The following is a 57,046-nucleotide window of genomic DNA, read 5'->3' on the forward strand; positions in this document are numbered from 1 at the left end:
GGAGCAGTAAAGCCAGTTATATGACCAACGATGTAGTTCCAATAACATTTGCCGGCTGCAACCAGGAATATACGTTGGAGTATTTTGTGGATAAATAAGCGAGGATTTTCTCGGCAAGTTCAAATATCCGGAACCGTTTGCAGTCCGGGGAGAAAGGTGAATACATGCTATTTTCTCTTGAAGACATCAAATATCTGTGCGGTGAAAGTTTCTATAAACGCGGACGGACCTATTACACCGCAGGCGACGTAACGGGTCTGGAGGAGACCGACGGCGGAGACTGGAAGGCTCGCGTGGAGGGAGGTCGAACTTACAAAGTACGGATCGGTTTCCGCAAAGACGGAACGATCGAGAGCCGCTGTTCCTGCCCCGCTTACGACATGTACGGCCCGTGCAAACATATCGCGGCGGTGTTGATTGCCGTTCACGAAAAGCAGTCGTCCTCGGTCGAAGTCCGGCACTTGTCCGATTCGGCTCGCGCGGCTGTTTCTTCAAATTCTTCAAAGCCGGAGCCTGAGACGGAAGAAGGAGCGGCGGCCAGGAAGCGCAGGAACGACGAGTCCCGGATGGACAAGATGCTCGCGCTGTTCGCCGAAAGCAAAGCTTCGAAAAAACGTTCCGATCCGGCGAAAGCAAACGGGAACGGCGAAGACGATGCGCCGGGGACGCGTTTGCAGCTTCAGTTTGTGTTCAAAACGAAGCGTATCCGCAAAGGCTACATATTCAGCGTCGAGCTTAAAACCGGAATCAAAAGACTGTACGTCGTGCAGAAAATCCGGCAGTTTCTGGATTGCGCCGAGCATGGCGAAAGTCTGTATTTTACCAGCCACTTTACGTTTAACCCCCTCGAACAGGAAATGAACGAGGCCGAAGCGGAACTGCTGCGCATTCTATACGAGCTCAAAGAAAGCGAGATCCTCTATAAAGAAGCGGAAGGCGGTTATTACTACGAAAGCGCGGACGGCCGCGATCTGCTTGTGACGCCGCCGCTCTGGCAGCGGATTCTTCCGCTGCTGGGCAGAGTCGACGCGGTCATGGAGCGTTTCGGAAAAGCGCCGGACACTCTCGAAACGGCTGCAGAACGTCTTCCGTTTCGAGCCTGCATCGGCGCGAGTTCGGGCGGGGCGTACCGGTTGGAGATATCCGGTCTGGCGGACCTGGAGTTCTTGCCCCGTTACGGTTGCGCGCTGGAAGGAGGACGCGTGTATTCCGTTGAACCGGCGGAAATTCGGCTGTTTGAAGGTCTGCGCGAGCAGTTGAACGCCGACGGGAAGCCGGGCGATCGTATCGATATTCCGCACGAGCATATGCAGCGATTCGCCCGGGATATCCTGCCGAAACTGGACGGGCTGGGCGAAGTGGAGATCGAAGACGAAGTCTGGGGAAGGATCGTGAAGCCGAGTTTGCGCGCGGAACTTTATCTGGATTATACGGACGACTGCTTAAACATGAAATTCCGGTTCAATTATGGAGAAATCCGTTTCAATCCGCTGGAAGATCATCCGGCGGTCCCGAAAGATACCATCCTGATTCGCGAAACGGAATCGGAGCGCCGCCTGCTGGATCTGATCGATCCCGCTTATCTGCACCGGGAGAAGGAAGGCTGGACGACCCGGACGGAAAATGGGCTCTATCTGGCTTTGCACCGGACCGCCGCCGAGGCCGAGCGTCAAGGCGTCGATCTGTACTGGTCGCCTTCCGCGCGGCTGCTTGTCCGTGAACGCCGCGAAACTCCGGCAATCGCCGCCGAATTGAGTTCGGGACTCGACTGGCTCGAAGTTTCTTTCGAAGCGGATGAGATGGACGAAGCGGACAAAGCGCTGATCCTGCAAGCTATCGTATTGAAAAAGAAATTTACGCGGTTGCGCGGAGGCGCGTTCGTTTCGCTCGAAGAAGAACGTTTCGGCGAACTGCGGAATCTGGTCGGCGAGCTTGGAGCCGGAAGCGGAGAGATCGAGAACGGTTCGCTGCGCATGCCGGCTGTTCGTTCCCTGCTGCTTCCGCCCGGATCGCGATCGTCCAAGACCGCCAAATGGGGCAGGGAACTGCGGCGCTTTCTGGGACGGCTCAGAGATCCGGAGAGCGCGGAAGCCGTTCTTCCGGCGCGTCTTGGTCCAGTGCTGCGCGAGTATCAGACGACGGGATTCCAGTGGATGAAGACTCTGTCCGATTTCCGCTTTGGAGGTATTCTCGCGGACGATATGGGACTCGGCAAGACCCTGCAGAGCATCGCTTACATCTGCTCCGAGCTGGAAGAAAGGCAGCGGACGGACGAGGCGCGCTCTTCCGCGCGATTGCCCGTTCTTATCGTGTGCCCGGCTTCGCTTTCGCTGAACTGGGCGGCCGAATTCGCCAAATTCGCGCCCTGGGTCGAGGTGCTGGTCGCCGCCGGACCGAAAGGGGAGCGCGAAGCGCTGCTCGATAGAGCGAATGAAGCCGACGTCGTGGTGACTTCGTACCCGCTGCTGCGGCGCGACGCCGCGAAATACGCGGAGACGACGTTCCACGCGCTGATTCTGGACGAAGCGCAGATGATCAAGAACGCGGCTTCGCAGACGGCGAAAGCCGTAAACTCTATTAAGGCGGATCGCCGCTTCGCGCTGACCGGCACGCCGGTCGAGAATTCGCTGGAAGATCTGTGGTCGATCTTCAACGCGGTGTCCGCGCAGCTGTTCGGCAGCCGCCGGTCGTTTCTCGATCTGCCGCATGAGCGGATCGCCGCGTTAAGCGCTCCTTTTATTATGCGAAGACTGAAAAAGGAAGTACTCCGCGAACTGCCGGACCGGATCGACGCGGTTCGAAGATCCGAGCTGGAACCGGCGCAGAAGAAGTTGTACCTCGCCCATTTGTCCGCGCTTCGGGAAGAAACGGAGCAGGATCTCGAAACGGAAGGATTTCAGAAAAGCCGCATGAAGATTCTGGCTGGTATCACCCGTCTGCGTCAGCTGTGCTGCCATCCGGGCTTATTCGTCGAGAATTACCGGGGAAGCTCGGGCAAGCTGGAACAACTGCTTGAAGTGCTGGAAGAGTGCCGTGAATCGGGGCGTCGGGTACTCGTCTTCTCGCAGTTTGCCTCCATGCTGGAGATGATCCGCGAGGAACTGAGGCGCTCCGGTCGCGTTCCGTTCTATCTGGACGGTTCCACGCCTTCGGGCGAACGCGTGGAACTATGCGAACGCTTCAACGCCGGGGAAGCGGATATCTTTCTGATTTCGCTGAAAGCCGGTGGAACCGGCCTCAATCTTACCGGCGCCGATACCGTCGTTCTGTACGATCTTTGGTGGAATCCCGCCGTCGAAGAACAAGCGATAGGCCGGGCGCACCGCATGGGCCAGCGCAGCGTGGTTCAGGTGATTCGGCTGGTCGCCGAGGGCACGATCGAGGAGAAGATGCTCGAACTTCAGCAGCATAAGCGGGAGCTGATCGCGGATGTGATCGACTCCGGTTCCGGGAAGCAAGGCGGATTATCCGAAGGAGACATCCGGGAACTGCTCAGGTTGTAAGTTTTCTATAGAACGGCCGCGTTTCGTGCGCAGCACGCTTTTCAGGCAGCTTTGTTTTCGAAGCTGTCTTTTTTCGTGTGAATTGGATGTTGAGGAAACGTTTTCGGGATCGCAAACCGGTACCTCGTCAGAGCCCAGTTGATAGGAATCTCCATGATTTCGCCTAAATAATTCGTATGCAATATATTGCATGACGAAGTATCGGGCGATATAATGGACAAATCCTGTCATGAAGATGTTAGCTATAAACGGCCGTAAACCGGTTATAAACCCGCTCTGCACAGGCTGTGAAACCAATAAATAAAGGAGGGCGTCATGCCGATTCCCGCAGGTTTTTCCACACCGCACCGCTTGTCCGCCAAGCAGCGCGCCTTCCAGCAGCTCCAGGAATGGATTATCGACGGCACGCTCCGACCGGGAGAGAAATTGAACGACGGAGAGCTGGCCGGCGCGCTCGGCGTCAGCCGCACTCCGGTGCGCGAAGCGCTCCAACTGCTGAACGTCGAAGGCTTCGTCGAGATGAATCCCGGCGTCTCCACGCAGGTGACGGAGATCGACGGCGCGGACATCGTCAAGATTCTGCCGCCGCTGGCGGCTTTGCAGGCGCTCGCCGCGGAGATTGCGGCCGCGCGCATATCGTCCGGGCAGATCGAAGCGCTGCGCCGGCTCAACCTCGAATTCGGCGAAGCGCTGGACAAAGGCGATTATCCGTACGCGCTCAAGCTGGACGAAGAATTTCACGGAGCGGTTATCGAGCTGACGGACAACTCGTATATCGCCAGCACCGTTTCCATGTTCCAGGCGCATGTGCGCCGGCTGTTTTTCTACAACTCGATCGTGCTGACCCGCGATTCCGCGGACGACCACGAACGCATCCTGAACGCGTTCGAACGCCGCGACGGCGCAGAAGCCGCGCGGATCGTCCGAAGCAACTGGCTGCGCTCGATCGATCTTTATTACGCAAACGCCCGTCATACACAAGCCCCTTAGGGCTTTACGGTTGGAGGACCTGTCATTATGCAGAAAAAAGTTTCGGCTTCTTTTATTATCATCCTCGGCTCCATGCTGTTCGCGCTTTTCTTCGGGGCGGGCAACCTGATCTTTCCGCCGATGCTCGGCCAACTGGCCGGCGAGAACGTCTGGTCCGCCAATGCGGGCTTCCTGATTACCGGGGTCGGCCTGCCTCTGGTCGCCGTCGCCGCGTTCGTCTACTCGGGCAAAAGCGATCTGCAATCGCTGGCTAGCCGCGTGCATCCGCTGTTCGGCCTTGTGTTTACGGTCGTGCTGTATCTGGCGATCGGTCCGTTCTTCGCCATGCCGCGCACAGGCAGCGTTTCGTTCGAGATCGGCGTCAAGCCGCTGCTGCCGGAAAGCGGTTCGCACCACCTGGCGCTGGCGATCTTTACGATTCTGTTCTTCGGCCTGGCCTGTGTGCTGTCGCTGAATCCGTCGCGGATTATCGACGTGATCGGCCGGGTGCTGACCCCGATCAAGCTGACGTTTATCGGCGTGCTGGTCGTGACGGCGCTGGTTTATCCGATCGCGAAGTTCCAGGCGCCCGACGCAAGCTATGCTTCGCACGCTTTTTTCAAAGGATTCCAGGAAGGTTATCTGACGCTGGACGCGCTGGCGGCGACGATCTTCGGCATCATTATCGTCAATGCGCTCAAAGACCGGGGCGTGACCGCGCGCGGCGAGCTGATGAGCATCTGCGCCAGAGCGATCGCGGTCGCGGCCGTGCTGCTTGCCGTTATCTACTCGTCGCTGTCCTATATGGGCGCCGCGAGCGTGGGCAAGCTGGGCGTGCTGGGCAACGGGGCCGACGTGCTGGCGAAAGTCTCGGCGTATTACTTCGGGCCTTACGGTTCGGTTCTGCTGGGGCTGATGATTACGGTGGCCTGCATGACGACGAGCGTAGGGTTGATTACGTCGTGCGCGGCGTATTTTCACGGATTGTTCCCCAAGCTGTCGTATAAAAAGATCGCCGTGATCCTGGCCGCGTTCAGCGCGCTCGTCGCCAACGTGGGCCTGAACGGACTGATCCGATTCTCCGCGCCGGTGCTGATGATGCTGTATCCGCTGGCGATCGCGCTGGTGATTCTGACGTTCCTGCACCCGCTGTTCAAAGGAAATCCGGGCGTGTACCGCGGCGCTCTGCTGCTTACCTTTATCGTCAGCTTGTTCGACGGGCTTAAAGCGGGCGGGATCGAGATCGCGGCGGCGGAAAACGTGTTTTCGAGCATTCTGCCGCTGTACGGCGTCGGTCTGGGCTGGCTGGTTCCGGCCGTGATCGGCGGATTGGCGGGGCTGCTGCTCGGTAAACCGGCCGTGGATGAAACGCCTTCGCTCGAAGAAGTTTCCGCGCCGCAGACGCTGCACGCGGATCGCGCCCTGCCGCTCGCTCGCGTCAAAGAAACGCAAACCGTCCGCGCCGCGGCTCCCGCCGCCAAACGCGACAAAGGCGTATAAAAGAAAATCTTTTAATGAGTCGGGATCGGCTGCATGGCGGCCGCCCGGCTTTTTTGCGTTTTCTGCGGTTGTTTATCCGACGATAAAAATTCCCTTTGAGCAAAGTTGCACATTGGGCAATGAAAGTGATATATTGAATTCGATCTATTTGTACGCGCGAAAGAAACGGGGTGATCGCAGGGATGGCGAAACAAAGCCTGCGCGATATGAAGAAAGAAGAAACCTGGCACGTGCTGGCCGAAACGTCGTTCGAGCTGGCGGCCGGGAAAGGGCTGGACGGTTTCACGATCGAAGATGTGGTGCAGCGCGCGCATTATTCCAGACGCACCTTCGCCAACCATTTTTCCTGCAAAGAAGAAGCGGTGGCGATGGCGGTGCTGTCGATCGGCGGCGAGCAGGAAGATGTGCTGAGCAAAGTGGAAGTGGACGGGGATACGAAGCCGGTCGAAGCGCTCCGGAATTGGATGCGGCTTCAGTTCACGACCGATCTGCTGCGCAAACTTCGGAAGCTGGTCGGGATGTCCAAAGAACATCCGACGCTGGAGCCGTACGTGCTGATCGTGCTCCAACGGCTTCAACAGGCGGCGCAGCAGGAACTCGACCGCTCCTACGGCGGGCAGTATCCGACCGGCTATACGCATCTGCTGGCGGGCGCGGTGTTCGGAGCGGTGCTGCCCGTGATCGAAGGCGTGCTGAACGTGCAGATTCCGGGCGATCCGGCCGGAGAAGACGCGGACGGCATGACTTTCGACGAGTATCTGGAATTTACGTTCGACTATCTCAAAAACGGATTCTGATCGCAAAGATCGGACGAACCCCATCAGGGAAAGGGCGAGAAAAGAAATGTCTAAATTTTTGTATCGGCTGGGGAAAACGGCTTACGCCAAACCCTGGTATTTTATCTGCGGCTGGATCGTGATCCTGGGCGTGGTGATCGCCATGCTGGGCGTCAACGGCGTCAATGTCAGTTCGGAAATGAAGCTTGAAGGCACCGAGTCGCAGCGGGTGCTGGACAAGCTGGCGGAAGTCCAGCCGGAAGCTTCGGGCGGACAGGGCAGCGTCGTGTTCAAAGCGCCGGACGGCGAGAGCTTGAACACGCCGGAGCGTCTGGCCGCAATTAAGGAAGCGGTCGACGACGTATACGGACTGGACCAGGTGCTGAACGCGGGCGAACTGGCCGAGCAGGCCGCCAAAGCGCAGGCCGAAGCGATGGCCCAGGCGCAGGCCGCTCAGGGCGCTGCCGGCACGGGCGACGGTTCGGCGGCGGCGGGATCGGCCGCTGGCGCCGACGCCGCGCAGCAGGGTCAAGCGCAGCCGGGAGCGGCCGGAGCCGGCGACGCTTCGGGCGCCGCCGCCGGGCAGACGGCCGTAGACCCGGCCGATCTGCCGCCGTACACGCAGCTGATGGTCGACGGAGCGCCGGTCATCGGCGTGACCATCGCGAGCGACGGCAGCGCGGCGCTGTTCCAGTTCCAGTTCACGGTGCAGCAGTCGGCCGTGACCGACGAAGTCAAGGAAGCGGTGATCGACACCGTCGATTCCGTGGCGAACGAGACGGGCATCCAGGCGCTGCCGAGCGAATCGCTGCTGCCGCTGGATATTCCGATCGGAACCAATGAAGTGTACGGCCTGGTTGTTGCGGCGATCGTGCTCGTCATGACGCTCGGCTCGGTCGTGGCCGCGGGCCTGCCGCTGATCGTTGCGCTGTTCGGCGTGGGCATCGGGGTCGGAGGCGCTTACGCGCTGTCGTCTTATCTGAGCATGAGCTCCATCACGCCGGTCCTGGCGCTGATGGTCGGCCTTGCGGTCGGCATCGACTACGCGCTGTTTATTATCAACCGCCAGCGCCGCCTGATCTTCGATCAGGGGCTCGGCGCGAAGGAAGCCGCCAGCCGTTCGATCGGCACGGCGGGCAGCGCGGTCTTTTTTGCCGGCCTGACGGTTATTATCGCGCTGTGCGGTCTGCTGGTTATCGGCATCACGTTCCTCAGCACGATGGCGCTGGTCGCTTCGGCGACGGTGCTGCTTAACGTGCTGATCGCGCTGACGCTGCTGCCGGCGCTGCTCGGCCTGATCGGCGAACGTATCTGCTCGCGCAAAGCGAGAGAGAAGAACGCCGCCAATATCGCCAAGCGCGCGCAGAAGCAGGCCAAAGCCCGCTGGATTCACGGTGTCATCAAGTTCCGTTGGCCGGTTATCGTGCTGATCGTCGCGGTGCTCGGCGTCGCCGCGATTCCGGCGCTCAAGATGGACCTGGCGATTCCGTCCGCGGCTTCGGCCGATCTGGACACCGCCAAGCGCCAGAGCTACGACGCAATCTCCGACAGCTTCGGCGAAGGCTTCAACGGCACGCTGCTGATCGTGGCCGAATCCGCGAACGGCGAAGACGTGACGCCGCAGACGCTCGGCGCGCTCACCCAGGGCATCCAGCAGGTCGACAACGTCTCCGTCGTATCGCCGCTCGGCATCAGCGAGAACGGCAAGATGGCGCTGTTCAGCGTCATTCCGAAGACCGGTCCGAACGCCGAAGAAACCCGCGATCTGGTGACGACGCTGCGCGATAACGACGCCGCGCTTGCGGCCGATAACGGCGTGACGCTCGGCGTCACCGGCATGACCGCGGTCAATATCGATATGTCGGCCAAGCTGGCCGAAGTATTCCCGCTGTATATCGCGATCATCGTCGTATTGTCGCTGATTATTCTGCTGCTGGTGTTCCGTTCCATCGTCGTGCCGATCAAAGCGACGGTCGGCTTCCTGCTCAGCATCCTGGCAACCTTCGGCATCACGACGGCCGTGTTCCAGTGGGGCTGGCTGCACGACCTGTTCGCGTTCGACACCGCCGGGCCGGTCCTGAGCTTTATGCCGATCATGGTCACGGGCATCCTGTACGGCCTGGCGATGGACTACCAGGTGTTCCTCGTCTCGTCGATGCGCGAGTCTTACGTCCACGGACACCGCGGCACGGAGAGCGTGATCCACGGTTACGGACAGGCCAGCCGCGTCGTGCTCGCCGCCGCCGTGATCATGGTCGGCGTGTTCGCCGGCTTCATCTTCGCGCACGATATCATGATCAAGCAGATCGGCTTCGCGCTGGCGATCGGTATCCTGATCGACGCGTTCGTGATCCGCATGACGCTCGTTCCGGCCGTGATGTCACTGTTCGGCGACAAAGCCTGGGCGCTGCCGAAGTGGCTCGACCGCATCCTGCCGAACCTCGACGTCGAAGGCGACAAGCTGCTGGAAGAGCTGAAAGCGCAGGAAGCGGCGGAAGCTGCGCAGGGGCGTTAATAGACTTTTCGGACAAAGATTGGATAGGCAAAAGTACCCGGCACAAATACCTGTGCCGGGTACTCAAGCTGTCGAGAAAGCCGGGTATTGTTCCAAACGGAAAATAGCGGCACAGGTACACTTATTTGGGGCGAAATCCTTCGATTTCTCCAAATAGCGACGCAGGTGCAGCTATTCGGGTTCCAAAGGCCGAATCGAAGCGCAAAAGCTTGAAATAGATGTATGAGTGCAGTTATTTGCTCGAAAACGTAAGAGAAAGCCGGAATAAGGGCCTATACGCAGCTATTTGGATTCTTCTTGCCGCTGGCTTTATTTCTCCAGCCCTTTCCCGACCTTTCCTTCCAATCGAACCCGCCTAAATTAGGTTTACATCCAATCGTTTCTCGACAATCCGAGTACCCGGCACAATCACCTGTGCCGGGTACTTTTTTTGTGGAGACAAGAGGGGTGGAGCCAGCCATGCGCGCCGACTCCTGTATTTCCATTCACTGCGCCGTCAAGATCTGCGGACCGTCCGCTGTAATGGCGATCGTATGCTCGTACTGGGCGGCGAGTCTGCCGTCCAGCGTCCGGGCGGTCCAGCCGTCGGGATCGATGATCATCTCGTAAGTGCCTTCCGTAATCATCGGCTCCACGGTAAGCACCATGCCTTCTTTGAGGCGGACGCCTTTGCCCGGCTTGCCCACGTGCATATAAGTCGGCGGCTCGTGCAGGTTCCGCCCGATGCCGTGGGCGAGCAGGTCGCGCACCACGCCGAAGCCGTTCGATTCCGCGTGCTGCTGAACCGCGTTCGTCACGTCGCCCAGCCGATTGTCGGGGCGGGCCTGCCGGATGCCGAGATCGAGGCATTCCTTCGTGACGCGCATCAGCTTCTCGGCCGTCGGCGAGATCTGCCCGACCGCGTAACTCCAGGCCGAATCGCCGAGCCAGCCGTCCAGTTCCGCGACCGTGTCGATCGTCACGATATCGCCTGCTTCAAGCGGCTTGTCGCTGGGAAACCCGTGCGCGATCACGTCGTTAACGGATGCGCAGGTCGCGTAGCGATAACCCCGGTATCCTTTTTGAAAAGGCTTCGCGCCGTGCTTTTGCATCACTTCTTCGAAGATGCGTTCGAGATCGTTCGTCGTAATTCCCGGCTCGATCAGCGGAGCGATGGTGCGATGGCATTCGGCGACCACCTGGCAGGCTTTGCGAATCGCTTCGATTTCGTGTTTGCTTTTTAGAATGATCATATGCGGTTCAGGACTCCTTTGGGATAGCTTGCATGGTTCGGATCCGCCGTCCGGCGCGTCTTCGCCCGGTAGAATACCGGTTGGCATAACGGCCGGCAGAAAAATAATAACGCAAGCTTCGAACAGATGCAAAAGCGTCGTTCTGCCGCGAACCGCTTCTACGTCCCTGCTTCCATCCTACTTCTCCAGCAGCGCCTTCAACCGCCCGTCGATAAACCGGTTGTCCGCCTCGTTAATTCCCCTCCCCGCAAAATGCCCCCAATCCGATACGATTGGAGCGACGACGGCGTTCGGCATCCGCGCCGCTTCGTACTCGTTGTCTTCCGCGCGGCAGAACAGGTCGGTGCTTCCCGGCATGAGGCAGGCGCGGGCCCGGATGCTGCCGAGCGCCCGATCGAAGTCTCCGTTGTATTCCGGGTTGTCGCCGATATCGGCATGCCGCCCCGTCCACAGCATCGCCAGCACATTATGCGGGTCCATATTCATGAAGCTGCTTTCCCATACGCCCGCGACGAACGATTCCAGCGACTCGAAGCCCATTGTCCGATACATCTCTTCCCGATAAAAAGCATGCGAAAAACCCCATCCCGCATACACCCGGCCGACGGCTCGCATATCCGCCGAAGCCAGTTCGTCCAGCCTGCCCGCGTCGAATCCGACGGCGGCGAGCAGCGCGGCCCGCAGGCTGTCCAGCACGACGGAAGTATGGGGCCAGGGTTTGGCGATTCCGCCGAAAGGCGCGATCCGCTCCACCCTGTCCGGGCAGCCGGCTCCCCAATGAAAAGCCTGAATGCCGCCCAGCGACCACCCGACAACGAGCGCAACTTTCTCGATGCCGAATTGTTCTTCTAACAGCCGACGCTGAAAGTTAACGTTGTCGTAGACGGTGATGTGCAGAAAACGGGACCGGTCGTACGGAGGAGGCGTGTTGCTCGGAGAGGAAGACAGGCCGTTGCCCAGCAGATTGGGGACGATAATGAAATACTTGTCCGGATCGAGCGCTTTTCCGGCACCGATCAGCCATTCGTTCTGCGTATGCCGGTCGCCGAAAGCCGTCGGGTAAACGATAACGTTGTTTTTTTGCGCGTTCAATGTGCCGTAAGTCTTGTAGGCGAGAAAAGCGCCCGGCAGCGTTTCTCCCGATTGCAGCCTGACCTCGCCCAGTTCGAAAGTTTCGTAATCCATGGCGTAATCGCTCCTTTCAACTCGAAACCGTCTGCAAGCCCGCGGCTTTGTGTGTTAGTATAGAGCCGTTAAAGATTCGTTAAAAGTGAATGGAATTCAATACTGTATTCAATAATATTGAAAGTCGAAAGGAGGATGCGGCATGGAGCTGCGCCAGTTGAATACCTTTCGCACGGTGGCTTACACCCTGAATTTCACGCGGGCCGCGGAAGCGCTGAACTACGTTCCTTCGAACGTCACCATGCAGATCAAAGCGCTGGAAGAAGAACTGGGCGTGCGCCTGTTCGACCGTCTGGGCAAACAGCTGCTGCTGACGGATGCCGGCCAACGCCTGCTGGTCCATGTCCGCGAGGTGTTCGACAAGCTGGACGAAGCCCGCAGCGACGTGCACAGCGGCGAAACGCTTGGCGGCACGCTAACCGTGAGCGCCAACGAAGTCGTTTGCGCCTACCGGCTGCCGGCCGTATTCCGGCGGTTTCGCTCGCGCCATCCCGGCGTTCGCCTGATCTTCCGTTCCGTGGCGAATCAGGAACTCAAGCAGGCGCTGTTCGACGGGGCGGCGGATATTGTCTATGTGCTGGACGAGCCTGTGCGTTCGGGGGTGCTCGGCGCGGAGCCGCTGGCGGAAGAACGCTTCCGTTTGTTCGCCGCCCCGGATCATCCGCTTGCCGGTCGTCCGAAGCTGCATGCGGAAGATTTCCGCGGGGAAGTCCTGCTGACGAATGAAAAAGGCTGTCCGTACCGGACGATGTTCGACCGTTCCTTCGAGCGGCAGGGCATCGACGATATGACGTATTTGGAGTTTCAGAGCGCGGAGGCGATCAAGCAGTGCGCCGTTTCGGGAATCGGCATCGCTTTCCTGCCGGAGATCGTGGCGCGGACGGAAGTCGAGCGCGGAGAACTGGAAGTCCTTGCGTACGCGCTGCCGGACCTGAACGTCCGCACGCAGATGCTGTGGCACAAAGGCAGATGGATTTCGCCCGTTATGCTATCGTTTATGGAAGCGGCGAGGGAGGTATTTGCCTGGCCGAACGAGGATGAGAACGTCGGGAACGGCATAAATTCGATCGAGAACGCGGGGAGGGCAAGCCTGTGAACCTGACCAAAGGGCAGAAAGCCGATCTGACGAAAAATCGCAATCTGACGGAGTTGAAGCTGGACATCGAATGGACGGCGGGCAATGCGGAAATGGAGATCGACGGCGCGGCGTTTCTGCTGTCGGAGCGCGGAGTATGCGAACAAGACGAAGACTTCGTATTCTACGGCCATCCGGCGCATGAAAGCGGAGCGGTCCGGCACGAAGGCAAGGAGGATGGACGGAGGGAACGGCTGACGCTGGTTCCCGCGAGCATTCCGCCGGAGGTTTCCAAGATCGCGCTGACGCTGACGATCTACGAAGGCGAGGAGAACGGACACTTTTTCCGCGACGTGTCGGAAATTTCGATCCGCTGCACGCATGGCGAGGGCGGCGAAGAGCTGCTGCGCTACGCATTCGGCGCGGATCTGGACCGGGAAACGGCGATCGTCGTCGCGGAAATCTACCGGCACAACGGCGAATGGAAATTCGCCGCGATCGGCAGCGGATACAACGGCGGCCTGGCTGCGCTGTGCGAAAGCTACGGGCTTGAAGTCGGGGACGGCGAAGAAGAGGCGGAGCCGTCCGGACATTCCGCTCCCGAACCGGAGGCGCCCGTTCAACCGCCGCAGCCGTCCGTTGTTCCCGATGCTTCGGCCGTGCGCGAACCGAAACCGGGTTCCGTCGATATCGCCAAGCCGGTCGCTTCGAAAGTCATGCTTGAGAAGATCGAGCTGAAGAAGCCGGGCAGCGTCTCGATCCGCAAATCCTCTTCGGCGCTGGCTTCGCTGGTGTGGGAGAATCCGCGCAAGGACCTCGATCTGTACTGCTTCTACGTTACCAAGGAAGGGCAGTGCGGCAAAGTCTATTACAAAGACCGGGGCTCAAGCCAAAAAGCGCCGTATATCGAACTCGACAAAGACGCGCGCGGAGCCGGCGAAGAGACCATCCGCATCTACCGCACCGACGAGCTGAAGTACGTCCTGTTCTGCGCCTACAGCGCGGTCTCCAACGGCTTCGGCAGCTTCAAAGGCATGAAAGCCCGCGCGGTCGTCGACAACGGCGAAGGCCAGAGCGTCGAGTCCTGGCTGCAAAAGAAAAACATTTTCTCGTACTGGGTCGCAATCGCGAAGATCGACTTTACCGGCGAAGACCGGATGGAGGTCAGCCAGGTCGAGAACTATTCGAAAGGCGGCGTCGAGAACTCCCCTCTGCTGTATGCGGACGGCAGCTTCAAAATGGATGTGGGGCCGATCGAGTTCAAAGGCCGATGAACGCGCCGCCAAAAACAAAGAAAGCTCCGGGGGAAGAGTCTCCGCCGGAGCTTTCTGCGGTTTCGAACGGCTACCGGCTCCGCGCGCCCAGCGCATACGCTTCCGGCGTTACCCCGATCACCGACTTGAAGTCTTTGATAAAATGCGTCTGGTCGTGATAGCCCAGATCGTGCGACAGCGCCAGCAGCTTCGGCCGCGCGCCGTCCGATCCGCGGCTTTCCAGCGCTTCGGCCGCTTCCTGAAGCCGGTGCAGCCGGATCACCCATTTGGGCGAAAGGCCGATCCGGCTGCCGAACAGCCGCTGGAGCGTGCGCTTCTCGATCGAAAAAGCTTCGCACAGCGCGTCCACCTTGGTCAGCTCCCGGTCTTCGGCGATCCGGTCGGCAATCTCGCGCGCCAGCTCCGATTCGCGGTCGCGCTCCGGCGCCGCGCCGAGCAGCAGGGCGTCGAGCAGGTCCACGAGTTCTTCGCTTGTGCGCGAATGCAGCGCTTCTTCCAACTCTTTCGCTTCCGCCGCGATAATCCGGTCGACCGGGATCGGGATTCCGGCGAAGTCCGACAGCGGCCGGCGCAGCAGCGGATAGAAACCGCCGGGACGGAATTTGACGCCGAATACTTTGCCCCGGCCGGACAGCGGGTACGAGAAGCGCTCCGGCGTCGGCGCAAAGCAAAAAGTCCGGCCGGGCTCGATCACCAGATTGACACACGGATTGGGCACGACTTCCTGCCGGTACGCGGCGCTATCCCCCAGATCCCAATCGACCGTCCAGTAATGCCGGACAAGATCGGCAAGCTCCGGCGCGGGAGAATAGCGGAGCAGCCGGAACTTCTCGCGTCCGGCATTCGGGTTCAGCACGCCCAGCCCCGGCTCGGCGGAGTCGAAGAAAGGCCGGCGAGGGGCGGTCGATCCGGCTGCTCCGGGCGCCGGCCGTTTGCCGTCGATGTTTCGCGATTCGTTTTGGTCAAACGAAGGATGCTGCGGCATTTTTTTGCCTCCTGTCGCGTTTTTACTAGGCGAATACACGTTCTTAATTTATGCTGATTGTATCACGGACGAAGCGGACCCCGCTACTGCGGATTCGTATATCCCGCAGCGGCGGCGTTTCGTACAAAATACGCACACGGGAGGAATAAAAATGGATCTCGAATACGAAATTTACGTGGATGCGCCGGCGGAGAAAGTCTGGGAAGCGCTGGTGACGCCGGAAGGAACGAAAGCGTGCTTTTTCGGAACGGAGCTGAGGTCTTCGCTGGAACCCGGCGCGCCGTTCGAGTATGTGGGACCGGGCAACGACGGCGACGAGACGGTGCACGTACACGGGGAAATTATCGCCGCCGAACCGAACCGCAAGCTGAGCTACACCGAACAGGCCGGGCCGTCTTACATCAAGGACGAAGCCCCCAAGCCTACCCGCGTCACGTTTACGCTGGAGCCGGCCGGTTCTTGTACCAAGCTGACGCTGGTCAACGACCGGTTGGGCGAGAACCATCCTTCGCAAGAGCAGACGAAGAGCGCCTGGCCGATGATGCTCAGCTCGCTCAAGACGTGGTGCGAGACAGGGAAGACGCTGGATTTGGGTTGGTGACAGGCAGATAAAAAACGGCTTTAAGCAGCCCGGGCGGAAGCTCGGGCTGTTTGGGCTGCTGCGGACATTTGCGGTTATGCGCCGAAGCGAAGCTGCACGCTCGATTCGACCAAGGGATAAGACTTATAGATTGCGGTCCAACAATAACCCTGTTTGTTCCGCAATCGTGCGGGCGGGAATCGGCATGTCGTGCTTGAACCACCATTCCACCGCCCCTACAACCGCCGCTCCAAAAAATTGCAGAATGATGTCCTCGCTCAATCCCCGGTTTTTCCCTTCGTTTACATCGACTTCGACGCGGTACTCCTGCACCACCAGGTCCAGAAAGCGGCTGCGGAAATAAGCGGCGCTTTTCGTATTCAGCATCGTGGAGAAGAACAGATGATTGGCGGCAAAATAATCGAACCAAACATAGTTTCCTTCCTGAAAAGTCATATCGGATGCGGAATGGCAGAGTTCGCGCAGATTGCCGATATGTTCTTCGATAATTTTGTCGAGCAGGTCGTATTTATCGGCGTAATGCAAATAGATTGTGCCGCGATTGACATTGGCCCGGTCGGAAATATCCCGAATCGTGATATCGTCGAACTTTTTTTCCGACATGAGTTCAATTACGGCGTTTTTAATGGATTCCCGGGATCTCAGGATTCTGCGGTCTATCTTGGTCATTTTCAATCTCCTTTTTCGAAATAATCGGCAAATTCCGCATTCCTGTCGAATAACGCACACATCCCGAATATCTGCCTATTGAAAGCTTTCCACTTTTATTTAGGATTATAGACATGAGTCGTTTAAACAATCAATGTTCTTTTTTTGAAAAATAAATCGATTCCTCAATCCGGGGAAGTTACAAGGAGGCTGACAAGATGAGCAGTTGGTCGGAGACCGAACTTCAAAGCTTTGCCGACGCGGACGATCTGCATGTCTCGCCATTTCGCGCGGACGGCGTCACGTACGGTACGCCGACGTGGATATGGTCCGTGGTGGTAGACGGTTCTCTTTACGCCCGGGCCTATTCGGGTCGGGAATCAAGCTGGTACCAAGCCGCGCTGAGCCGGAAAGCGGGACGAATCTCTATTGCCGGACAAACGAAGGAAGCTGCGTTCGAGCCGGCCGGCGGAGATCTTAACGATCCGATCGACGACGCCTATCGCGTCAAATACCGGGGCAGTCCTTATCTGAACTCCATGATCGGCGAAAGAGCCCGCTCGGCTACGGTGCAGATTAAGCCGCGAGAGGAGGACGAACGATGAGCCGAATCGAACGGGGCCGGGAAAAGCACAAGCAGTTGTTTGGCGAGAGGGCGCAGGCGGGAACCTCCGGAAAGCCAGGTCAAGTCGCATGTACAGGGAAATGTAAAGGTCGGAAACGACAAAGAGACTTTGATCGCGGCGCTTACGCACTGTCTGCCGTATATGGGCTTTCCGCGCACGCTGAACGCGTTGGCTTGCTTGAATGAAGTGATTCCCGAAGATTAGAACGGATGCGGCGGCGCGTCCCGCGCACAGGGTAACGAGATCGAGATATAAGGAGAGATTGATATGTTCAATGAAATGTTCAAACTGGTTAACGGGTTAGAGATTCCCAAGCTGGGACTCGGTACCTGGCTGCTCGACAACGAACAAACCGCGCAGGCGGTCCGCGACGCAATCGGGATCGGCTACCGCCATATCGATACCGCGCAGGCTTACGGCAACGAAGCCGGCGTAGGGGAAGGCATCCGTTTAAGCGGCGCGGCGAGAGAAGACCTTTTTATCACGACCAAGATTGCCGCGGAACTCAAGGATTACGATTCGGCCGCGCGTTCCGTCGACGAGTCTCTGACGAAGCTGGGGCTGGATTACATCGATCTGCTGATTATCCATAGCCCGCAGCCCTGGAAAGAATTCCGCGGGGAGAACCGCTATTTCGAGGAAAATAAGCAGGTGTGGAAAGCGCTGGAGGCGGCGTACCGGGCGGGCAAAGTAAAAACGATCGGCCTTTCCAACTTTCTGGAGGAAGATGTGCGAAATATTCTCTCGGACTGCGAGATCAAACCGGCGGTCAATCAGATTCTGGCCCATGTAAGCAGTACGCCGTTTGAACTGATCGAATTCTGCCGTCAAAACGATATCCGCGTCGAAGCCTATTCGCCCGTTGCGCACGGCGCGATTCTGGAACATGCGGATATCCGGGCTATAGCCGATCAATACAACGTATCGGCGGCCCAGCTTTGCCTGCGCTACGATATTCAGCTGGGGCTTGTCGTCATTCCGAAAACGGCGAACCCGAACCATATGAGAATCAACGCGGCGCTCGACTTTACGATCAGTGAAGATGATATGGAAACGTTGAAAAATATCGAGCCTATTCAGGATTACGGCGAGCATAGTTCTTTCCCTGTATTCGCTGTGAAGCAGAAATAAACGGATAAAGGATGGAGGAATCTACATGATCAAACATGAAGAAGTGAAAAACGGCGTTATTTTTCCGGCAGGCGAGAAAAACGAAGCCTATGCCCAATACTTTGTCGGTCAAAGTTACCTGCGCACCTTGATCGCCGATCCCGAAGTGAATGTCGGCGTCGGGAACGTCACTTTCGAACCCGGCTGCCGCAACAACTGGCATATCCACCGCGGCGGATTCCAGCTTCTGCTGGTGACCGGCGGCGAAGGCTGGTACCAGGAAGAAGGGAAGCCCGCGCAATTCCTGCAAGCCGGCGATACCGTCGTGACCCGCGACGGCGTCAAGCATTGGCACGGCGCGGCCAAAGACAGCTGGTTCGAGCATATCGCGATCACCGCCGGCACGCCCGAGTGGCTGGAGCCGGTATCGGACGAGGAGTACGGAAAGCTTTAAGAAATAAAAACAAATAGAAGCCGGCGGCTGCTGCTGTCGGTTCTTTTATTAAGGAGAACAAAGATGGAATATACGAGACTTGGACATACCGGCCTTGAAATTTCCCGGATTTGCCTGGGCTGCATGGGCTTCGGCGATACGCGTTGGATCCACAAATGGGTGCTCGACGAAGAACAAAGCCGACCTGTTATCCAAAAAGCGCTGGAGCTGGGCATCAACTTTTTCGATACGGCAAATGTGTATTCGATAGGCGCGAGCGAGGAGATTCTCGGCAAAGCGCTGAAAGACTTCGCCAACCGGGACGAGGTGGTGATTGCGACCAAAGTTCACGGGCGGATGCACGAAGGACCCAACGGAGCGGGCCTTTCCCGCAAAGCGATCATGAGCGAAATCGATCAAAGTCTGAAGCGGCTGGGCACCGATTACGTGGACTTGTACCAGATTCACCGCTGGGATTACGATACGCCGATCGAAGAAACGATGGAAGCCCTGCACGATGTCGTCAAAGCGGGCAAAGCCAGATATATCGGGGCTTCGGCCATGTATGCCCGGCAGTTCCAGAAAGCGCTGCACACAGCCGATAAGCACGGATGGACCCGGTTCGTTTCGATGCAGAATCACTTGAATCTGATCTACCGGGAAGAAGAACGGGAAATGCTGCCGCTGTGCACGGAGGAGAAAATCGGGGTGATTCCGTACAGCCCGCTTGCCGGCGGACGGTTGACCCGGGATCCGCAGGAGCACACGCATCGTTCGGAAACCGATCAGGTCATCAAACAGAAATACGACGCGACGGCGGAGACGGACCAGGCGATTATCGACCGAGTGGCGGCGCTTGCGCAGCAGCACGGCGTCCCCCGCTCGCAAATTGCGTTGGCCTGGCTGCTGCGCAAGGAGCCGGTAACGGCCCCGATCGTCGGCGCGACGAAGATTTCCCATCTGGAAAACGCCGCGGCCGCCCTTTCGGTCTGTTTGTCTCCGGAAGAAATCGCTTCTCTCGAAGAACCTTATGTGCCTCACCGGATTGTCGGGCATGAGTAAGAGTTTCCGCCCTTTCCAAACGCCGAAGCTTATCTGCGATATAATACAAAGATAAGCTGAGCCTTATCGGCGCTCGGAAAGAAAAGAGGTCTTGCAATGAAACCAAGCAAAACGCCGAGAAAAGGCTTGTGGCAGGGGATACTTGCCGCCCTGCTGATCTCGCTCGCGGGAGCGCTGATCTTCCTGGCGCTGGGCCTGCCCGTGCCCTGGCTGCTCGGGCCGATGCTGGCGTCGCTGATCGGCTCGAATCTGCTGAGAGGGCGCTATGCTTGGCCGGCGAAGATCCGCAACGGGGCGATGATCGTGATCGGCTACACGATCGGCCTTGCGCTGACCGGCGAAGCGCTGCGCCGCATGGGCGCGCAGATTCCGTATATCGTCCTGATGACCTTTCTGCTCCTGCTGCTGTGCGCGGGCATCGCGTTTGTAATCGGCAGACTGTCCGGCACCGACTTCAAGACGTCGCTGCTCGGCAGCGTGCCGGGCGGACTGTCGCAGATGGTCATCATCGCCGAGGAAACGAAAGGAGCGGATCTGACGATCGTCACCGTCAACCAGGTGCTGCGCCTGCTGCTGATTATCGTCGCGATTCCGCTGCTGATCTACAGTCCGCTGTTCGGGCAGCACAGCGCCGAAGCGGCGCAGGCGGCCGTGCAGACAAAGGTGCCCTGGAGCGGATTGTTCCCGAATATTCTCGTCTATGCGCCGCTGTGCGTGCTGCTGGCGCTGCTCGGCAAAAAGGTCCGCTTCCCGACCGCGTTCCTGCTCGGTCCGGCATTCGGCACCGCGCTGCTTCAAGCGACCGGCTTCCACGCGCCGGCGCTGCCCGCCGGGCTGATCGCCGCCGCGCAGCTTGCGATGGGCACGTATGTCGGCATGCTGCTCAAGCCGGCGCAAATTCAGAACAAAGTGCGCACGCTGTCGCTGGCGCTGCTCAGCAGTATCCTGCTGCTGATCGGCTCGATCCTGCTGACCGTGCTGCTGACCCGTGTGCAGCCGGTTACGTCCGCGACCGCGCTGCTCAGCCTGGCGCCCGGCGGCATGGACCAGATGGGCGTGATCGCCCACTCGATCGGCGCGGAACTGTCCACCGTGACCGGCTACCAGCTGTTCCGTACGTTCTTTATCTTCTTCGCGATCCCGCCGCTGCTGCGGCTGCTGTTCCGGTATACGGACAAGCGGGCAGGCGCGGACACCGCAGCCCGCCGGACAGACACCGCCGCTGCGCGACCGGTCGGCCGAGCGGGAAGTGGAAGACTGACCGGCTCGGAGCCGAAGCAAGCCGGGAAGCGGGAATAGGTAGAGCCGCATAAGCTGCAAATATCCACTTTATTTGCTATTCCGGCCCCCAAAAACGGCGATCGGATGCACAAATCCACTTTATTTTCGTTTCCGGCGCTTTTTTGGCCTGCGAACCGAGAAGGAAGTGGATTTTCGCATTTCATCTTCGTTTTATCGTCCCTGTCTGATAAATGAAGTGGATTTTTGCATTTGACTTGGGTTTGGATGGTCAAGTCCATATTTGGGTGTAAAAACGAGACGGCTCGTCGATCCGGCGGCGAGGTCGGAAGACGCCGCCGCTCAAGACAGAAGGGGAGCACCGGAGATGCGCCTCAAATGTTGACGCCAGGGCAGCATTTTTCCATACGTGTTCTTTTTCAGTTCGAAATGCGGACTAAAAGTGCACATTTTCTGCGGGGCTTCAAAAAGACCTGCACGGTGGGGGCGTAAAAAGAATACCCGGTTGTGTCTCCTTTTTGGGCAAGTGTTTTTATACATCATGACGGACTTGACCGGTAAACGTATCTTCCGGCCGCGAAGACTTCGGCGTACCGCCGGGATTTTTGCCGCCTTTCTTATTGCCTTTATAGATGAAATACAGCGCCAACGCCATAAAAGCGAGCGCCAGCATCCGTTTGCCGTCCAGCGGAATTTTCAAACTGTAGAACCAGCCGAAATGGTCGATGACCATGCCGATTACGAGCTGCCCGACGATGCCGGCGATATTGGCCGCGATCACGCCGATCTTCGGCACGGCCAGCACGGTCAGCAGCAGGTAGATCGTGCCCAGAAACGCGGCGCTCAGCTGCCATTTCGGCGCGTCAAGCAGACCGGGGATATGTCCGCGTCCGAAGAACAAGACGAAAAGCGCCAGAAACAGCGTCCCGGTCAGAAAAGTCAAAAACGTCGTTTCGATCGTCCCGGCTTTGCGGCTGAGCGATCCGTTGATCGAAGACTGCGCGCTCAGCGTAAGGCCGCCGATCAGCGTAAAAATAATCATAAACATTCCCATGCCAGGTTCCTCCCGTTAGCTTGTCTGAATCAGTTGATGAGTACCAGCGCGACGGCCATCGAAAGCGCCGCCAGTATCTTTTCTTTGTTGACGGCCGATTTCTCGCTGCCCAGCCAGCCGTAATGCTCGATCGTCATGCTCATGACCATCTGCCCGACGATCACCGCGACCATCGTAATGCCCACGCCGACATACGGAACGCTGATGACGATCGAAGTCAGGTAAGCGACGCCGAGCAGACCGCCCAGCAGCGACCATTTCGGCGCCCGGAGAACATGCGGCAGATGGCCTTTTCCGAAAAAGAGCCACAGCAGCCCGAGAATGATCGAGCCAGCCAGGAAGTTGTAAAAACTCGTTTCGAGCTGTCCGATCGATTTGCCCAGCTCGGCATAGATCGCGCCTTCGAAGCTGAGCGCCGCGCCGGCAAGCAGAGCCAGTCCGTAATACAAATAACGCATCGAACCATCGCCTTCTTTCGTATAATTGAATATCTAGAAATATCGATATATACAGCGAAGAAAAAAGAACGGAAGCCGGGGCGCTCAGATCTCCGTTCTTATATACTCGGCAAACTGCCGAATAAATTCTTCGTTTCGTCTGTAATACGTCCACTGTCCGTAGCGATAGGATTCCAGCAGGCCCGCCTTCAGCATCATGTTCAGGTAGCTGGAGACGGTGGACTGGGAAGCGCCCGCTTTCTCCTGGATATCGCCGACGCAGACCCCTCCCGCAAAGTCGACTCCCTTGGGGATATGCGCGCCCTGCGCGGGGAAATGCTTCTCCGGTTCTTTCAGCCAGCCCAGAATATGCAGCCGAGTGTCGTTGGACAACGCCTTGAATACATCGATGGGTTTCATGGCAAGATTATATATCGAGATTTCGCGATAAGTCAAGTTGATCGAAAAAATACCGTTTCCGCCGGGCGTCGGCCGTTGGGTGCTAGGCGTTATGCGCCTGCGCATCCTTTGTGCCGGATTCGCCGGCCGGCGAAGCGGTTCGCAGAGCCGCTTTCCAGGCCGAGTAGATCTTCCATGCCGAACCGTCGTCCAGCAGAGGCTTGCAGGTGTACAAGCCTTCTTCGACCGAGCCGACCGCGCCCGTCAAATGCAGCCGCACGGCGGCGTTCAGCAGCGTCTGGTTGTAATAGGCCATAGCGCCGCCGCCCCGCAGCACTTCTTCGAGCATATGCAGCTGCCGCGGCGCCGTCCAGCTGGCTTCTTCTTCCGGCAGCTGCGTATCCAGCCCGTACATTTCCGGATCGAGCAGATCCAGTTCGCAGCGTCCGTTCTCCACTATATGAATGCGCGTCGGGCGATGGACGAACACGTCTTCCGAACCTTCGACGCCCTGGACGATCAGCGTCCGGCGGTAGCCCAGGCGGCTCGTCAGCCGGGCCAGCCGGTCGATGACCGTATTGTGGAACACGCTCAGCACAAGATACGGGGAGCAGGCGTAATCGACAAGCTTCTCCGCCGTGTTCAGCAGCGTGCGCATCCCGAGTTCCTCGCGGATGCCGTGCAGCCGGCCGAGCGGCGGGCACCACTTGGCGGAGTCGGCGAACAGCACGCCGCCCGCGCCCGCCGCGGCAAGCGCGTCCGCGTGGCTCAGCCGCAGCGGATCGATGCCGGCCTGCCGCAGCACGTCGTGCAGCGTAACGCCGTATTTGGGCGGCAGCGGAGCGGACCCGTGCAGCGTGACCGGCACGCCGGCGGCCGCCACGACAAAAGCGGTCGGCAGCGAAGCCCAGAACGTGGTTTTGCGGCCGTCGTACGGTCCGGCGAAATCGATGCCCGGCGCGCGGCATTCGCGGTAAGCTTGTGCGCGCAGCGCGGACACGAACGCTTCGAGTTCTTCGGGGCTTTCCAGCTTCAGCCGTTCGGCGATCAGGAAAGCGCCGATCTGCGCGTCGGTCGCCCGGCCGCCCAGAATATGCTCCGCGGCTTCCAGAGATTCCCCATAGTTCAAATCCCGCGCTCCGCGTTTGCCGCGGGCGACTTCTTTCAGCAGATCGATCATCGGCGCCGCCTCCTCAGGTTGGGTCGTGAAGCAGTTGATACACTTTGACGATGGACGTCGCGACGTCCACCATCCGTTTGCGTTCGTTCATCGCCTGCTTGCGCAGCAGGTCGTAGGCTTCGGACTCGGAAATGTTTTTGGTTTTGGACAGGATGCCTTTGGCCGTGTCGATCCATTTGCGTTCCTCGATGCGGGCGAGCAGCCGCTCGCGCTCTTTGGCCCACTGCGCCCGCTCGTAGCATCGCCTGGCGCTGAAATGCAGGATCCAGTGGATCTCGTCGGCGTGCATATAGGGAGAAAGAATACCGTCGATCCGCACATCGTCCTCGCAGGCGGATACGGACAGCGTAGCGGTCTCGGATGTACACCACCAGAGGACGGGCACCGTCTTACGGGACATCAGCAGATCGGCCCAGACGTTCATTTCGGTAATAGGCAGGGCGAGCACCGCGGCGTCCGTTTCCCCGACGCGCTCGAACGCTTCTTCGCGCGAGATTGCCGTTTCGACGATATAGCCGCATTCGCCAAGCCGGTTAACGGGATCGCGTTCGCCGGAACCCGGTTCGGCCGGGGCGGCGGAGGGGTTGTGCACGATGAGTAAGCTGTGCATGTGCGACTCTCCTTCTGTTCAGGATCGGTTTCGTCGATTTCGCCGGGATAAACCGCAGCGTCTTTTATATATGTTAATTTATATAACACGAAAACCGGATTTTTGTCGATTTTTTTAAAAATACAAAAATTAAATGTTAAAATTGTTGACGTGTTAAAAGGAATCCGGTATAGTCGGTCTCAAGATTTGACGCGGATACAATGGAGTGTCCGACCGAAGCGGCAATGGCGCCTGCTCTCACCTTAAACAGCAACGGGAAACGTGTGTTTCCGCTGCGGGTGAAGCGGGCTGTTTGTGTTTTTTCGACAACGAAATCCTGCATCGATTTGGAAGGAGCGACCCCATATGACGACAATCGAGCGTAAGAAACTGGTGCTGGTCGGCAACGGAATGGCCGGCGTCCGCACGATCGAGCATCTGCTCAAACTGGCGCCGGACCGGTACGATATCACGATCTTCGGCGCGGAGCCGCATCCCAACTACAACCGGATCATGCTTTCGTCGGTGCTGGCCGGAGGCGTCGGCATGGACGAGATCGTCATCAACGATCTGGACTGGTACCGCGGCGGCGGCATTACGCTTCATATGGGCCAGGCGGTTACGATGATCGATCCGCGGCGGCGCCGGGTGTACGCCGAAGGCGGCATCGAAGAAGAATACGACGAGCTGATTCTCGCGACCGGCTCCAACGCTTTTATCCTGCCGGTTCCCGGCGCGGACAAAGAAGGCGTAATCGGCTTTCGCGATATCAAGGACTGCCGGACGATGCAGGAAGCGTCGGCAAAATATAAAAAAGCGGTGGTGATCGGAGGCGGCCTGCTCGGGCTCGAAGCGGCGCGCGGCCTGCTGAATCTGGGCATGGACGTGACGGTCGTGCATATCAACGAGTACCTGATGGAGCGCCAGCTCGACCGGCCCGCTTCGATCATGCTGCAGCAGGAGCTGGAGAAGCAGGGCATGAAGTTCCTGCTCAAGAAGCAGACGGAAGCGGTGCTCGGCAGGCAGCGGGCCAAAGGGCTGCTGTTCAAGGACGGAAGCATGCTCGAAGCCGATCTGGTCGTGATGGCGGTCGGCATTAGGCCCAATGTCGAGCTGGCCCGGCGCAGCGGCCTCGACGTTAATCGCGGCATCGTGGTCGACGATCATATGCGGACGAGCGTGCCGAATATCCACGCCGTCGGCGAATGCGCGGAGCACCGCGGCATCGCTTACGGACTGGTCGCGCCGCTGTACGAGCAGGGCGCGGTGCTGGCGAAGAATCTGGCCGGTGCGAGCGCGGACGGCTATGCCGGTTCGGTCACCTCGACCAAGCTGAAAGTCTCCGGTGTGGACGTGTTCTCCGCCGGCATATTTACCGAACCGGAAGGCGCGCGGTCTCTGCGTTACCAGGACGAGATCGAAGGCGTGTACAAGAAGCTCGTGATTCGGGACGACCGGCTGATCGGCGCGGTGCTGTTCGGCGAAACCGGCGAAGGGCCGTCGCTGTTCTCGCTCATCAGGAGCGGGGAAAGGATCGCCGGCCGGGAAAAAGAGCTGCTGCTCGGCCTGCCGGCGGGCGCCGCTGCGGCGTGCGGAAGCGGCGGCGGAGCGGCGAGGCTCGAAGCCATGCCCGGCGACGAGATCGTCTGCGGCTGCAACGGCGTGTCCAAAAGCGAGATCGTCGCGGCGATCGGCGACGGCTGCACCAGCCTAGGCGCGGTTAAAGCCTGCACCAAAGCGTCCGCTTCCTGCGGCGGCTGCAAGCCGCTGGTCGAAGGGTTGGTGCAGCTGTATGCGGGCGACGCGGCCGTGGCCGTCAAGGAAGGCATCTGCGGCTGCACCGGTTTGAGCCGCGACGAGATCGTGGCGGAGATCAAGCGAATGGGACTGAAAACGGTCAAGGAAGTCATGAACGTGCTGGACTGGAACAACGAAGAAGGCTGCTCCAAATGCCGGCCTTCCCTCAATTATTATCTGGGCATGCTGTGGCCGGCGGAGTACAAAGACGAGAAAGAATCCCGATTTGCGAACGAACGCTATCACGCGAATATCCAGAAAGACGGCACATATTCGGTAATCCCGCGCATCTACGGAGGCGTAACGTCGCCGACCGAGCTGAAGCGCATCGCGGAAGTGGCGGAGAAATTCGACGTGCCGCTGGTCAAGTTCACCGGCGGACAGCGCCTCGATCTGCTCGGCGTGAAGAAAGAAGATCTGCCCGGCGTCTGGGAAGCGCTGGACATGCCTTCCGGCCACGGTTACGGCAAAGCGCTGCGCACCGTCAAGACCTGCGTCGGCTCGACCTTCTGCCGCTTCGGCACGCAGGACGCGATGGGCATGGGCGTACGTTTGGAGAAAGCGTTCGAGCGCATGAATGCGCCGGCCAAGGTCAAGCTCGCCGTCTCCGGCTGCCCGCGCAACTGCGCCGAAGCGACCGTCAAAGACTTCGGCGTGGTCGCGATCGACGGCGGCTGGGAGCTGCATGTGGGCGGCAACGCCGGCGTGCACGTCCGGGCGACCGAACTGCTGGGCGTGGTCAAAACGGACGACGAAGTGGAAGAATGGGCCAGCGCGTTCCTGCAATACTATCGGGAAAACGCAACCTGGAACGAGCGCACCGCGCCGTGGGTGGAACGCGTCGGGCTGGAGCATATCAAACAGGTGCTGGCGAGCGAAGACGAACGCAAAGCGCTGCACGCGCGTCTGCGAGATACGCTGGACCGCACCGTCGACCCGTGGAAGCAGATCGTAAACGAACCGGAGCTGCGCAAAAATTTCGAACGTCTCCCGGCGGCGGAAGTCGTATCGGGTTCCGCGGCGGACGACGGCGAACGCAAAAAGGAGGAATCGGCATGAGCCATTCGACGGAAAAAGTGAGAGTAGGCAGGCTGAGCGATATCGACCCGCTCGGTTCGCGCCGCCTGAACGTAAACGGCCTGGAAATTGCGTTGTTCCGCTTGTCCGGCGGCGAAATCCTGGCCGTGGAGAACCGCTGCCCGCACAAAGGCGGCGTCCTCTCCGAAGGCATGGTCTGCGGCCCCGTCGTCCACTGCCCGCTGCACGACTGGCGCATCGATCTGCGCAGCGGCGAAGCGCTGGACCCGGACAAAGGCTGCATCGAGACGTTCGCGACCGAAGTGGCGGACGACGGCACCATTTTCCTGACCCTGAACGCATCCCCCGGCGCAGCGGAGTCCGAGCCGGATAGTCATATTGCTTAGAACTTATTTCCGAAAGCGAGGGATTCCCATGGATTACGTCAAACCGGCCGAAGTGCTGCAAAGTATGATCGACACGGGCAAAAGCAAAGCGGAACTGTCAACGGCGCAGTTATTGATCCGGGGCGGCCTGGCGGGCGCGATCCTGGCCTGCGCGACCACGCTCGCCATGACGGCGTCCGGCCAGACCGGCATCCCGATGGCGGGAGCGGTGCTGTTTCCCGTCGGCTTCGTTATCATCGTGCTGCTGGGGCTGGAACTGGTCACAGGCAGCTTTGCGCTGATTCCGCTGGCCGTGCTGGAGAAGAAAGCGACCGTATCCGGCATGCTCAAAAATTATTTCTGGGTAATCGTCGGCCATCTGATCGGCTGCGGGCTGTACGCGCTGGGTTACATATTCGTCGCGACCAAAGCCGGCACCGACCTGTCCAACCCGCTGATCGCGACGCTGGTAAGCACGAGCGAAGCGAAAACGACCGCCTACAAAGCGCTGGGCGCGGACGGCATGCTGCTCGTCTTCGTCAAAGCGATCCTGTGCAATTGGATGGTGACGCTGGGCGCGGTGATGGCGATGACGTCCAAATCCACGGGCGGCAAAATTCTGGCGATGTGGCTGCCGATCCTGATCTTTTTCGGGCAGGGGTTCGAGCATACCGTGGTCAATATGTTCGTGATTCCGGCCGGCATGCTGCTGGGGGCGAACGTCAGCGGCGCGGACTGGCTGCTGTGGAGCGGCATCCCGGTGCTGCTGGGCAACTTTGTCGGCGGCACGCTGCTGACCGGACTGCTGCTGTACTGGGGACAGAAGTACGGTGGGAAAAGACATTCGGACGCCGGTATCCCGCAGAGTTCCGCCGCCGGCTCCGCAAACGCCAACGCGGCGCTGCCGGGCGCGGCGGCGAATCCGGCCGCTTCGGCCGTGTCGATAAACGAGCCCGTCCGCGCGGCCGCGCTGGAGAAAAGCGTATGACGAACCGCGGAAAAATGCCGGCCGGCAAAATCTCGATCGTCGGCGCGGGTCCGGGCGATCCCGAATTGATTACCGTCAAAGCGCTGCGGAGGCTGGAGCAGGCCGATGTCGTGCTGTACGACCGGCTGGTGAGCGAGGAACTGCTGGAGTACTGCCCGCCGGGCGCGCTCAAGATCTACTGCGGCAAAGCGCCCGGCCGTCATGCGCTGAGCCAATCGGAGATCGACCGCCTGATCGTCGATTACGCGTCGGTCGGCCATCGTGTGGTCCGGCTCAAAGGCGGCGATCCGTTCGTGTTCGGCCGCGGCGGCGAAGAAGCGCTGGCGGCGTCGCGGGCGGGCATCGAATTCGAAGTGGTGCCGGGCGTCACCTCCGCCGCGGGCGCGTCCGCTTCGGCCGGCATCCCGCTGACGCACCGTGGCACGGCCGCTTCGTTCGCCGTCGTCACGGCAGCCGGTGCGGCGAGGAAGCCGCGCCCGTGCGCTGGGACCTGCTCGCGCAGGGCGCGGATACGCTGGCGGTCTATATGGGCGTTTCGAAGCTGGAGGAAATCGCCGGCGAGCTGATCCGTCACGGCCGCGACGCCCGCACGCCGGCCGCGCTGATCGAGAACGCGACGACGCCGGCGGAGCGGGTCGTTACCGGCACGCTGGGCGATATCGCCCGCCTGGCGGCGGCGATAAAGATCGGCAATCCGGCGATCCTGATCGTCGGCGATACGGTCGGGGTGCGCGAGGCGCTTTTTCCGGCCGTGGCGCAGGGAAAGCGGATCGTGTAGCGAACAAAGCTGTGCGCGTAAAGAGAAATAAAAAAAGCGGAATACTGCAAGCGGCCCGTTAAACTTCGCCTTCAAGGCGGAGTTTTTCTTTTTGGGAAAAAAGGGTTGCATTTTGCCGGTCAGCGGTTATAATCATTTGTAATTGATCGATCACTAATCTAAAAAGGAAGGAGGACGAGCCATGGCCAGAAAAGCCGCTTCGCCGAATCGAAAAGAAGAAATCGTATCCGCCGCGGTCGAGGTGTTTGCCGAGACCGGCTATTACCGGGCGACGACGGCGCAGGTGGCCGGGCGGGCCGGGATTTCGCAGCCGTACGTGTTTCGCTTTTTTGCGACCAAAGAAGACCTGCTGGCGGAAGCGCTGAACGTCTCGTGGACGCGCACTTTCGACGCGTTCCGCGGCGTGATCGAGAGCGCCGAAACGCCGAAGCTGGAAGAAGAGCTGATCGGCGCCTATACGGAGCTGATGGAGCGCCATCGCAGCGAGATTCTGCTTCAAATGCAGGCGCAGACGATCGCGGAGCCCCGAATCGCGGGGATTATGCGGGAAGGATTTCGCGAAACGCGGAAGCTGGTGCAGGATGCGTTCGTCCGGGCGGGCATCGACAATCCGAAGCACCGGACGCTGATCTTCCTGGCGCGCGGGATGCTCTGCAATACGTCGATGGCGCTGGATCTGCCGGAGTTGATGGAAGAAGAGGACGTCTGAACGGCGGGCTCTTTTTTTAAACGGAATTTATGATTGATTAATCAATAATTAAACGGGGAGATGACGAAATGAAAAAAACTCTGGTGCTTGGAGCGACGGGCGGAACGGGCATGGCGATTGCGGGAGAACTGGTCAAACGCGGGATTCCGGCGGTGCTGTTCGGGCGTTCGATGGACAAACTGGAGCGTACGAAAACGGAACTCGGCGGATCGCCGCTGCTGGAACTGCATGCGGGCGATGTGTTTCGCGCCGAAGACGTGGCCGCCGCGGCGGCGGGAACGGAGATCGTTTTCCATGCCGTTTCGGTTTCTTACGACAAAATGGCGGATCAGCTGATCATGGGACGCGCGGTGCTGGAAGGGGTGGAGCGATCGGGAGCGAAGCTGGCGGTGGTCGACGGCATCTATCCGTACGGAAGAAGAAGATCGCCCGAGCCGATCGGCGAAGACTTTCCCAAGAATCCGCATACGCGCAAAGGCCGCGTCAAACTGGAATTCGAGCGGCTGCTGTTCGATCCCCGGTACGCGGGGATTCCGAAACTGATCGCGCGGCTGCCGGATTATTACGGCCCCTCGATGAATGCAGGCTCTTACCTCGGCCCGACCCTGGAAGGGATCGCGGCGGGAAAAACGACGATTTTTGCGGGCAGCATGCGCGTTCCGCGCGAGTTCGTGTATCTGCCCGACGCGGCGGCGATGATTGTCGAGCTGGCGCTGCGCGGCGAAGCGTACGGGCAGAACTGGCATATCCCGTCCGCCGGCCCGATCTCCGGGCATGAACTGGTGAAGATCGCGCAGTCGGCCGCCGGCGTCAAACGTCCCGTTCTTCCGCTGGGCCGCGCTTCGCTGTCGGCGATCGGACTTTTCGCGCCGGTGATGAAAGAAATCGTGGAGATGCTGTATCTTACGGAGGAACCTCTGCTGCTCAGCGGCGCGAAATACGAAGCGCTGATCGGCCCGATCCCGGCGACCCCGTATGCGCAGGGCGTGCGGGAAACGATCGAAGCCATGCGCGCTCGCGCGGCGGCGAAGGCGTGAAACGGGCGAGCGGGCGCGGAGGAGGGAAGAAGGTTGAGGACGGCTTCCGCGCCCTAACGGAACGTACAGACGCTAATCGCGGGTTCGACGCGGGATTTGAAAACTAACGGAACCCAGGGGCGCTAACAGCCGATCGGCGGAGAATTATGGGCGCAGTTGGCCTGTTTGAGAGCGCGGGGTTGCGTTAGAAAAAAATCGGGGCGAAAACGGGCTCCATAGCGTCTTCTCGTTCCGTTGGTGGGGCGGCGGCATGACGAAGGCGCGGCACGAACTGGCAGAGAAGCGGTGTCGAGCGCAAAGAGCGGACGGAAAACGACAAATGAGACGAGCTGCAGCGAGAGAAGCGGATAGGGGTGCGGAGCGGCAGATCAGCACACGATAGGCCGTTGGCGGAGCGGCCGAGGGCCGAGGCGGCTGCCCCGCCAACGGCTTATGGACGAAAAAGGACCGTTCTCCCCGCCGGCCGGCGGGGGAAACGGTCCTTCTGTATGAGCGGCTTCGATCGAGCCGATGCGTAAAGCTCCGCCGCAGTCCGCGGCTGAACGGAACGCGGCGAAGCCGAAGCATGAAAAGCGGAAGCCGTCCCGCCGCTTGAACGGCGGGACTTTACTTTGCCGGCTTAGGCCTTGTCCCCGGACAGGCCGTAGCTGGCGCGGTAATGCGTGTCGGCGGCCCATTGCCCGCTGACCCACTTGTCGGCGCCGCTGCGCGCCGACGCCGCCGTGCCCGGCTGCGGCCGGCCGCCGGTGCGGCCGCGGCCACCGGCGTCGTTCGCGCGCTTATCGCCGCGCGAACCGCCCTGCGCGGCCGACTGCTGTGCCGCGCGGTCTTTACCCGGTCTGCCGCTCTGGCCGGCAGACCCCGACTGCCCGCCGCCCGGACGGGAGGCGGCGGCTTTGCCGTTCGCGCGGCCGGCCTGCCGCGCGCCTGCGGCGCCCTGCGCCTCGCTCGCGGCGCCGTCTTTCGCGCTATTCGCGCGCGCGGCGTTTCCGCCGTTGTTCTTCGCGCCGTTTCCGCGCGCCGCGCCTGCGGCGCTGTCTTTCGCATCTTTGGCGCCAGCTGCGCGCGCTTCGCTTCTGCCGCTGTCTTTCGCGCCGTTTCCGCGCGCCGCGCTTACGGCCCCGCCGCTATTCTTTGCGCCGTTCGCGCGCGCTTCGCCTTTGGACGCGTTCTTCGCGCCGGACGGCTGTGCGCCGCCCTGTCCGCTGCGGCGTCCGCGGCCGCCGCGTTCCTGCTGCTGAGGGTCCGCCGCCGGCGTTTCGCCGGTCATCGGGTACGGATGATCTTTGACTTCCGGGATGGACTTGCCGATCAGCTTCTGGATATCTTTCAGGTACGGCAGTTCTTCCGTTTCGCAGAACGAAATGGACACGCCGGCTTTGCCCGCGCGGCCGGTACGGCCGATCCGGTGTACGTAAGTCTCCGGAATATTCGGCAGGTTGAAGTTGATGACGTGCGACAGCTCGTCGATGTCGATGCCGCGCGCCGCGATGTCGGTTGCGACCAGCACGCGGGTCGTGCCGTTCTTGAAGTTGTTGAGCGCCGTCTGGCGGGCGTTCTGCGACTTGTCGCCGTGGATCGCCAGCGCCGGGATGCCCGAACGGTCGAGCAGGCGCGCGACGCGGTTCGCGCCGTGCTTGGTGCGCGTAAACACGAGCGCCGAAGCGATCGATTGGTCCTGCAGGATATCGGTCAGCAGCTTCTGCTTATTCGGCTTGTCCACGAGGTAGACGGACTGCCGGATCACTTCGACCGTCGACGAGACCGGCGTGATTTCGACCTTGGCCGGGTCGACGAGCAGCGAGTCGACCAGTTGGGCGATCTCCGGCGGCATGGTGGCCGAGAAGAACAGGGTTTGCTTTTTGGCCGGCATTCTGGAAATGATCTTCTGCACATCGCGAATAAAGCCCATATCGAGCATGCGGTCGGCTTCGTCGAGGACCAGAATCTGCACGGAATTCAGATCGACGTGCTTCTGGTTCATCAGGTCGAGCAGGCGTCCCGGCGTCGCGATCAGGATATCGGTGCCTCGCTGAAGCTCGCGCTCCTGCGGAGCCTGCGAAACGCCGCCGACGATAACCTGGCTGCGCAGGTCGGTGTAGCGGCTGTAAGCGCGGATATTGTCGTAGATCTGGATCGCCAGCTCGCGCGTCGGCGTCAGGATCAGCGAGCGGATCGGGCGCTTGGCGCCCGCCGCGAGCGGCTGCGCCGACAGGCGCTGGATGATCGGCAGCGAGAACGCCGCCGTTTTGCCGGTGCCGGTCTGGGCGCAGCCCAGCACGTCGCGTCCTTCGAGCGCAACGGGAATCGCCTGGCGCTGGATTGGCGTCGGGGATGTATAGTTTTCTTTTTGCAGGGCTTTGAGGATCGAAGGGATCAGGTTCAATTCATTAAATGTCATGGTGTCTCCTTTGGAAATAAATCTATTGAAATAAATCGATGGAATATCGAAAGTCGGATAGCTGAAATTACCGGTCGAATATAAAGACGATGCAACGTATAACTCTAACATAAATTCGGAAAATTAAACAGGGTCTTCGAGCCTCGGCCGTAAAATTGCAGGCAGCCGTCCACGCGGCGAACCGCGAATCCGGCCTCGTGCCGGAGATTTGCCCTCTTTTCAAGAAAACCGCCGATCGCGCGGAGATCCCGCATTCGATCCGACTCGGGCGGATCGGAGAACTTGCGGGAGCGTCGAACCGAAAAATAAATAGGTCGGTTCCCTGATTTTTGCTTCATAACCTCCCGATTTTTTTCGATATAGATGTGTTGGTGCTTATTTGCTTTCTTGAAATCGGTCAGATCTCATTAATAACTATCGCGGTCTATAATCGCTGCAACAGGACTGCCGAACCGACCGGCCCGGAACCGACGATCCGCGGCCGGCCGCAGAAGAAAGCTCCGGTAAATCGAAGGAGGAACTTAGAATGTTGTTTAAAACGGCTGCAAGCAGCCCGAATGCCGCGCTGCTCGCGGCGAGCCGGGAACTCAGGAAAGCGGTGGAAGAAGGAGGCGAGGCGGCGGAGCTGCAATCCGCGGGGACTTCCGCGGAAGAGCGGGAGATTGCGGACAATCTGAACGCGGTGCTGAAGCTGTACGCCGCCAAAGCGGCCGACTCGGAGCTTCGGCTCGATCTGGTATCGCAGGCGATTTCCGTCGGCTTATGGGATATGACGGTCGTAGCCGGAGATCCGGTCAATCCGAACAACGAGTTTATCTGGAGCAACGAGTTTCGCCAAATGCTCGGATACCGCGACACGGGCGATTTTCCGAACGTGCTGGACAGCTGGGCGTCGCGCCTTCATCCCGAAGACTCGGGTTGGGTGCTTGATGCGTTCGCCGCTCATTTGACCGATCGCACGGGCCGCACGCCTTACGATATCCAGTACCGGCTTCAGCTCAAGACCGGCGAATACCGCTGGTACCAGGCGACAGGTACGACCACGCGCGACGAAAACGGCGTGCCGCTGCGCGTCGTGGGCGCCCTGTTCGATATCCACGACAAGAAGCTGCGCGAGAACGAGCTCCGCAGCATGGTGACGCGCTACGACCTGATTAACAAAGCGCTGACCGAATCGCCATGGGACATGACGGTGGTAGCGGGCGATCCGGTCAATCCGAGCAACGATATCTGGTTCTCCGACCAGTTTCGCCGCATGCTCGGCTGCCATAACGAGCAGGATTTCCCGAATGTGCTCGACAGCTGGGCGACCCGCCTGCATCCGGACGACGCGGAGCAGGCCCAGCAGGGACTGGCCGATTACTTGAACGATTACAGCGGACGCACGCAGCTCGACCAGGAATACCGGCTGCGGCACGAGGACGGGCGGTACCGCTGGTATCATGCGAGCGGAGCGACGATTCGGGACGAGCGCGGCGTGCCGCTGCGCCTGGCCGGAACGCTGCGCGATATTACGTTCGAGAAGAGCCGCGAATCGTTCGCGGAGCAGATCAACCGGAAGATCGGCGGGCTGTCGGAAGCGATCGGCGACATGGTGGCGGGGATCGATTCGGTATCCAGCGGCGCCCAGGCGATCGTCAACATGCAGGACAAGTCGACCCGAGCGGCCAACCGGGCCAAGAGCAGCGCGGAAGAAACGCAGAATATCTCCAGCTTTATCAAGGAAGTAGCGGAGCAGACCAACCTGCTCGGCTTGAACGCGGCGATCGAAGCGGCGAGAGCCGGCGAGTTCGGACGCGGCTTCTCCGTCGTGGCCGAGGAAGTGCGCAAGCTGGCGGTCAACAGCGCGCAGGCGACCGGCAATATCGAAAGCAGCCTGAACGAGATGAAAGAACAGATCGACCGCATTCTGAACAATATCGGCGCGATGGCGGAGCTGACGCAGGCGCAGGCCGCGATGACCCAGCAGGTCAACGCTTCGGTGATCGAGATTCGCGCGCAGGCTTCGGAACTGGCCGAATTGGCGGACTCCGTCGAATAACAAACCGATAAGCCGCAGGCGGAAGACCGATTCGATCCGCAGCGGAAACGTCGGGAAAATGCAGGATGGACGCGCTTGGACAGGCGTTCATTTTTTTGTGTATTATCAGGCGCGCAAGCAAAAAAATACAAAAACAAACAGAAACGAATAAATTTTTCGGAAAACGGTTATAGAGCATTCTTTTCAGGGTCTTTTTCGGTTATAGTGAGGGTAAAGAAATACGTTACTTGCAATTCGCATTCAGGCGATAGATTAGGACATGAACGATATTCGAACCATTCGCGCCCGGCGTTTATTGTGGAGCAAGAAAAGCTACTCGGATGTCGCAATTTTGATCAGCGGAGGATACGGTATGCAGCGGAAAAACCGGATATTTTTTGAAAGCTTTGCCGAAGCGGCCGGCCATGTGGTGGATCTGCTCAGCGAACAGATGACGGCGGATGCGATCCTTGTCGTAACGAGCGAAGGAAATGTAAGCACGGTAATCAAAGCGTTCAACCGCGGCAGGACGCTGGTGCGCGAAGGACAGGTTATTCGTTTCGATGCCGAGTTTTTTGAAAAATGGACCGATTCGCACTGGGACCGTCCGCTGGTGATTCCGCAGACCTCCCGGCATCCGCTTACCCACAACCAGTACGCGACCCGCACGTACGGCGACCATGCGCTGATCGGATTCCCCATTTCGTATCCGGACGGGCGCAAATACGGCGCGCTCGCGGCGCTCAGCGCTTCCGAGCCGTTTCGCGACAAAGATATGCAGCTGCTGACCTCGATGTCGCTGTTTCTGTCTTATATCGTCGAACTGGAGCGCCGGGTCGAGCTCGACCGGGATTGGATCGGCCGGCTTGCGGAAGACAAGCGCAGCATGGAGAATCTGGCCGAGGCCTATCTCGACGAAGCGAAAGCGGCGCAGCGGTCGACGCGGGAAAAAGCGGATTTTCTGGCGATCATGACGCACGAGATCCGCAATTCGTTGAACGGCAGTGTCGCGATGTCGGATCTTCTGCTGACGACCGAGCTTGCGCCGGACCAGCGGAATTATCTCGACATGATCCGTTCCAGCAACGATACGCTGCTGACGCTGGCGAACAATATCCTCGATTTCAGCAAGCTCGAAGCCGGCAAGCACAACGTGGAAGAAGCCCCGTTCGATCTGATCTCCACGATCGAGGACGTCGCCTGCCTGCTGGCGCCGCGCACGATCGAGCAGCAGGTGGAGCTGATTCTGGATCTTTCCGGCGACCTCCCGGCATTCGTGCTGGGAGACGCGGGCAAGATGCGCCAGATTCTGCTCAATTTGCTCGGCAACGCCGTGAAGTTTACGCATCAGGGAGAGATCGTTGTCACGGCGCGCGAGCTGCCGGGAACGGACGGCCGCGAGGCGAACATCGAGCTTACCATTTCGGACACGGGGATCGGCATCGCCGAGGATAAGCTCAAAGGGCTGTTCGACCGGTATTATCAGGCCCACGAAGCGGGCGGAACGTTCAACTACGGAGGAACGGGCCTCGGCCTGTCCATTACCCAGAGTCTGGTCGAGCTGATGGGCGGGAAGATCTCCGTGCAAAGCGAAGCCGGCCGGGGCACGGCGTTCCGGATTCAGATCCCGTTTATCCGGTACGGGGAATTCGAACTGGAGACGGCCGCGCGGCCGCTGGACGGCATACGGGTGCTGATCGTGGACGACAACGAAACGACGCTGGGCGTGCTGGAATGCCTGCTTCGAAGCTGGGGAGCGCAGCCGTTCGGCGTGCGGACGGGAGAAGAAGGGCTGGAGCGTTTGAAGAACGGCTCCTTCGATCTGGTGCTGCTCGATATGCACTTCGAGAATTTGGCCGCGCAGATTCGCGAGTTCGGCCTTACGACGCCGCTCGGCCTGCTGGCGCCGCTGGGAACCGTGTTCGATCTTCAGGACAAGAATTCTTTCCGCTTTATCGCGTTCAAGCCTCTGCGCAAGCTTCAGCTGTACAGCGCGATTGCGTCGGTACGCTCGTAAAGCCTGCGCTTCCGCATAAGAAACCCCCTGTTTCCGCATAACGGAAACAGGGGGTTTGATCTAGCGGTTTTTGGCTTGCTCCCATGCCGGGTTCTTTCTTAGTTCGAGAAGTACAATTGCAGCCCGTCGGCGACCGCTTTGGCCGCTTTGCGCTGATAATCGGCGCTGCCGACGACGCTTTCGTCGGACGGATTGGACAGGAAGCCCATTTCGAGCAGCACAGCCGGAACGCTGTTCTCGCGAATCACCTTGAAATTGCCGAACGCCAGGCCGTTGTTGCGCAGTCCGATGCCGCCTTTGAGCGGCGCTTCGAGTGCGCGCGCCAGCTTGATGTCTTTCGATTCCGAATAGAAGCAGACCAGCGTTCCGCTTGCCGAAGACGTCAGCGCCGAATTGTAATGGATGCTGACAAATGCGTCCGCTCCGAGCGCCGGCGCGAGCTGCGCCCGCTCCGCCAGGGAAGGACGCTGCGAATTCTGCGTCCGCGTCATCTCCACGCGCGCTCCGCGCGAAACCAGATAATCGCGCACATACAGCGCGGTTTGCAGGTTCAGTTCGCCTTCGACCAGTCCGTGCGAAGTGCCCACCGTGCCCGGATCGTCTCCGCCGTGCCCGGGATCGAGCACGATCAGCTTGCCTTTGAGGCTGCCGGATTGAATATCCGACGTGTCGGCCGGCTCGCTTTTGGCCGCGGCGCTGCTGACGGTGGCGGCTTTCCGGTGCTGCGTGGCGGACACGGCTTTCGCCGCTCCTCCGCCCTGCAGATACTGCGAGGAGACCCAGCCGTAAGCGCCGTAAGACGTCATGATGCGCGTCCAGCCGTTCTGGTTCTCCAGCACGGTAACGGCGTCTTTGCGGTTGGCCGAACCGAGCATTTCCCACTTTTTGCCGGGACCGCTGCGGATAATGACCGAGTTCGCCGTAACCAGCGCTTTGCTTCCGGTCGCCACTTTGGCCGAACCGGACGAGACGGCCGCTCCTTTGCTTCCGGCGGCGCTTCCCGAAGCCGATTTTCCGGTCGAAACGGCGGCTGCGCCTTCTTTTTTGAGATAGTAACCGGCTACCCAGCCCGAAGTCGAAGCGTTCTCGACTTTCAGCCAGCCCAGCAGTTCGTCGGTCACGTTGACGACTTCGCCGCTCTTGAGCGAGCCGATTACCGGCGTATCCGGGCCCGCTTTGCTGCGCACGTTCAGCGAGTCGGTATAGACTTTGGCCGTATAGGAAGAACCTTCCGCATAAACCGGGCCGGAGGAGTAAGGGAACAAACCGCCGACGCCGGCGGCCAGAGTCAGCATGGCAAGGCCGGCGCGCCGCGCAAAACGGCGCTTCGTATTCGATGGCGTTCCTTTTTCTCCGGGGCCCGCATGGTTCTGTCTGCTCAATCGATTCATTTATGTACCTCCGCATGTCGTGTTCGTGATTGTAAAATGCCGGACCGTCGGTAAATAGTATCACAAGCGAACACAATTTCAAATTTTATTACCCACATCTACACCGAAAATATACACGGATCGACCGGGTATGAGCCGATTTTTTTTGTAATTCCTACGAAATACTTACGAAAAGGTTACAAAAATGACACCCGATTAGGGCTCAGGGCCCCCGAACAATCGGCGAACACAGAAACCGGTCAATTGAAGAACAAACGGCTTAAAGAACAAGAAAGTCAATGATGAGAAGGCAAAATGAGCGTTTTTCGACTTTTTTGGACACGGCCGAAAAAGAAATAATCGGTTCATTGCGTATAGGGGTGTTTCTAAACCGGCCGAAAAGGGGATAGGTTAAGAGAAGCTTTTTACCCTTTTGGCAAAAATCATTGGTGAAACCGGTGATCGCTTACCTGCGTCGAAGGAATGATCGATTCAATCCGTTTCCGTCGATTCTGTCAAACGGATGAGTTTTGCCAAATGGAAAAAACGAATGGAAAAGCGCAAGAAGACAAGAGGAGATGAAGTGCGATGGAACATTTAAACGAACAAGTGCTGCATGCCAGTTTCGGAACGGGGAAAATAATCGGCGCCGAAGAAGATAAGATCACGGTGCGCTTCGACGATAAAACGGGCGATAAAGAATTTATGTATCCGGAAGCGTTCGAGCAGTATCTGAAAATGCAGGACCCTTCGAAACAGGAACAAATGGACGAAGAAGTGCGGCAGAAGAAGGAACGGACAGCCGAAGGCAAACGCGCGGAAGAACAGGAGCGGGTGGACGAGCAGGACCGTCTTGCCGCGGAGAAAGCGGCCGCGCGCAAAAAGCCGTCCCGAAAAAAAGCGGCGGCCGCTCCGAAGAACTGAAACCTGCCGGCCCGCTGAGGGCCGCCTCGACAATCGGCTTCGATACAAATGCAGAAGACCGCTTCCGTTGTTTACGGAAGCGGTCTTCTTTTTTGACAATAAAGATTCCGGAAAAGATTAAACCTGCTGCACTTTCATCAGGTTCGTGCTGCCGCTGCGGCCGACCGGCACGCCCGCGGAGATGATGATCGTATCGCCGGACTTGATATGGCCCGCTTCGATCGCGTTGCTTGTCGCCACTTCGAACATTTCGTCGGTGGACTTCACTTCTTCGCCTTTGACCGGCACGACGCCGTAAAGCAGGCTCATCTTCGGCAGCGTCTTCTCGTGCTGCGACACGGCGATGATCGGCGCTTTCGGGCGGTATTTGGAGATCATGCGCGCCGTGAAGCCGGATTCGGTCGAGACGATGATTGCCGCGGCGTCCAGTACGAGCGAAGCGCTGACCGTGCTCTGGCTGACCACTTCGGTGATGTTATTGAGGTGCAGCTCGCGTTTGCTGTTAAACTGCACGTCGTAATCGATCATCGTTTCCGCTTTGGCGGCTACGGCGGCCATGGTGCGGACGGATTCCAGCGGGTATTTGCCCGCGGCGGATTCGCCGGACAGCATGATGCAGTCGGTGCCTTGAAGCACGGCATTCGCCACGTCGCTGACTTCGGAACGGGTCGGACGAGGGTTAACCTGCATCGATTCGAGCATGTGCGTCGCCACGATCACCGGTTTGCCGGCCAGGTTGCACTTGTCGATCATCAGCTTCTGCGCCGCGGGCACGTCCTGTACCGGCACTTCCACGCCCAGGTCGCCGCGGGCGACCATGATGCCGTCGGAAGCTTCGATGATGGCGTCGAGATTGTCCATGCCTTCCTGGTTTTCGATCTTGGAGATGATTTGCACGTGATCCGCGCCTTGTTCGGCCAGGATACGGCGGATTTCCTGAATGTCTTCGCCTTTGCGGACGAAGGAAGCGGCGATAATTTCGATATTTTCGCTCAAACCGTAGTTGATATGCATCACGTCGCGTTCGGTTACGCCCGGCAGGCTTGTTTTCACGCCCGGCAGGTTAACGCCTTTGCGCGGTTTGAGGCGTCCGCCGTTCAGGATCTTGCAGTAGATTTCGCCGCCTTCGACGCTCAGTACGTCGAGCGCGATCAGGCCGTCGTCGATCAGGATGCGGTCGCCCGCTTTGACGTCTTCGTTCAGCTTCGGATAGTTGACGCCGATGCGTTCCGCCGTGCCGAGCACGTCGGGTTCGGTCGTCAGGATCAGTTCGCTGCCGGCTTCGAGCTGGACGAATTCGTCCTGCAATTTGCCGATGCGCACTTCCGGTCCTTTGATGTCGAGCATGATCGGAACGAAAGTATTCAGTTCGGATGCCGCCTGGCGGACTTTGCGGATGCGCTCGCTGTGGTCGGCCGGTTCGCCGTGCGCCATGTTCAGGCGGGCGACGGTCATGCCGGATTGGATCATTTCTTTCAGCATCTCTACGGATTCGCAGGCGGGTCCCATCGTACATACAATCTTCGTTTTCATATTCGGTAAAATCCTCCTCGTATTCTTCAGCTTCGAGGTTGTTGTCCGTCCCGAAGCTTGGAAATCGTACACCGGTTCGGCGTCGGGGAATTACGGTCCGTCTCTTATTTATACCCGCTTGTCGCGGTTTGAATGAGCGCTTTCAACAACCTTCCGTCTTTATTGTAACGCCCGGGCAGACAGGAAGAAATGACATATAGTACAATGTAGGAAATATAGTACGGTAAGAAAGGAAGCGCTTATGCCTACAGTGGAGGACGTGCATCAGGATAACGGGGCGGAATGGTACGAGCAGGCCGAAAACGGTCTCGATTGCTGCCTGCTGACGCTGGCGACTTACGGAAAATGTATCTATTGGGTGAACGGCGAACGCCATATCATGGAACGCGGCGACGTGCTGCTGATTCCGGCGCATACGCCGTACTATGGCAAAAGCGTGCCGACGCTCGTGCACACGAAAACGGTGGTGGGCTTTACCGTATCGGCGGAGGACGCGGGCGCGCTGCCGCTGCTGCGCTGCGGTCATCCGTACAAGCGGCGGCTCGGGCGCTACGAATCGGTGCACGACCGCATCCGCGTGCTGCGCGAGCAGTGGATCGACCGGCCGTCTTACTACGAGCTGATGGCACAGTCCATCCTGATGGAACTGCTGATCGATATCAGCCGCGAATACGACCGGGGACAGATCCGCACGGAAAAGTACCGGCACGTCGATCATATGAAGCGTTACATCGAACGGAACTACCGCGAGAAGATCACGAAGGAAGAACTGGGCGAAGTGATCGGCCGCACGCCGAATTACGCCGCTTCGCTGTTCAAGGAAGTGACCGGCCGGACGATCAGCGAATGCGTGCACCGCCAGCGGATGAAGCGCGCCGTCTACATGCTGGAAGAATCGACGCTGAACGCCGCGGAAATCGCCGAGTTTCTCGGCTACAAGGACGTCTCTTATTTCTACCGCATTTTCAAAAAGATCACCGGAGGCTCCCCGTCGGCGCTGCTGAAAGACAGGCGGACAGGGGCCAATGCTTGATCGGTTTTCGCCGGTTTTCCTGCCGCTTTTGCATTCGCCGCGGCAGGATTCAAGCCGGAGCGGCGTTTTTTTGACGTTTTGTTCCTCTGGCTCTCTGGGACCTCTACCCCTTTGTTCCTCCGACCTGCTGGGTCCTCTGCCTTTTTGACCCTTCGGTCGGCGCCGGCTGCCCATGAAGTGCAAAAATCCACTCTATTTGTTCGACGCAGGCCCGTTCGGAGCCATAAGCTGCGAAAATCCATTTTATTTGAAGAAAAAGCCGGCTTTGGCCGGTTTTTCGGATGATAGAGTGGATTTTTGCATTTGCTTGGGCGGAAACGGGGAGGACGGGGAGAAGCAGGCGGATTTTTGCGCTTTATTGAAAGTTTGATCGAAATGTATTAAAGTTCGCTAAAATTCGCTGAAAGTAACGGGCAGGTACGTTGGCCGCGTTCGATATGAGGGTTACGTTCGAATCGAACCCTTTACGCTTTAGGAAGGGTTCGCCGGGACGCGTTCACCGTCCCGGCGCCTCGCGGTAGCCGCTCGGCGAGACGCCGCAGACGCGCTTGAACATCTTGGAGAACAGGAACGGGTCGGGATAGCCGACCGACCGGGCCACGTCGCTGACCGAGAGCGACGGGTTGCGCAGGAGCTCGCGCGCTCTGCGCATGCGGTACTGCAGCAGGTACGTCTGCAGCGGGACGCCGTAGGCGTCCTTGAACAGGCTCGACAGGTACGTCCGGTCGAGCCCCACGGCGCGCGCGATATCCTCCGCGGCGAGCTTGCGGCTGTAGCCGTTCTCGATCACGGCTGCGGCCTTGGACAGATGCGCCTCCCGGGCCCGGGGAGGCGCGCTCTGGCGCGCCGAAGCCTGCGGCGCGCCCGCGACCAGCGCGGCCAGCAGGCGGTACACCGCCGCCTGCGCGAGCAGGTCGCCGCCGGGCATCCCGCGGGCCTCGAGCAGCCCGGCGTACATGCGCTCGAACGGCGGCCGGTCCGCCGCCGTGTAAACCGGCTGCGCGGGCGTCAGCCCCGCCCGCGCCAGCAGCGCGCGGACACCGTGTCCGCGCAGCCCGATCCAGGCGTACGTCCACGGATCGGACGCGTCCGCTTCGTAGTGGACGAGCGTGTCGGGCGAGATCAGGAAGCCCTGGCCGGCTTCCAAGGCATGCTCGCCGCCCTGCGAGCGGAACACGCCGCGTCCGCTGCGGATATAATGCAGAATATAAGCGTCGCGCAGTGCCGGGCCCCAGGAATGGCCCGGCCTGCACTCTTCCTGTCCGTAGAACAGCAGCGTAACGTCGCTCTGTCCGTAAGAATCGGAAGAAGATTGATGGAATTGTTCGTCCGGCATAGAAGGTACGGCTCCTTCGTATAGAGTTTGACCGATGGCGCGGTCTTTGCGGCGCAATATCTAAAGCGCAGCGCGAAAAAAATAAAACGAACCGCTGCTCTCATGCGTCCAAATCGTATAAGGCGGCGTCGCTCGCCTTTCATTCGTTCAATTTGCCTAAACTCCAACCAACAGCAAACAACAGACGGGAGGAACGCCCTCATGACGCAAACCGACCGGACTCGTCCGGAAACGCCGGAACGGCGGCATTTTATCGGCTGGCATTCATTTTCGCTGTGGATGCTTCCGCTTCCGCTGATGCTGGTCTATACCTTTTTTCGCTACGGTACGCTGAACGTAGACCGGAATGAGCTTTTTCATCCACTGGAAGGTTCGTATATCGTATATATCGGCTGGTTTATCATCGGCCTGGCGATCAATATCGGCAGTTACGCACGGCAGCGCGGCAGGTAATTTTAAGGGTTGACCGATTCATCGCATTGGCTTTTTGCTTGCGATATTTCGTATTCGATCCGCTCGCCCCTCCTTATAATCTTGTATTATAACAAAAATTCCCCGCATTACTCCATGTTTTCCGGTAAGCGCTTCCTTTATAGTGAAGGGGCAACCGAAGCAGACAAAGGAGGAGTAACAGATGAATAAAATCACGTTTATCGGGGCGGGGAGTACGGTTTTTGTGCGGAATGTACTGGGCGACGTTATGCTGACGCCGGCGCTTCAAGGCTTCGAACTGGCGCTGTTCGATATCGATCCGCAGCGGCTGAGCGAGTCGGAGACCGTGCTTCGTGCCATGCACAAGGCGGCGGGAAGCACCTGCGGGATCAAAGCGTATGCAGACCGCAAAGAAGCGCTGCGCGGAGCGAAATACGTCATCAACGCAATCCAGGTCGGCGGCTACGATCCGTGCACGATTACGGACTTCGAAGTCCCGAAAAAGTACGGCCTGCGCCAGACGATCGCGGACACGCTCGGCATCGGCGGCATTTTCCGCAACCTGCGCACGATTCCGGTTCTGCTCGATATCGCTGCGGATATGCGCGAAGTGTGCCCGGACGCCTGGTTCCTCAACTACACCAACCCGATGGCGGTGCTGACGAACGTGATAAACACGGCGGGCGGTATCAAAACGGTCGGCCTGTGCCACAGCGTGCAGCACTGCGTGTCGGACTTGTTCGGCAGCCTGGACATGGACACGACCAACGTGCGCTCGAAGATCGCGGGCATCAACCACATGGCGTGGCTGCTCGAAGTGACCCGGGACGGCGAAGACCTGTATCCGGAGATCAAACGCCGCGCGGCGGAGAAGCAGAAAGAAAAGCATCACGATAGGGTGCGTTTCGAGCTGATGAACCGGTTCGGCTATTATGTCACGGAATCGTCCGAGCACAATGCCGAATACCATCCTTACTTTATCAAAAAAAGCTATCCCGAGCTGGTCGAACGGTTCAATATTCCGCTGGACGAGTATCCTCGCCGCTGCGTGAACCAGATCCGCGAGTGGGGCGAAGTGCGCGACGGCCTGATGGCGAGCGAAGGGCTGGAGCACAAGCGCAGCGCGGAATACGCTTCGTATATCATGGAGGCGATGGAGACCGACAAGCCGTTCAAGATCGGCGGCAATGTGATGAACAACGGGCTGATTCCCAATCTGCCGCGGGACGCTTGCGTTGAAGTGCCCTGCCTGGTCGACGCTTCCGGCGTGAATCCGACGTACGTGGGCAATCTGCCTCCGCAGCTCGCGGCGCTCAACCAGACCAATATCAACACGCAGCGCCTGACGATCGAAGCGGCGCTGACCGGCAAACGCGAACACGTCTACCACGCCGCGCTGCTCGATCCGCATACGGCGGCCGAGCTGTCGATCGACGATATCGTCTCGCTGTGCGACGAATTGATCGAAGCACACGGAGAATGGCTCCCGCAGTTCGGCGGCGGACGGACGGCAGCAGACTCGATACTGGCGAACAAGTAGCATTTCACAATAATTTGATGTAAGGAAAATAGGCTGTAGGTAGGGGATCGTCATTCCTCGTATCTACAGCTTTTTTGATGAATATAAAATAGCATAACGGTTCAATATCATGACGATATAGAATTTGATATAGTATGTGTGTGCTCATACGACACGAAATTAAAGTGAAGTCTCAATCATACAGAACTTTAAATTGCCGATGATAGGAGGTATACAGGAAATTGGAACACATTAATGAGCTATATATCGCGGGTTACCGGGGCATTCAAGAGCTAAAACTTAAGAATCTGAGCCGAATAAATCTGCTTGTAGGAAAAAACAATGCCGGCAAAACCTCGATTTTGGAAGCGGTAGAATTGATCTCAAACCCAGGCGACCTGAATCAGCTTATTCAGACTGCCCGAGGACGCGATCGTGCTACTCTTACGCCAAGAAGAGCTTCCTTACTGGATTCTGTTATTTGGACTTTTCCAATGGAACTTGGAGGACTGCCGGACGAACAGATCCATACAGATATTAATCTAAAAGCTTATCTCAATAAAAAAGAAGTCAAATATAATCTCTCCTGTTTGGATACTACAGAATTAGTAGATATGTTTAAGAAAGCAGATGAAGGCACAGAAACTATCAACGATTCTGAATCGGAGTTTGCGGTAGTTAGAGCACTGGATTTAACTTTTGATATAACGATAGGTGGCAAAGTTTATAAACAAAAAAAGACTTTTCTTGGCTCCTATGCGCCATTTCGAAAAAATCCAGAATTAAGCCTGCTGACAACCAAAATGGTTACGCCTGTCGATCATCGTCTGGTACCGGTATCTCCGAAAGCTTTGACGAACAGCATTGTTCAAGGCAATAAAGAAAGTCTGATTAAACTGCTCCAGGACTTCGATTCCAGTATAGAAGATATTGAACTTCTTTCGCCGGATGACCAAACTGCCGTTCCGTATTTTAAGCACCATACCAAAGGGTATTTGCCAATATCTATTTATGGAGACGGAATTCGACGGGTCCTTACTGTGGCTACAGCTGTCCTACAAGCGCAAAACGGTGTACTGCTGATTGATGAAATCGAAACCGCCATACATGCCAAAATGCTGAAAAAGTTTTTTGAATGGCTGGTCGACAGCTGCAAAACATTTAATGTACAGTTGATTGCAACGACGCACAGTCTAGAAGCGATCGATGGTATTTTATCAGCGGACAAGGAAAACCTGAGCGATCTTACTGTGTACCGATTGGAAAAAGACGAAAATAATAATTCGACTTCTTCAAAGCGTTTTATCGGCGAAGATATTTATGAGCTTAGATTTTCGATGGGCCAGGATGTGAGGTAGACAATGGAATTATCATATCTTGTCGTTGAAGGTCCTCATGACGTAGAAGTTGCTGGGAAAGTGCTGAAACTACACGGTTTTTCTCGCATCAAGCAGATTGATGATTTATACGAATACTGGATAGATCTGATCCCCAAAAATTTTCCGCCGGAAGGTGATCTTTTAAAGCGCGTACCGGTTCCCGTTTTTTTTCAAAAAGAAGGGTATTCAGTGGCGATTCATTCGGCTGGCGGATTTAGTAAAATATCAAAAATGCTTCGAGGAACACTGCTGAATTTGCTTACAAAAAACGGTGAAGGCCTTAGTTCAGTAGGAGTCATCGGAGATGCGGACAGTAAACCGGCAGAAGCGAATTTCAGCATATTAATTGAAGAGATTGGAGACGATTCTGTTTCTTTCTCCTCTTGTTTTTCTCCGGGGACAGTCATAGACGGAACTCCAAGATTGGGTATTCATTTGTTTCCTGACAATTCAAATAAAGGAACTCTGGAAGACTTATTAATTGAAAGTGCATCTGTAAGATACCCCGAGCTTTTTTCAGGAGCAAAAGAGTTCGTAAGCAGTGTAGCTCCGCAACACCGTAAGGCCTGGGGACTAACGGATGAACCAAAAGTTATCGTAGGTTGTATTGCGAATGTATTAAAACCGGGGAAAGCTAATCAAGTTTCTATTCAGGACAATGATTGGGTATCGAAGTATACACGCGAACTTCCGCCTATCAAAGAATTGGAACGTTTTCTCAAAGAACTAATTGGATTTTAATTTTTGGTCTAAGGCGCGTACGTAAACTCCGAAAGAAACGAGGGCTTTACACTTATGAACATCGGCAATACCCGCAAAAAAACGCTCCTGTTCCTGCTTTCCCTGCTCCTGATCCTGCCTGTCTTGACGTTTTCCCCGGCCCAAACCGCCGCCGCGCCTGCCGCCAAGACCAAACAGGTCGTCGGCGTCACCGTCGCGACGCTGTGGACATCGCCCGGTCTCGCGCGGGCGATCGACGCGCCTTCGCTGACGTCTCCGGCCGATATCAAAGCCTGGACGGCCGCGATGAATACCGCGGACAAGCGCAGATGGCTGACCGGCAAGACGGAGACGCAGGCGCTGTACGGCCGGGAAGTCAAAGTCCTCCAGACCAAAGGAACCTGGGTCAAAGTCGCCGTGCTCGACCAGGCGACGTCCAAGAGCAGCGACGGCTATCCCGGCTGGCTGCCGGCCGTGCAGCTCAAGACCGTGCCGGCCGCAGACTGGGAGCCTTCGGCCGGAAAGACCGCGACCGTCGGCGCGAAGACGGCGCAGCTGTACAGAGCGAACGGCCAGACCAAGCTGCTGGAGCTGAGCTTCGGCACGCGGCTTCCGGTCGTCTCGGAAAGCGGGAAATGGATCGAAGTGCGTACGCCGCAGTACGGCACGGCGAAGCTGCTTGCCGCAGACGTCGAGCTGACGGAGCCGGGCGCGAAGACGCAGCAGCCGACCGGCGAGCAGTTGGTCGAGACCGGCAAAGCGTTCCTCGGCCTGCCGTACCTGTGGGCTGGCGTATCCGCCTACGGCTTCGACTGCTCCGGGTTCACCGGCGCGCTGTACGGCTATTACGGCATTTCGCTGCCGCGCGACGCGTCCGAACAGTTCCGCGCGGGCACCGCGGTATCCAAAGCGAATATGCAGCCCGGCGACCTGATGTTCTTCGCGCACAATAACGGCAAAGGCGGCATCCACCATGTGGCGATGTATATCGGCGGCGGCAAGATGATGCATTCGCCGAAAGCGGGCAGGACGGTGGAGATCATCCCGATCTCGACAGCGGGCTACGCCAACGAGTTCGCCGGCGCGCGCCGCTACCTGAACGACTAAAGGATCGGCGGCAGGCAGGCTTCATTATTTTTTGCGCGGATAAGAAACCTTCTGCTCCGCACCCCGTAATAGAAGGCATACCGCAATCGTAAATCCTTCCATTCCAATATAGACGGGAGAGAAAAATCAATGAAAATTTCGAAAATTCTGCTGTTGGTGTCCGGTGTGCTGGAACTGCTGCTTGCGATTCCCGTACTCGGCGGCTGGTTCGTTCTGGCGACGGGGTGGGGAGCGCTCGGCTTTATGTTCCTGCTCCATCTGGTCACGCTGATCTTCGCGGCACGCGAGCGCGTGCCGTTCTACGGCCCGATCGCAGGTCTGGTCACATCGGTTCTGGCCTGGATTCCTTTCCTCGGCTGGTTCCTGCATCTGGCGAGCGGGATCGCGCTGATCGTCAACGCTTTTTACGACCAGAGCAGAAGCGCCGGCCGTACCGAGCAGCAGCGCCGCTTCTACTAAGCATTCGTTTCAGTGTTCGTCCGGATCGACTCTGTTTCGCGCGTTGGCGGCTCCTGCCGTATGCGGCCAAACGCCTCTTCCATCGGAAGAGGCGTTTTTCTTGTTTTTTCAAGTCGGGAAGATGATCGAAAACGTTGCTAAAAAGCCTTGCAGTATGAGAAAATTCACAGGGGTTAGTTAAAAAATATGGCAAACTGGAAGTATAAAGCTGAAAATTTGTACATCAAAATTTGCAACTATTTTTCCGGCCGCTTTCGAAGCGATCCCGCCCGAAAGGATGACTTCCATGCCTCGTTTCTGGTTTCGATATACGTTAAAAAATACGCCGCTGCGGCTGATTCTGCTGCTGACCGCCGGCTTGTCCATCCTGGTTTTGCTGGTTGCGTTTTTTTCCTACAATCATTATCGCAAAGCGCTCGACCTGGAGATCAACACGCCGAATGTCGAGCTGCTTCAGATCAACGCCGACGTGACCAACCGGGAAGTGCGGGCCGCGGACAGCGGGGCGGTGGACGCTTCTTTTCATCCGTCGGTCGCCCGGCTGCTGAACGCTTCCGCGGAACGCCAGCCCGATCTGGCAAAAACGACGCTCGACTATCTGCAAACGCTGTCGCTGCAATCGGATATTCGCGCGATCGCGGTCGTCGACTTTCGTCACGGCTCGGTGCTGTCCAGCGATTACGGCTACCGGGCGGACTGGAACGAAGCGCCGGATCGCGGCTGGTCGACCTGGATCCGCGAAGCGGAAAGCAAACCTCTGCTGCTGAAACGGAGGACCGAAGAAGGCGGAGCCGCGAATACCGAACTGCTGTCCGTGGTTCGTCCGGTCTCGGAAAACGGGCGCACGATCGGCGCGGTGGTAGTCGACCTCGATTACGATCTGCTTTTCTCCAAAATGTACCTGCACCCGAACAGTTATCAATACGTGTACGACCTGGACGGCCATCGGATCTATCCCAAGCTGGAAAGCCCGGTGCCGGCAGGCGAAATGACGCAGGTCATCTCGCAGATCGACGTCCGGCCGTTCGATTACGTGCATGTGCTCGGACAGGATTATCTGGCGAACCAGGCGTTCTCCGACGCGACGGGCTGGCGCATGATCTCGCTCGTGCCGATGGACCAGCTGCTCAAAAACGCCCGGATCGCGCGCAACGCCATGCTGTCGCTGGCGCTTGTATCCGTGCTGGCCGGAGCGGCCGCGGTGTCTTTCTACAGCTTCGCCGCTTTCCGTCCGCTCAAGCGCATTCGGAATCTGGTTGCGTCGGCGGGCGGCGAAGCGGCGCCGAAAACGCTCGACGAACTGGAGCCGGTGATCGGCAAGCTGTTGGGCGATGTGTCGAACGGACGGCTGGCGGTTCGCGCGGGGCTGCCGGAGCTGCGTTCCAAATTTTTGCAGGACACGCTCGGCCGAAGAATCGGAGCGACGGAAATCCGGACGAAATGGGAAAGTTATTTTGAAGATTGGAAACCGGGCAGTTTGTACATCGCGGTGTTCTCGATCGACCGTTACAAGGAATGGGCCGACCGCTACGAGGAAGAAGACCGGCGGCTGCTGCATTATGCCATGGAGAATATCGCGCTGGAACGGCTCGGAAACGGATGGAAAACAGCCGGCGCCCGCGAGGAGCGGGACAGCCTGATTCTGCTGCTTCAACCGGAGCAGCCGGAAGCGTCGGCCGCCGAGAGCGCGGCGGAAATCGTCCGCACGCTGAAAGAATTTCTCGGCGTGTCGGTCTCGGCCGGTTGGTCCGGTCCGGCCGCAGGCCCCGGCAGCCTGCCGCTCGTCTACGAGCAGGCCGTCGGCGCGCTGAACGAGCGGCTGTACGCAGGCTGCGGCCGCATCCACGCTTACGAATACGCGGAGCGGCGGACCCTGCCGACCGAAGAATGGGCGAACACCTTTATGGAAGCGCTGGAAGCCGGAGAAGAGCAGCGGTCGGTCGGCCTGGTTCGCGGCTGGCTGGAAAGTTTGAAGCGCGATCCCGCCCGGCCGGAGGACGTGTACGACGCAGCGGATCGGCTGCTGCGGCGAATGATCCGCTTCTGCGCCGAACGCGGCTGGCCGTTGGAGAGAGAATTGGGCGATTATACGCGCCGTCAGGCGCAGACGCTGGACCTGAACGAGCTGGGCAATCTGCTGGAACGTCAGGCGCTGAGAATCTCGGAAGCTGCCGCCGAGCGAAGATCGTCGAGAGAGCGGCGTTTGACCGACGAGATGAAAACTTATATGCGGGACAATCTGCCCTGCAATATCGGGGTGCAGGATGTGGCGGAGCATGTGGGCATGGGCGTGTCTTCCGTCAGTTCGATGTTCAAGGAAGAAACGGGCGCGACCGTCTACGAGTATCTGACGCAGATCCGGATGGACGCGGCATGCGAGCTGCTGGCAAACGGCGGCCTCAAGATCGTCGAAATCGCGCAGCGGGTCGGGTACCAGAACGAGAACAGTTTTATCCGCGCTTTTCGCAAGCTGAAAGACGTGACGCCGGGCAAGTACAGGGAGACGCACAAAGCGATGCGCAGATCCTCCGGCGAATATGCAGATCCTGCAAAGGCCGAGGAATAGCGTTTTTGCGGGCCCGATGGAAGAATGAACGATTGTCGCGGAACGCCGCCGGGGCCTACACTTTGGTCAGCGGCACACACCGGAGTTCCCCGAGCCGAGCGTTCGATCTTCCCGAGAATCCTTCTTGTGAAAAAAGTCGCAAGGAAACGGAGAGTGCGAAGATGAACCGATTCACAGGGAAACGAACGGGATACGCCGCAGCCGCGGCCGTTCTGGCGCTGGCGCTGATCGCGGGATTATGGACCGCGTTTCGGCCGGGCGAACCGGATAAGCGGGCGGCGGAAGGATTTCCGCAAAAGCCGATCACGCTGATCGTGCCGTATTCGGCCGGCGGCGGGACCGACACGATGGCCCGGGCGCTCGCCAGATCGGCGGAGCGCGAACTCGGGCAGCCGGTTACGGTCGTCAACCGGACCGGCGGAGGCGGAGCGGTCGGCTTGATGGAAGGAGCCGAAGCGCGGCCCGACGGTTACACCGTTACCTTTATGGTATCGGAGCTTACCATTCTGCCGCATCTGGGGCTGCTGCCGATCACGTACCGGGATTTCAAGCCGATCGCGCAGACCAGCTTCGATCCTTCGGCCATCACGGTCCGGGCCGATGCCAAGTGGCAAACGGCCGCCGAATTTCTGGCCGATGCCAAAAGCCATCCGGGCGAGATCAAGATGGGCAATGCCGGCACCGGCAGTATCTGGCATCTGGCGGCGGTGACGCTGGAGCGGGGAACGGGCGCGCAGTTCCGCCATATTCCCTACGAAGGAGCGGGCCCGGCCGTATCGGCGCTGCTCAGCGGATTCGTCGACGCCGTGCCGGTCAGTCCGGCGGAGGTCAAGACGTATGTGGAGGAAGGCCAACTGCGGACGCTGGTCGTCAACGCCGACGAACGTTCGAAAGCGCTTCCCGACGTGCCGACGCTGGAGGAAGCGACCGGCATGAGGACGGATTTTGCCGGAACGTTCCGGGGACTGGCCGTGCCGTCCGGCACGCCGGACCCGGTAGCCGCCGTTCTTGAGCACGCTTTCATCGAAGCGGCGCAGAGCGGCGGATTCCGGAGCGAGATGGAAGCAAGCGGGCTCGGACTCCGGGTCCGCAGCGGAAAAGAGTTCGAAAAGCAGCTGCAAGAAAGTCACGACCGATTTGCCGAGATGATTCCGGAGCTTGGGCTCAGCCGGAATTAACGGCGAAACGGAACATCCGAAATCGAGGAAGGTGCACAAAGATGAAAATCAAACAAACGATCGACAAAATTCCCGGCGGCATGATGCTGATTCCGCTGTTTCTGGGGGCGCTGATCCATACTCTTTGGGGAGGAGCGGGCGCATATTTCGGCTCATTCACCAACGGTCTGATGACCGGAACCGTGCCGATTCTCGGCGTCTGGTTCTTCTGTATGGGCGCTTCGATCGACGTCCGGGCAACCGGCACGGTTCTGCGCAAGTCCGGCACGCTCGTACTGACCAAGATCGCCGTCGCCTGGGTAGTCGCGCTGATCGCGATGCAGTTCCTGCCGGTCGGCGGGATCGAAAAAGGCTTCTTTGCCGGTCTGTCCCTGCTCGCGCTGATCTCCGCGATGGATATGACCAACGGCGGCCTGTACGCGTCGATTATGCAGCAGTACGGTTCCAAAGAAGAAGCGGGCGCATTCGTGCTCATGTCGCTGGAATCCGGACCGCTGGTCACGATGCTTATCCTGGGCAGTACCGGTCTGGCGGTGTTCGAACCGCATGCGTTCGTCGGCGCCGTGCTTCCTTTCCTCGTCGGCTTCGCGCTCGGCAACCTGGATCACGATCTGCGCGGCTATTTCGGTAAAGCCACGCAGACGCTCATTCCGTTCTTCGGCTTTGCGCTCGGCAGCTCGATCGATCTGACCGTGATCTGGAAAACGGGCCTGCTCGGCATTCTGCTCGGCCTGTTCGTCATCGTCGTAACCGGCATTCCGCTGATGCTGGCCGACCGCTTTATCGGCGGAGGACGCGGCACCGCCGGCCTGGCCGCTTCCAGCACCGCCGGAGCCGCCGTCGCCAACCCGATGATCGTCGCCACGATGAAGCCGGAATTCATGCCGGCCGCCGAAGCGGCCACCGCGCTGGTCGCCGCTTCGATTATCGTCACCTCGATTCTCGTGCCGATCCTGACCGCCTACTGGGCGGGCTACGTCGCCAAGAAGAAAGGCGCCTCGCCGGGAGAAACGCCGTCCGGCCAGGTTCCGGGCATGGTCGACAAGCCGGCCTGATCGGCCCGCGGCCGCACAGTTCCTCTGGCTCGTCGGGCTGTGCGCGGACGCAGCCTGACAAGACGCACAAACAAGCCCCTCCCGAATCGGGAGGGGCTGTTCTCGTTTACCGGTTTTGCGCCAGTAGGCATATCAGTCACTTTTCTCGATCAAAAGCAGGATTTCGCTTAGTCGAGACAAGCTTTTAAGACAGCGGTTCGCCTTCAAACGCTTTGATCTCCGGCGCGGCGGTCAGGTACTGTCCGGCTTTGGCGACGAAGGAAGTGAAGTGTTCGCTCTGGTTGTGGATGCCGGTCGCTTCGCGGTCGCGCCACAGCTCGACCATCGTGTAGACGTGCTCGCGGTCGACGGACTTGTGCAGGCTGTACGAGATATTGCCTTCTTCCGCCTGCGAGGCGGCGATCAGCGGTTTCAGATCGTTGACGAAAGCTTCTTCTTTGGTCGGATCGACCTGGAATTCGGCGTGTACGATAATCAATGGAATCTCTCCTTTTTATTTATCTCCACTCGGTCGTGCGTTCCACGTTCAGGCGGGCCGAAGAGTGGCCGGCTTTCTCCGCTTTGCCGATCGAGATCAGCATGACCGGAACGTTGCGCTCCGGATCGAGTCCGAACGCTTCGGCGATCCGGTCTTTCTCGTAACCGCCGATCGGGTTGGTGTCGTAACCGTGCGCGCGGGCGACCAGCATGAACTGCATGGAGACCAGTCCGGCGTCGATCAGCACGGAATCGCGCTTCGTGTCGACCGGCATCGCGTCGAACAGCGGCAGGTAAGCGGCGAGCTGCTGTTCTTTGACGTCGCGCGGCATATAGCCGAGTTCGACGGCTTTGTCGAAGATTTCATGCGCGTAATCGGTGAATCTCAGATCGCCGAATACCGCCACGACAGCGGAGGAAGTCTGAACCTGGTTGCCGTTGAACTTGGCGAGCGGCAGCAGTTTCGCTTTGGCTTCCGGACTTTCGATCACGACGAAGCGCCACGGCTGCATATTGACCGACGAAGGCGCCAGAGTCGCTTCTTCGAGCATCTCGGTCATTTCTTCGCGGCTGATCTTGACGGACGAATCGTAATAGCGCACCGAACGGCGGCTTTTGATGACTTCCATGAAATCCTGTACTTTTTGAACGTTGCTCATGATATGAACTCCTTCTCGATTCGAATGTATGGTTGTAAAAGGTCGAACGTATTAAAGAGACTCGGCGTTGCTTTGCAGCCGCTCCAGCATGTCGGCGAGCTGTTTGCGTTCTTCCGGGCCGAAACCGTCCAGAAGCTGCTCGACCAGACGGGACTTCTCCTGGATATAGCCGTCGATATGCTCGCGGCCCTGCTGCGTCAGGCGTACCAGCGTAACCCGATTGTCTTCGGGACTGCTGCGCCGGCTGACGAATCCGCGGCTCTCAAGCTGCTTGAGATGCCGGGTTACGGCCGCGCCGTCGATACCGAGCAGCTTCTGGAGCGACGTCTGGCCGATCTCTTCGGCGGCGAACAGTTCCTGCATCAGGCGGAAGCGCGAAGCGCTGATTCCCGCGCAGCCGCTAAAAGCGGACCCGAGCCGATTGTTCAGCAGTTGAAGGCGTTCAAGGACACAATAGTCTTCCCGATTGGATTCAATCATCCGTACAGCTCCTTTCCGCTCTATATCGTTGATCCCTCAATCATTGACCCGTCAATCATTGACCCCTCAACGAATATAAACTACTTTTTTCTAAAAAACAAGTATCTATCGAAAATTAAGCGAGAAAATTTGAAACGCAGATATTAAAAATGCGTATATCCGCTTATAATCAGGGCAAACGGCAAACGAAATCATCCGCTCCCAGACCCGCACACCGTTGAATCCGCAAACCCCCAAATCGAGAGGAGAAATTCACATGCAAGATCCAAACCGGAATCCGGGTTACCCGCAGGGCGATCCGCAGGACGTCGAAGCGAACAAAACGATCGCCGCGCTGTCTTACATTTTGTTCTTCCTGCCGCTGCTGGCCGCGCGCGATTCGCGCTTTGCCATGTACCATGCCAACCAGGGCCTGCTGCTTCTGCTGGTGCTCGTTGCCGGCAACTTCGTGCTCAGCCTGATTCCGTTCATCGGCTGGATTCTGCTTCCGCTGTTTAACCTGGCCGGCTTCGTTTATGTGATCCTGGGCGTGCTCAACGCGGCCGGAGGACGGGTTCAGCCGCTGCCGCTGATGCCGAATATCGAAATTCTGAAGTAAGCCCGGAATAAAGCGCCGGGATCGGGTATAGTAAAAAGAAAACCCGGACGCGCGGCGCAACGATCCGCGGGCGTCGGCAGGAGGAGTCAACGTGAGCGAAGAACAGGGCGCGGAAACGACCGCGAAGCAGGTAGCGGAGTGGATGGTCCAGGAGATCCGGTTCCGCGGCATTTTGAGACAGGAAGAAGCGATCGACTATGTGCGAACCCACTTCGGCGAACAATTCGTATTCGTCAACGAGAACGGCAACGCTTCGCTGGAAAAAGAAGTGAAGAAAGAGTTCCGCAAACTGCACCGCGGACGGATTGCCTGGGATCGGGACGGGTTTATGTGGGGATGGACGTGAAACGAAGAAGCCGCCGGATGGTTCCGGCGGCTTTTGGTTGTTCGGGAATTTCGGGATAAAAGGCAAGGGCGCCGGGAGTTTTCGTTTCGGTCGCGTGTTGAAACCAGGAAGTTTGATTAGATTTCAGTGGAATCTTCCCGGTTTCAAAGGCGAACGCCAGGTCTCCTACACGAAATCTCCCTCTGCCCAAGCAACTTTTTCCAAGCTGAAATTCGATAACAACAAAGCCGCCGGAAACGGGCGGCTTTTCTTTTTTTAGAGAAAGAAGAAGGGCGGGGAGCGCAAGAGAAACCAAAAATATCGGTTAGAGGAGAAAATCCGGGTTGACCGGAC

Annotated in this window: 51 protein-coding genes and 1 pseudogene (1 of these 52 only partly in view); 36 read left to right on the forward strand and 16 right to left on the reverse strand. The window is 58.6% G+C overall.

All coding sequences use genetic code 11. The annotated features are described in order from the left end of the window. The 6 genes from QWJ34_RS17695 to QWJ34_RS17720 all read left to right on the forward strand — a co-directional run. A protein-coding gene (locus QWJ34_RS17695) for a hypothetical protein (protein ID WP_302729852.1) crosses the window boundary here: on the forward strand, positions 1 to 98 show its end. The gene continues 322 nt to the left of window position 1, outside the view; the window shows 98 of its 420 coding nt (coding positions 323–420); the start codon falls outside the window, past its left edge; its stop codon occupies positions 96 to 98. A 66-nt stretch (positions 99 to 164) separates the two neighbouring features. Further along, positions 165 to 3,503: a DEAD/DEAH box helicase gene (locus tag QWJ34_RS17700; RefSeq protein WP_302729854.1), complete on the forward strand. Its 3,339-nt coding sequence runs from the start codon at positions 165 to 167 to the stop codon at positions 3,501 to 3,503. A gap of 315 nt (positions 3,504 to 3,818) precedes the next feature. Beyond that, positions 3,819 to 4,493 (forward strand): GntR family transcriptional regulator, encoded by a 675-nt coding sequence (locus tag QWJ34_RS17705; RefSeq protein WP_302729855.1) that lies wholly within the window; start codon positions 3,819 to 3,821, stop codon positions 4,491 to 4,493. A 27-nt stretch (positions 4,494 to 4,520) separates the two neighbouring features. Beyond that, on the forward strand, positions 4,521 to 5,972 hold the full coding sequence (brnQ, locus tag QWJ34_RS17710; RefSeq protein ID WP_302729856.1) for a branched-chain amino acid transport system II carrier protein: 1,452 nt from the start codon (positions 4,521 to 4,523) through the stop codon (positions 5,970 to 5,972). Positions 5,973 to 6,154: 182 nt separating this feature from the next. Beyond that, on the forward strand, positions 6,155 to 6,769 hold the full coding sequence (locus QWJ34_RS17715) for a TetR/AcrR family transcriptional regulator (protein ID WP_302729858.1): 615 nt from the start codon (positions 6,155 to 6,157) through the stop codon (positions 6,767 to 6,769). A gap of 46 nt (positions 6,770 to 6,815) precedes the next feature. After that, entirely contained in the window at positions 6,816 to 9,263 is a 2,448-nt protein-coding gene (locus QWJ34_RS17720) for an MMPL family transporter (RefSeq protein WP_302729860.1), read from the forward strand. 485 nt (positions 9,264 to 9,748) lie between these two features. On the opposite strand, the gene map is transcribed toward QWJ34_RS17720, so the two are convergent. Then, positions 9,749 to 10,495 (reverse strand): type I methionyl aminopeptidase, encoded by a 747-nt coding sequence (gene map, locus QWJ34_RS17725; protein WP_302729862.1) that lies wholly within the window; start codon positions 10,493 to 10,495, stop codon positions 9,749 to 9,751. Positions 10,496 to 10,672: 177 nt separating this feature from the next. Continuing rightward, the gene (locus QWJ34_RS17730; RefSeq protein WP_302729864.1) at positions 10,673 to 11,680 is read right to left on the reverse strand and encodes an alpha/beta fold hydrolase; all 1,008 of its coding nucleotides are present in this window, start codon (positions 11,678 to 11,680) and stop codon (positions 10,673 to 10,675) included. Between the two features lie 142 nt (positions 11,681 to 11,822). On the opposite strand from QWJ34_RS17730, the gene QWJ34_RS17735 reads away from it, so the two are divergent. Beyond that, entirely contained in the window at positions 11,823 to 12,776 is a 954-nt protein-coding gene (locus QWJ34_RS17735) for a LysR family transcriptional regulator (RefSeq protein ID WP_302729866.1), read from the forward strand. Further along, positions 12,773 to 14,029: a TerD family protein gene (locus QWJ34_RS17740; RefSeq protein ID WP_302729868.1), complete on the forward strand. Its 1,257-nt coding sequence runs from the start codon at positions 12,773 to 12,775 to the stop codon at positions 14,027 to 14,029. The genes QWJ34_RS17735 and QWJ34_RS17740 overlap by 4 nt, the downstream gene beginning before the upstream one ends. Before the next feature lie 70 nt (positions 14,030 to 14,099). Here the strand turns inward: QWJ34_RS17740 and QWJ34_RS17745 are convergent, their stop codons facing one another. Next, on the reverse strand, positions 14,100 to 15,014 hold the full coding sequence (locus QWJ34_RS17745; RefSeq protein ID WP_302729869.1) for an AraC family transcriptional regulator: 915 nt from the start codon (positions 15,012 to 15,014) through the stop codon (positions 14,100 to 14,102). 151 nt (positions 15,015 to 15,165) lie between these two features. On the opposite strand from QWJ34_RS17745, the gene QWJ34_RS17750 reads away from it, so the two are divergent. Beyond that, entirely contained in the window at positions 15,166 to 15,615 is a 450-nt protein-coding gene (locus QWJ34_RS17750) for an SRPBCC family protein (RefSeq protein WP_302729870.1), read from the forward strand. Between the two features lie 123 nt (positions 15,616 to 15,738). On the opposite strand, the gene QWJ34_RS17755 is transcribed toward QWJ34_RS17750, so the two are convergent. Next, entirely contained in the window at positions 15,739 to 16,284 is a 546-nt protein-coding gene (locus tag QWJ34_RS17755; RefSeq protein ID WP_302729871.1) for a TetR/AcrR family transcriptional regulator, read from the reverse strand. 197 nt (positions 16,285 to 16,481) lie between these two features. On the opposite strand from QWJ34_RS17755, the gene QWJ34_RS17760 reads away from it, so the two are divergent. The 6 genes from QWJ34_RS17760 (at position 16,482) to QWJ34_RS17785 (ending at position 20,793) form a co-directional block, all read left to right on the forward strand. Next, the gene (locus QWJ34_RS17760; RefSeq protein WP_302729873.1) at positions 16,482 to 16,868 is read left to right on the forward strand and encodes a DUF2255 family protein; all 387 of its coding nucleotides are present in this window, start codon (positions 16,482 to 16,484) and stop codon (positions 16,866 to 16,868) included. Positions 16,869 to 16,907: 39 nt separating this feature from the next. Then, a complete protein-coding gene (locus QWJ34_RS17765; protein ID WP_302729875.1) occupies positions 16,908 to 17,093 on the forward strand; it encodes a carboxymuconolactone decarboxylase family protein in 186 nt (61 codons plus the stop codon). Positions 17,094 to 17,156: 63 nt separating this feature from the next. Then, the gene (locus tag QWJ34_RS17770) at positions 17,157 to 18,020 is read left to right on the forward strand and encodes an aldo/keto reductase (protein WP_302729877.1); all 864 of its coding nucleotides are present in this window, start codon (positions 17,157 to 17,159) and stop codon (positions 18,018 to 18,020) included. 25 nt (positions 18,021 to 18,045) lie between these two features. After that, positions 18,046 to 18,453 carry a cupin domain-containing protein gene (locus QWJ34_RS17775; RefSeq protein WP_302729879.1) on the forward strand — a complete coding sequence of 136 codons (408 nt, stop codon included), beginning with the start codon at positions 18,046 to 18,048 and terminating at the stop codon, positions 18,451 to 18,453. Between the two features lie 63 nt (positions 18,454 to 18,516). Further along, positions 18,517 to 19,494: an aldo/keto reductase gene (locus QWJ34_RS17780; RefSeq protein ID WP_302729880.1), complete on the forward strand. Its 978-nt coding sequence runs from the start codon at positions 18,517 to 18,519 to the stop codon at positions 19,492 to 19,494. 96 nt (positions 19,495 to 19,590) lie between these two features. After that, complete coding sequence (locus QWJ34_RS17785; protein WP_302729882.1) at positions 19,591 to 20,793, forward strand: AbrB family transcriptional regulator; 1,203 nt, start codon at positions 19,591 to 19,593, stop codon at positions 20,791 to 20,793. A 472-nt stretch (positions 20,794 to 21,265) separates the two neighbouring features. Here QWJ34_RS17785 and QWJ34_RS17790 read toward each other — a convergent pair whose 3' ends face one another. From QWJ34_RS17790 to QWJ34_RS17810, 5 genes are all read right to left on the reverse strand, one after another. Then, positions 21,266 to 21,787 (reverse strand): DMT family transporter, encoded by a 522-nt coding sequence (locus QWJ34_RS17790; RefSeq protein WP_302729883.1) that lies wholly within the window; start codon positions 21,785 to 21,787, stop codon positions 21,266 to 21,268. Between the two features lie 29 nt (positions 21,788 to 21,816). Continuing rightward, entirely contained in the window at positions 21,817 to 22,245 is a 429-nt protein-coding gene (locus QWJ34_RS17795; protein WP_302729885.1) for a DMT family transporter, read from the reverse strand. A gap of 84 nt (positions 22,246 to 22,329) precedes the next feature. Continuing rightward, positions 22,330 to 22,644, reverse strand: coding sequence for an ArsR/SmtB family transcription factor (locus tag QWJ34_RS17800; RefSeq protein WP_302729887.1), 315 nt, complete (start codon positions 22,642 to 22,644; stop codon positions 22,330 to 22,332). An 82-nt stretch (positions 22,645 to 22,726) separates the two neighbouring features. Beyond that, positions 22,727 to 23,803 (reverse strand): anthranilate phosphoribosyltransferase, encoded by a 1,077-nt coding sequence (locus tag QWJ34_RS17805; protein WP_302729888.1) that lies wholly within the window; start codon positions 23,801 to 23,803, stop codon positions 22,727 to 22,729. 13 nt (positions 23,804 to 23,816) lie between these two features. Then, positions 23,817 to 24,413, reverse strand: coding sequence for an ANTAR domain-containing response regulator (locus tag QWJ34_RS17810; protein ID WP_302729890.1), 597 nt, complete (start codon positions 24,411 to 24,413; stop codon positions 23,817 to 23,819). Positions 24,414 to 24,758: 345 nt separating this feature from the next. Between QWJ34_RS17810 and nirB the strand changes: the two genes are divergently transcribed. The 6 genes and pseudogenes from nirB (at position 24,759) to QWJ34_RS17840 (ending at position 31,104) form a co-directional block, all read left to right on the forward strand. After that, on the forward strand, positions 24,759 to 27,248 hold the full coding sequence (gene nirB / locus QWJ34_RS17815) for a nitrite reductase large subunit NirB (RefSeq protein WP_302729892.1): 2,490 nt from the start codon (positions 24,759 to 24,761) through the stop codon (positions 27,246 to 27,248). Next, a complete protein-coding gene (gene nirD / locus QWJ34_RS17820) occupies positions 27,245 to 27,613 on the forward strand; it encodes a nitrite reductase small subunit NirD (protein WP_302729894.1) in 369 nt (122 codons plus the stop codon). Before nirB ends, nirD begins: the two co-directional genes overlap by 4 nt. A 28-nt stretch (positions 27,614 to 27,641) precedes the next feature. After that, positions 27,642 to 28,580 (forward strand): formate/nitrite transporter family protein, encoded by a 939-nt coding sequence (locus tag QWJ34_RS17825; RefSeq protein WP_302729896.1) that lies wholly within the window; start codon positions 27,642 to 27,644, stop codon positions 28,578 to 28,580. 14 nt (positions 28,581 to 28,594) lie between these two features. Beyond that, positions 28,595 to 29,358 (forward strand): annotated as a pseudogene (gene cobA, locus QWJ34_RS17830) (uroporphyrinogen-III C-methyltransferase). Positions 29,359 to 29,539: 181 nt separating this feature from the next. Further along, entirely contained in the window at positions 29,540 to 30,067 is a 528-nt protein-coding gene (locus QWJ34_RS17835; protein ID WP_302729898.1) for a TetR/AcrR family transcriptional regulator, read from the forward strand. Between the two features lie 68 nt (positions 30,068 to 30,135). Continuing rightward, the gene (locus QWJ34_RS17840) at positions 30,136 to 31,104 is read left to right on the forward strand and encodes an NAD-dependent epimerase/dehydratase family protein (RefSeq protein WP_302729900.1); all 969 of its coding nucleotides are present in this window, start codon (positions 30,136 to 30,138) and stop codon (positions 31,102 to 31,104) included. A 619-nt stretch (positions 31,105 to 31,723) separates the two neighbouring features. Here QWJ34_RS17840 and QWJ34_RS27160 read toward each other — a convergent pair. After that, a complete protein-coding gene (locus tag QWJ34_RS27160; RefSeq protein ID WP_483314285.1) occupies positions 31,724 to 33,505 on the reverse strand; it encodes a DEAD/DEAH box helicase in 1,782 nt (593 codons plus the stop codon). 526 nt (positions 33,506 to 34,031) lie between these two features. Between QWJ34_RS27160 and QWJ34_RS17850 the strand changes: the two genes are divergently transcribed. Further along, entirely contained in the window at positions 34,032 to 35,546 is a 1,515-nt protein-coding gene (locus QWJ34_RS17850) for a methyl-accepting chemotaxis protein (RefSeq protein ID WP_302729902.1), read from the forward strand. 352 nt (positions 35,547 to 35,898) lie between these two features. Then, positions 35,899 to 37,542 (forward strand): hybrid sensor histidine kinase/response regulator, encoded by a 1,644-nt coding sequence (locus tag QWJ34_RS17855; protein WP_302729904.1) that lies wholly within the window; start codon positions 35,899 to 35,901, stop codon positions 37,540 to 37,542. 98 nt (positions 37,543 to 37,640) lie between these two features. Here QWJ34_RS17855 and QWJ34_RS17860 read toward each other — a convergent pair whose 3' ends face one another. After that, positions 37,641 to 38,933 (reverse strand): N-acetylmuramoyl-L-alanine amidase family protein, encoded by a 1,293-nt coding sequence (locus QWJ34_RS17860; protein ID WP_302729906.1) that lies wholly within the window; start codon positions 38,931 to 38,933, stop codon positions 37,641 to 37,643. A gap of 567 nt (positions 38,934 to 39,500) precedes the next feature. On the opposite strand from QWJ34_RS17860, the gene QWJ34_RS17865 reads away from it, so the two are divergent. Continuing rightward, entirely contained in the window at positions 39,501 to 39,836 is a 336-nt protein-coding gene (locus tag QWJ34_RS17865; protein ID WP_302729908.1) for a hypothetical protein, read from the forward strand. Positions 39,837 to 39,953: 117 nt separating this feature from the next. On the opposite strand, the gene pyk is transcribed toward QWJ34_RS17865, so the two are convergent. Then, a complete protein-coding gene (gene pyk / locus QWJ34_RS17870) occupies positions 39,954 to 41,369 on the reverse strand; it encodes a pyruvate kinase (protein ID WP_302729909.1) in 1,416 nt (471 codons plus the stop codon). 241 nt (positions 41,370 to 41,610) lie between these two features. Here pyk and QWJ34_RS17875 point away from each other — a divergent pair, with 241 nt between their 5' ends. Beyond that, positions 41,611 to 42,402 carry a helix-turn-helix domain-containing protein gene (locus tag QWJ34_RS17875; RefSeq protein ID WP_302729910.1) on the forward strand — a complete coding sequence of 264 codons (792 nt, stop codon included), beginning with the start codon at positions 41,611 to 41,613 and terminating at the stop codon, positions 42,400 to 42,402. Positions 42,403 to 42,898: 496 nt separating this feature from the next. Here the strand turns inward: QWJ34_RS17875 and QWJ34_RS17880 are convergent, their stop codons facing one another. Continuing rightward, a complete protein-coding gene (locus QWJ34_RS17880; RefSeq protein WP_302729912.1) occupies positions 42,899 to 43,738 on the reverse strand; it encodes an AraC family transcriptional regulator in 840 nt (279 codons plus the stop codon). A gap of 201 nt (positions 43,739 to 43,939) precedes the next feature. On the opposite strand from QWJ34_RS17880, the gene QWJ34_RS17885 reads away from it, so the two are divergent. The 9 genes from QWJ34_RS17885 to kdgT all read left to right on the forward strand — a co-directional run bounded on the left by QWJ34_RS17885 (position 43,940) and on the right by kdgT (position 54,153). Beyond that, positions 43,940 to 44,191 (forward strand): hypothetical protein, encoded by a 252-nt coding sequence (locus QWJ34_RS17885; protein WP_302729913.1) that lies wholly within the window; start codon positions 43,940 to 43,942, stop codon positions 44,189 to 44,191. A gap of 181 nt (positions 44,192 to 44,372) precedes the next feature. After that, entirely contained in the window at positions 44,373 to 45,710 is a 1,338-nt protein-coding gene (gene melA, locus QWJ34_RS17890) for an alpha-glucosidase/alpha-galactosidase (RefSeq protein WP_302729915.1), read from the forward strand. Between the two features lie 221 nt (positions 45,711 to 45,931). After that, complete coding sequence (locus QWJ34_RS17895) at positions 45,932 to 47,047, forward strand: AAA family ATPase (RefSeq protein WP_302729917.1); 1,116 nt, start codon at positions 45,932 to 45,934, stop codon at positions 47,045 to 47,047. Positions 47,048 to 47,050: 3 nt separating this feature from the next. Then, on the forward strand, positions 47,051 to 47,809 hold the full coding sequence (locus QWJ34_RS17900) for a DUF3226 domain-containing protein (protein WP_302729919.1): 759 nt from the start codon (positions 47,051 to 47,053) through the stop codon (positions 47,807 to 47,809). Between the two features lie 54 nt (positions 47,810 to 47,863). Beyond that, complete coding sequence (locus QWJ34_RS17905) at positions 47,864 to 48,895, forward strand: C40 family peptidase (RefSeq protein WP_302729921.1); 1,032 nt, start codon at positions 47,864 to 47,866, stop codon at positions 48,893 to 48,895. Between the two features lie 129 nt (positions 48,896 to 49,024). Further along, positions 49,025 to 49,354 (forward strand): hypothetical protein, encoded by a 330-nt coding sequence (locus QWJ34_RS17910; protein WP_302729922.1) that lies wholly within the window; start codon positions 49,025 to 49,027, stop codon positions 49,352 to 49,354. A 286-nt stretch (positions 49,355 to 49,640) separates the two neighbouring features. Continuing rightward, entirely contained in the window at positions 49,641 to 51,920 is a 2,280-nt protein-coding gene (locus QWJ34_RS17915; RefSeq protein WP_302729923.1) for an AraC family transcriptional regulator, read from the forward strand. A gap of 161 nt (positions 51,921 to 52,081) precedes the next feature. Then, positions 52,082 to 53,098: a tripartite tricarboxylate transporter substrate binding protein gene (locus tag QWJ34_RS17920; RefSeq protein WP_302729924.1), complete on the forward strand. Its 1,017-nt coding sequence runs from the start codon at positions 52,082 to 52,084 to the stop codon at positions 53,096 to 53,098. A 41-nt stretch (positions 53,099 to 53,139) separates the two neighbouring features. Next, a complete protein-coding gene (gene kdgT, locus QWJ34_RS17925) occupies positions 53,140 to 54,153 on the forward strand; it encodes a 2-keto-3-deoxygluconate transporter (RefSeq protein ID WP_302729926.1) in 1,014 nt (337 codons plus the stop codon). A 184-nt stretch (positions 54,154 to 54,337) separates the two neighbouring features. Here the strand turns inward: kdgT and QWJ34_RS17930 are convergent, their stop codons facing one another. The 3 genes from QWJ34_RS17930 to QWJ34_RS17940 are packed head-to-tail and all read right to left on the reverse strand — an operon-like array spanning position 54,338 to position 55,769. After that, positions 54,338 to 54,631, reverse strand: a complete 294-nt coding sequence (locus QWJ34_RS17930; protein ID WP_302729928.1) for a putative quinol monooxygenase — start codon at positions 54,629 to 54,631, stop codon at positions 54,338 to 54,340. 19 nt (positions 54,632 to 54,650) lie between these two features. Further along, positions 54,651 to 55,289, reverse strand: a complete 639-nt coding sequence (locus tag QWJ34_RS17935) for a nitroreductase family protein (RefSeq protein WP_302729930.1) — start codon at positions 55,287 to 55,289, stop codon at positions 54,651 to 54,653. A 51-nt stretch (positions 55,290 to 55,340) separates the two neighbouring features. Next, a complete protein-coding gene (locus QWJ34_RS17940) occupies positions 55,341 to 55,769 on the reverse strand; it encodes a MarR family winged helix-turn-helix transcriptional regulator (RefSeq protein WP_302729932.1) in 429 nt (142 codons plus the stop codon). Positions 55,770 to 56,025: 256 nt separating this feature from the next. Between QWJ34_RS17940 and QWJ34_RS17945 the strand changes: the two genes are divergently transcribed. Next, complete coding sequence (locus QWJ34_RS17945; protein ID WP_302729933.1) at positions 56,026 to 56,367, forward strand: DUF4870 domain-containing protein; 342 nt, start codon at positions 56,026 to 56,028, stop codon at positions 56,365 to 56,367. Between the two features lie 91 nt (positions 56,368 to 56,458). Next, complete coding sequence (locus QWJ34_RS17950) at positions 56,459 to 56,713, forward strand: DUF6953 family protein (protein ID WP_483314286.1); 255 nt, start codon at positions 56,459 to 56,461, stop codon at positions 56,711 to 56,713. The last annotated feature ends 333 nt before the right edge of the window (positions 56,714 to 57,046 follow it).

Origin of the sequence: Saccharibacillus sp. CPCC 101409 (assembly GCF_030518235.1) — a bacterium.
Taxonomy (GTDB): domain Bacteria; phylum Bacillota; class Bacilli; order Paenibacillales; family Paenibacillaceae; genus Saccharibacillus.

Excerpts from the sequence above, each read along its gene's own strand:
- QWJ34_RS17700 (WP_302729854.1), top strand. The coding sequence starts at position 165 with ATGCTATTTTCTCTTGAAGACATCAAATATCTGTGCGGTGAAAGTTTC.
- QWJ34_RS17705 (WP_302729855.1), top strand. The coding sequence starts at position 3,819 with ATGCCGATTCCCGCAGGTTTTTCCACACCGCACCGCTTGTCCGCCAAG.
- brnQ (WP_302729856.1), top strand. The coding sequence starts at position 4,521 with ATGCAGAAAAAAGTTTCGGCTTCTTTTATTATCATCCTCGGCTCCATG.
- QWJ34_RS17715 (WP_302729858.1), top strand. The coding sequence starts at position 6,155 with ATGGCGAAACAAAGCCTGCGCGATATGAAGAAAGAAGAAACCTGGCAC.
- QWJ34_RS17720 (WP_302729860.1), top strand. The coding sequence starts at position 6,816 with ATGTCTAAATTTTTGTATCGGCTGGGGAAAACGGCTTACGCCAAACCC.
- map (WP_302729862.1), bottom strand. The coding sequence starts at position 10,495 with ATGATCATTCTAAAAAGCAAACACGAAATCGAAGCGATTCGCAAAGCC.
- QWJ34_RS17730 (WP_302729864.1), bottom strand. The coding sequence starts at position 11,680 with ATGGATTACGAAACTTTCGAACTGGGCGAGGTCAGGCTGCAATCGGGA.
- QWJ34_RS17735 (WP_302729866.1), top strand. The coding sequence starts at position 11,823 with ATGGAGCTGCGCCAGTTGAATACCTTTCGCACGGTGGCTTACACCCTG.
- QWJ34_RS17745 (WP_302729869.1), bottom strand. The coding sequence starts at position 15,014 with ATGCCGCAGCATCCTTCGTTTGACCAAAACGAATCGCGAAACATCGAC.
- QWJ34_RS17750 (WP_302729870.1), top strand. The coding sequence starts at position 15,166 with ATGGATCTCGAATACGAAATTTACGTGGATGCGCCGGCGGAGAAAGTC.
- QWJ34_RS17755 (WP_302729871.1), bottom strand. The coding sequence starts at position 16,284 with ATGACCAAGATAGACCGCAGAATCCTGAGATCCCGGGAATCCATTAAA.
- QWJ34_RS17760 (WP_302729873.1), top strand. The coding sequence starts at position 16,482 with ATGAGCAGTTGGTCGGAGACCGAACTTCAAAGCTTTGCCGACGCGGAC.
- QWJ34_RS17770 (WP_302729877.1), top strand. The coding sequence starts at position 17,157 with ATGTTCAATGAAATGTTCAAACTGGTTAACGGGTTAGAGATTCCCAAG.
- QWJ34_RS17775 (WP_302729879.1), top strand. The coding sequence starts at position 18,046 with ATGATCAAACATGAAGAAGTGAAAAACGGCGTTATTTTTCCGGCAGGC.
- QWJ34_RS17780 (WP_302729880.1), top strand. The coding sequence starts at position 18,517 with ATGGAATATACGAGACTTGGACATACCGGCCTTGAAATTTCCCGGATT.
- QWJ34_RS17785 (WP_302729882.1), top strand. The coding sequence starts at position 19,591 with ATGAAACCAAGCAAAACGCCGAGAAAAGGCTTGTGGCAGGGGATACTT.
- QWJ34_RS17790 (WP_302729883.1), bottom strand. The coding sequence starts at position 21,787 with ATGGGAATGTTTATGATTATTTTTACGCTGATCGGCGGCCTTACGCTG.
- QWJ34_RS17795 (WP_302729885.1), bottom strand. The coding sequence starts at position 22,245 with ATGCGTTATTTGTATTACGGACTGGCTCTGCTTGCCGGCGCGGCGCTC.
- QWJ34_RS17800 (WP_302729887.1), bottom strand. The coding sequence starts at position 22,644 with ATGAAACCCATCGATGTATTCAAGGCGTTGTCCAACGACACTCGGCTG.
- QWJ34_RS17805 (WP_302729888.1), bottom strand. The coding sequence starts at position 23,803 with ATGATCGATCTGCTGAAAGAAGTCGCCCGCGGCAAACGCGGAGCGCGG.
- QWJ34_RS17810 (WP_302729890.1), bottom strand. The coding sequence starts at position 24,413 with ATGCACAGCTTACTCATCGTGCACAACCCCTCCGCCGCCCCGGCCGAA.
- nirB (WP_302729892.1), top strand. The coding sequence starts at position 24,759 with ATGACGACAATCGAGCGTAAGAAACTGGTGCTGGTCGGCAACGGAATG.
- nirD (WP_302729894.1), top strand. The coding sequence starts at position 27,245 with ATGAGCCATTCGACGGAAAAAGTGAGAGTAGGCAGGCTGAGCGATATC.
- QWJ34_RS17825 (WP_302729896.1), top strand. The coding sequence starts at position 27,642 with ATGGATTACGTCAAACCGGCCGAAGTGCTGCAAAGTATGATCGACACG.
- QWJ34_RS17835 (WP_302729898.1), top strand. The coding sequence starts at position 29,540 with ATGGCCAGAAAAGCCGCTTCGCCGAATCGAAAAGAAGAAATCGTATCC.
- QWJ34_RS17840 (WP_302729900.1), top strand. The coding sequence starts at position 30,136 with ATGAAAAAAACTCTGGTGCTTGGAGCGACGGGCGGAACGGGCATGGCG.
- QWJ34_RS27160 (WP_483314285.1), bottom strand. The coding sequence starts at position 33,505 with ATGACATTTAATGAATTGAACCTGATCCCTTCGATCCTCAAAGCCCTG.
- QWJ34_RS17850 (WP_302729902.1), top strand. The coding sequence starts at position 34,032 with ATGTTGTTTAAAACGGCTGCAAGCAGCCCGAATGCCGCGCTGCTCGCG.
- QWJ34_RS17855 (WP_302729904.1), top strand. The coding sequence starts at position 35,899 with ATGCAGCGGAAAAACCGGATATTTTTTGAAAGCTTTGCCGAAGCGGCC.
- QWJ34_RS17860 (WP_302729906.1), bottom strand. The coding sequence starts at position 38,933 with ATGAATCGATTGAGCAGACAGAACCATGCGGGCCCCGGAGAAAAAGGA.
- QWJ34_RS17865 (WP_302729908.1), top strand. The coding sequence starts at position 39,501 with ATGGAACATTTAAACGAACAAGTGCTGCATGCCAGTTTCGGAACGGGG.
- pyk (WP_302729909.1), bottom strand. The coding sequence starts at position 41,369 with ATGAAAACGAAGATTGTATGTACGATGGGACCCGCCTGCGAATCCGTA.
- QWJ34_RS17875 (WP_302729910.1), top strand. The coding sequence starts at position 41,611 with ATGCCTACAGTGGAGGACGTGCATCAGGATAACGGGGCGGAATGGTAC.
- QWJ34_RS17880 (WP_302729912.1), bottom strand. The coding sequence starts at position 43,738 with ATGCCGGACGAACAATTCCATCAATCTTCTTCCGATTCTTACGGACAG.
- QWJ34_RS17885 (WP_302729913.1), top strand. The coding sequence starts at position 43,940 with ATGACGCAAACCGACCGGACTCGTCCGGAAACGCCGGAACGGCGGCAT.
- melA (WP_302729915.1), top strand. The coding sequence starts at position 44,373 with ATGAATAAAATCACGTTTATCGGGGCGGGGAGTACGGTTTTTGTGCGG.
- QWJ34_RS17900 (WP_302729919.1), top strand. The coding sequence starts at position 47,051 with ATGGAATTATCATATCTTGTCGTTGAAGGTCCTCATGACGTAGAAGTT.
- QWJ34_RS17905 (WP_302729921.1), top strand. The coding sequence starts at position 47,864 with ATGAACATCGGCAATACCCGCAAAAAAACGCTCCTGTTCCTGCTTTCC.
- QWJ34_RS17910 (WP_302729922.1), top strand. The coding sequence starts at position 49,025 with ATGAAAATTTCGAAAATTCTGCTGTTGGTGTCCGGTGTGCTGGAACTG.
- QWJ34_RS17915 (WP_302729923.1), top strand. The coding sequence starts at position 49,641 with ATGCCTCGTTTCTGGTTTCGATATACGTTAAAAAATACGCCGCTGCGG.
- QWJ34_RS17920 (WP_302729924.1), top strand. The coding sequence starts at position 52,082 with ATGAACCGATTCACAGGGAAACGAACGGGATACGCCGCAGCCGCGGCC.
- kdgT (WP_302729926.1), top strand. The coding sequence starts at position 53,140 with ATGAAAATCAAACAAACGATCGACAAAATTCCCGGCGGCATGATGCTG.
- QWJ34_RS17935 (WP_302729930.1), bottom strand. The coding sequence starts at position 55,289 with ATGAGCAACGTTCAAAAAGTACAGGATTTCATGGAAGTCATCAAAAGC.
- QWJ34_RS17940 (WP_302729932.1), bottom strand. The coding sequence starts at position 55,769 with ATGATTGAATCCAATCGGGAAGACTATTGTGTCCTTGAACGCCTTCAA.
- QWJ34_RS17945 (WP_302729933.1), top strand. The coding sequence starts at position 56,026 with ATGCAAGATCCAAACCGGAATCCGGGTTACCCGCAGGGCGATCCGCAG.